This is a genomic window from Escherichia sp. E4385 (assembly GCF_963883145.1).
In the GTDB taxonomy this organism is placed as follows: domain Bacteria; phylum Pseudomonadota; class Gammaproteobacteria; order Enterobacterales; family Enterobacteriaceae; genus Escherichia.
The window spans coordinates 115343-173013 of the sequence record NZ_CAWOOJ010000013.1 but is presented as its reverse complement, the minus strand read 5'-3'; the positions used below and the strand labels follow the sequence as shown (position 1 = coordinate 173013).

The window sequence follows — 57671 nt, the reverse complement described above, 5'->3', positions numbered from 1 at the left end:
TGTCTCAATGGTTTAGCCCGGAAACTTTCGGTATCTACATTGGTTCTACTGTGCACGAAGTGGCGCAGGTGGTGGCGGCAGGTCATGCCATCAGCCCGGATGCAGAAAACGCAGCAGTTATTTCCAAAATGCTGCGCGTGATGATGCTGGCCCCGTTCCTCATCCTGCTGGCGGCGCGTGTTAAACAGCTGTCTGGGGCGAACAGCGGCGAGAAAAGCAAAATCACTATTCCGTGGTTTGCCATCTTGTTCATCGTAGTTGCCATCTTTAACTCGTTCCACCTGTTACCGCAGAGCGTGGTGAACATGCTGGTAACGCTGGATACCTTCCTGCTGGCAATGGCGATGGCGGCGCTGGGTCTGACCACTCACGTCAGCGCGCTGAAAAAAGCCGGGGCGAAACCTCTGCTGATGGCACTGGTACTGTTTGCCTGGCTGATTGTTGGTGGTGGTGCAATTAACTATGTGATTCAAAGCGTCATCGCATAAACCACTACATCTTGCTCCTGTTAACCCGCTATCATTACCGTTTTCCTCCAGCGGGTTTAACAGGAGTCCTCGCATGAAATACATTGGAGCGCACGTTAGTGCTGCTGGCGGTCTGGCAAATGCCGCAATTCGCGCCGCCGAAATCGACGCAACCGCGTTTGCCTTGTTCACCAAAAACCAACGTCAGTGGCGTGCCGCACCGCTCACGACGCAAACCATCGATGAATTCAAAGCCGCCTGTGAAAAATATCACTACACATCGGCGCAAATTCTTCCCCACGACAGTTATCTGATTAACCTCGGACATCCGGTCACTGAAGCCCTGGAAAAATCGCGCGATGCCTTTATAGATGAAATGCAGCGTTGCGAACAACTGGGACTTTCTTTGCTCAACTTCCACCCTGGCAGCCATCTGATGCAGATTTCAGAAGAGGATTGCCTTGCGCGTATTGCTGAATCCATCAACATTGCACTGGATAAAACACAAGGTGTGACCGCGGTGATTGAAAATACCGCCGGTCAGGGCAGCAACCTTGGATTTAAATTCGAACATCTCGCGGCGATTATCGACGGTGTGGAAGATAAATCCCGCGTCGGCGTCTGCATTGATACCTGCCATGCTTTCGCTGCCGGGTATGATTTGCGTACCCCTGCCGAATGCGAGAAAACGTTCGCTGATTTTGCTCGTATTGTTGGCTTTAAGTATCTGCGCGGGATGCACCTCAACGATGCGAAAAGTACCTTTGGCAGCCGCGTTGATCGCCATCATAGCCTTGGTGAAGGCAATATCGGTCATGATGCGTTCCGCTGGATCATGCAGGACGACCGCTTCGACGGCATTCCGCTGATCCTCGAAACCATCAACCCGGATATCTGGGCAGAAGAGATCGCCTGGCTGAAAGCGCAACAAACTGAAAAAGCGGTAGCCTGAAAATGAACAACCGGGAGAAGGAAATCCTTGCAATTTTACGGCGTAACCCGCTGATTCAGCAGAATGAAATTGCGGATATGCTGCAAATTAGCCGTTCGCGCGTTGCGGCGCATATTATGGATTTAATGCGCAAAGGGCGGATTAAAGGCAAAGGTTACATTCTCACCGAGCAGGAATATTGCGTGGTGGTGGGAACAATCAATATGGATATTCGCGGGATGGCGGATATCCGTTATCCGCAAGCGGCCTCTAATCCCGGTACGATTCATTGCTCGGCGGGCGGCGTTGGGCGCAACATTGCCCACAATCTGGCGCTGTTAGGCCGCGACGTCCATTTACTCTCGGTGATTGGCGATGACTTTTATGGCGAAATGCTCCTGGAAGAGACGCGCCGCGCCGGAGTGAATGTCTCCGGCTGTGTTCGTTTACACGGCCAAAGCACATCGACGTATCTGGCAATTGCCAATCGAGACGATGAAACCGTGCTGGCGATTAACGATACCCATCTGCTGGAACAGTTGACACCGCAACTACTGAACGGGTCGCGCGATTTACTTCATCATGCGGGCGTGGTGCTGGCAGATTGTAACCTGACTGCCGAGGCGCTGGAGTGGGTCTTCACCCTTGCCGATGAAATCCCGGTGTTTGTCGATACCGTTTCAGAATTTAAAGCGGGCAAAATCAAACACTGGCCGGCGCATATTCACACTCTGAAACCCACTTTGCCAGAGCTGGAAATTTTATGGGGCCAGCCGATAACCAGCGATGCTGATCGTAATGCCGCAGTGAATGCGTTGCATCAGCAAGGTGTTCAGCATCTGTTTGTTTATTTGCCCGATGAGTCAGTTTATTGCAGCGAAAAGGATGGTGAACAATTTTTACTGACTCCGCCAGCACATACGACGGTAGACAGTTTTGGTGCTGACGATGGTTTTATGGCGGGCCTGGTGTATAGCTTTCTGGAAGGAAGCAGTTTCCGTGATAGCGCCCATTTTGCGATGGCCTGCGCGGCAATTTCGCGCGCCAGCGGCAGCTTAAACAACCCTACCCTGTCTGCCGATAACGCGCTTTCATTAGTGCCAATGGTGTAACAATGTTGCCGGATGCGACGCTTAACGCGTCTTATCCGGCTCATAAATCGCGCACTACGCTAAACCAATAAAGAACCCGGCAATGGTCGCACTCATCAGGTTGGAAAGCGTCGCCGCCGCCAGCGCCCGTAAACCAAGCTGGGCGATTTCCGGCGCACGGTGTGGCGCAACCGCAGAAAATGCCCCAACCACTACCCCGATAGAACCAAAGTTAGCGAAACCGCACAGCGCAAAAGAAATAATCGCCACGGTTTTAGCATCCAGAGAGCCACCCGTTTGCAGATATGGCGAGAAATTGAGATAAGCAACAAATTCATTGATCGCCAGCTTCTGCCCAATCAAACTCCCGGCAAGATTTGCATCACTCCAGTCAACACCCATCACCCACGCCAGCGGGGCCAGCAGATAACCTAAAATGGACTCCAGCGAGGCTTGCTCAAAACCAAACCAGCCGCCAACGCCGCCGATAATACCGTTAATTAACGCAATGATGGCAACAAATGCCATGACTACTGTCGCCACACCCGCAGCGATTTTCAGCCCGGTCATTGCCCCTGTAGCAGCGGCCTCAATAATGCTTTTTGGCGGTGTTTCGGTGAAAGAGAGGTTATTAAAGGAAACCTGCGAAGATTCCGTAGCCGGGCTTAACAGGCGGGCAAACAAGATCCCGCCGGGGATCGCCATTAACGATGCCGCCAGCAAATATTCCACAGGCACGCCCAGCGCAGCGTAACCAATCATCGTCGAACCGGCAATTGAGGCCATACCGCTGCAAATAGCTGTAAACAGCTCATTGCGATTCAGACGATCGATAAAGGGCTTCACGATCGCCGGAATTTCGTTTTGCCCAAGGAAAATGGTAGTAACCGCGACGAATGACTCAATCTTGCTGATATTTAATGCTTTCTGGAATATACCGCCAAGAATGCGAATTAAGATCCCCATCACACCGATGTAGTAGAGAATACTCACCAGTGCAGTGACGAAGATAATTGCCGGTAATACCCTGAAACCAAAGATAAATCCTGCGCCATCAAATAAGGTATCCATTTTCGGTCCGACCAGAGAACCGAAGATAAATGCGCTACCCGCGTCGCTGTACGCCATCACTTTATGCACGCCAAAAGCGACTTTTTCAGCGAGCCAACGCCCTGGCGGTAACCAAAGCATTATGCCGCCAATCACGATCTGTAACACTAACGCCGCGCCAACGGTACGCAGGCTGATCTTCTTCTTGTTTACTGACAGTAAAAACGCAATCGTCAGCAATACCACCATTCCCAGAACACTTCTCATGACATCCATAGTTATTATCTCTTCATGTCATTTTGGGCGACGGCTTTCTGCCCATCAGAAATAGCCGGGCCTGCATCTTGCGATACTGACCCGGCTTGTTATCAACATTTAATGGGTTTTGATGTAGCCGCGAACGCACTCTTCGACTAAGCCCCAGAACCAGTCGGTATCGATGGTAATGCCGACTTTGGTATTAGCGGGCTTGCCAAGAACGCCCAACTCGTCGCAGACGGTACGCCCGTAGCAAGGGCCGCTATTAACGTCCACTTCGACGTACATATCCTGGGTTTTAATGCCATTCGGGTTAATCAGATAACCGATGCAGGTGGCGTCGTGCACCGGGCCGCCAGCCAGACCGTAGTTTTCGAACTGCGTTTTGAGAGTGAAGTTCATGATGTCGCTGAACAGCTCCCCGGCAGGGCCGCCTGCCCTTTCCATCCGTGCAATCACGTCAGGGGTGCAAACGGTCTGGTTGGTGAGATCGAGGCCCATCATCACCAACGGAACGCCGGAGGTGAACACCACGCGTGCGGCTTCCGGGTCAGCAAAGATGTTGAACTCGGCAGACGGCGTGAAGTTACCTGTACCGTAAGCGCCGCCCATCAGTACAATTTCACGGATTTTGGGCAAGATTGCGGGTTGCATGCGCATTGCCACCGCGATGTTTGACAATGGACCAACCGGCACCAGAGTGATATCGCCATCGCTTGCCATCAGGGTATCGATGATGTATTTCACCGCATGAGTGTTTTCTGCCTGGCGGGTCAACGGCTCGAATACCGGGCCATCCAGTCCGGTTTCACCGTGAATATTATCGGCAACAATTTGTTGACGCATAATGGGCTGCGGCATCCCCGCATAAACCGGAACATTAATCTCCAGTTTCTGGCAAACATTCAGGCCATTAATTAATGTTTTATCAAGCGTCTGATTACCCGCCACAATAGTGATACCTAATAAATCAATCGCCGGATGTTTCGCAGCCATCATTATGGCAATAGCATCATCATGACCCGGATCACAATCCAGAATAATTTTTCTCTTTTCCATTGTTTATTTCCTCTGTTTCCAGTTGCGTTATTTTTTTACAGCAAAGAAAATTCGACCGGGTCGATGATTGAATCTTAACAACAGCGTACGTATGCTAAATATGAGAAATCTCATAGCGGATAAACATCGTGAAAGAAATCCACAATAATGAATTGAAGCAACAACTGATTAACGAATCCGCATTTAAGGATTGCTTTTCAACGGATGTTTCAGCCGATACGCGGCTGTTTCATTTTTTAGCGCGTGACTACATTGTGCAGGAAGGGCAACAGCCGTCCTGGCTGTTTTACCTGACGCGAGGCCGTGCCAGGCTTTACGCCACGCTGGCCAATGGTCGCGTGTCGCTGATCGATTTCTTTGCCGCGCCCTGTTTTATTGGCGAGATTGAGTTAATCGATAAAGATCATGAACCGCGTGCGGTACAGGCTATTGAAGAGTGTTGGTGTATTGCGCTCCCCATGAAACATTACCGTCCGCTGTTATTAAACGACACGCTATTTTTACGAAAACTCTGCGTCACCTTAAGTCATAAAAATTATCGCAATATTGTTTCTTTAACTCAGAACCAATCATTTCCGTTAGTGAATCGCCTGGCAGCATTTATATTACTTTCGCAGGAAAGTGATCTTTATCACGAAAAGCACACGCAAGCCGCAGAGTATTTAGGCGTTTCTTATCGACATCTTTTATATGTTCTCGCGCAATTCATTCACGACGGTTTATTAATTAAAAACAAGAAAGGGTATCTAATTAAAAACAGAAAGCAGTTGTCAGGACTGGCGCTGGAGATGGACCCGGAGAATAAATTCTCCGGGATGATGCAGTAAAAATTATTTGCAATAGCGCGATTGCCGGATACGTCTTATCCGGACTACAAATCGAGCATTACGCCAGCCCAAGAAAGAACCCGGCAATAGTCGCACTCATCAGGTTGGAAAGCGTCGCTGCTGCCAGCGCCCGTAAACCAAGCTGGGCGATTTCCGGAGCACGTTTTGGCGAAATAGCCGAAAACGCCCCAACGACAACGCCGATAGAACCAAAGTTAGCAAAACCACACAGCGCAAAGGAGATAATTGCCACGGTTTTCACTTCCAGCGTGCCACCCGTTTGCAGATACGGTGAGAAACTCAGGTAAGCAACAAATTCGTTTATCGCCAGTTTCTGCCCAATCAGACTACCCGCAAGGTTGGCATCACTCCAGTCCACACCCATGATCCACGCCAGCGGTGCCAGCACATAGCCAAAAATACTTTCCAGAGAAGCATTGGCGAAACCAAACCAGCCGCCAATTCCGCCGATAATGCCGTTGATCAGCGCAATAATTGCGACAAACGCCATTACCACCGTCGCCACACCAGCGGCGATTTTCAGCCCGGTCATCGCACCGCTCGCCGCCGCTTCGATAAAGCTTTTTGGCGGCGTTTCGCTGAATGACAGGTTTTCAAATGTCACCTGCGAAGGCTCGGTTGCTGGGCTAAGAATACGCGCAAACAAAATACCGCCGGGGATAGCCATCAGCGATGCCGCTAACAGGTAGTCAATCGGCACGCCCATTCCGGCATAACCAATCATCATCGAACCAGCAATGGACGCCATCCCGCTACAAATTGCGGTAAACAACTCGTTGCGATTCATGCGATCGATAAACGGTTTTACGATCGCCGGGATCTCGTTTTGCCCGAGGAAAATAGTGGTAACCGCAACAAAAGATTCGATTTTGCTGATGTTGAGGGCTTTCTGGAAAATACTGCCAAGAATACGAATCAGCAGTCCCATTACGCCAATGTAGTACAGTAGGCTGATAAGCGCAGTGACGAAGATAATCGCCGGGAGTACGCGAAAGGCGAAGATAAAGCCCGCGCCATCAAAGAGAACATCCATTTTCGGCCCAACCAGCGAACCAAAAATGAAGGCGCTACCGGCATCACTGTAAGACATCACTTTATGAACGCCTAATGCCGCCTGTTCTACTGCCCATTTTCCCGGCGGAAAATAGAGCATGATGCCTCCAATGGCGATTTGCAGCAGCAGCGCGGCCCCAACCGTGCGCAAACTGATGCCCTTTTTATTCACCGACAACACAAACGCAATTGCCAGCAATACCACCATACCCACCAAACTTCTCATTATATCCATAATGATTTTCCCTTTATGCCAGTAAACCCGGCGCCAGCGCCAGGTTTCGGTATGTATGATCAGTACGGGCGACGGCTTTCTGCCCGTCGGAAATTAACCCGCGAGACGCTGGTATTCTTTGGCAATTTCACTCGCCAGAATGGCGTTGTTGAACACCAGCTGGATGTTGGATTTCAGGCTGTCGCCGCCGGTCAGTTCAGCAACACGCGCCAGCAAGAACGGCGTACTTTCTTTACCAATAACACCCTGCGCTTCAGCTTCAGCTACCGCCTGATCGATCGCCGCATTGATAGTGTGTTCCGGCATAGCAAACTGTTCCGGGATCGGGTTCGCTACCACGAGGCCACCGTTCAGCCCGCTTTGCCATTTCACCGCCATCGCGCGGGCAATTTCTGTGGCACTGTCGAGACGAATGCTGACGTCAAACGGGCTGGTCCGGCAGAAAAACGCAGGCAGCGCTTTGGTCTGATAGCCAATTAGCGGTACACCGAAAGTTTCTAAATATTCGGTAGTTAAGCCTAAATCGAGAATAGATTTCGCCCCGGCACAAACTACGGTGACATTGGTGTGCGCCAGTTCTTGTAAATCGGCAGAAATATCGAAGGTATGTTCCGCCCCGCGATGTACACCACCAATTCCCCCGGTGGCAAATACTTTAATTCCGGCAAGCGCCGCAATAATCATCGTTGAAGCAACGGTGGTTGCGCCATTTTTTCCTGCGGCAACAACAAAAGGTAAATCGCGACGGCTAACTTTGGTTACGTTATGTCCTTCACGACCCAGCAATTCAATTTCTTCTTTGCTTAAGCCCACTTTCATGACGCCACCAATAATGGCGATAGTGGCAGGTACAGCGCCCTGTTTACGAATAGTTTCTTCCACTTCAATTGCAGTCTGGGCATTTTGTGGAAACGGCATACCGTGAGAGATAATAGTCGATTCCAGCGCAACTACTGGTTTTTTGCTTTTTAAAGCATCCTGAACTTCCGGGGAAATTTGTAATAATTCAGGGGAAATGTTTAATTCAGACATTCTGCGTTCTCCACTAACGATATAACGTTGGCAATCGATAAATTGGGGTTATTGGTGTATTCACAGGAGAGCGCCATTGACGAACATCCCTGTGCAAAACGAACAGATTCGGCAAACGGCATACCGTCGACCCAACACGAAGCAAGACCTGCCATCATGGCATCGCCCGCTCCGGTAACATTAATGACATTGGTTTTAATCGGTGCAGACCAGCCGTTTTCACCGCCGATTTCACTGTAGTAAACGCCGTCTCCGCCCATACTCAGTACCAGGCGGTTCAGGCCATGTTGATGGAACCAGGCGGCAACTTTTGCGACATCTTCACGCCCTGACAACGCAATCCCGCTCAGGGTTTCTGCTTCAAGGCGGTTTGGCTTCAGGGTGTGGATCTGACTTAGACGGTCGCGCACTTTGACACATTTCCATGCCGAAACTGGATCGACAAATACAGGTACGTCGGCGGCATTATCCAGAATCCAGACCAACGCCTCTTCACTGATATTACAGTCAGCGACAATGACCTTTGCTCCCTGGATAAATTCACGGTGCTGTGCGAGATATTCCGCAGAAATACAGTTACTAATATTCATGTCATTTATAGCAACCAACATTTCACCGGTATTATCGAGCAATGATAAATAGCTCGACGTATTTTCCCCTGGCACAATCAGGCATTTCTCGACATAAACACCGGATTGATTGGTTTGCGTCAGGAGCGATTGACCATAAAAATCACTGCCTACAGCGCTAAGTAGCCAGACTTTATTCCCCAGTAACGCCAGATTTTGCGCGATATTGCGCCCTACCCCACCAGGAGTAAATTTTATTTTACCTGGATTTGAATCCGCATAATTTAATGATTCATGTGAATATCCGGCGACATCAATATTCGCCGAACCTATAATTACGACATATTCCTTTTCGCGCATAGCACATCCCCTGGTAAAAAATTACCAACTCTGTCAATCCACAAGAATATAGGTACTGCAAATAACGTTTAAACATGTGTTCGTATTTAAACATGTGCTCATAGTATGCATGTTTTACTTAAAGTAAATTGCCGCCAGATGGGCAAAATGGGCAGATTTGAACAGGCTCACAAAACGCTATTAAATGCATGGATTAAAAAAACGGAGAATTTGTGACGGGATGCACAGAACGGAAGCAATAAAAAAGGGCAGAAATTAATCTGCCCTTGAGGAAATAATGTTAATGTTTGATGAAGATTTCAGGTTTCAACTTAAAGATAAAATAGATAAATTCATAGAGTTACCCTCAAGAACGGGTCAATCACCTTGCGATCTTCACATGATACAGGGCTGGAAATTTCTGCCCTGTAACACACCTTTTATTACGCTGCTTTCGCTACCGCGTCCACTTCCGGACGTTTCAGGAAGGCATAAGCCAAACCCGCCACCAGCGTACCGGCAATAATTGCCACCAGGTAACCCAGTACCGGCGTAATTGCGCCCGGGATCAGCAGAACAAACAGACCACCGTGCGGTGCCATCAGTTTCGCACCAATCGCCATAGAGATTGCACCAGTCAACGCCCCACCAACGATACAGCACGGCAGCACACGCATCGGATCACGGGCAGCAAACGGAATTGCACCTTCGGAAATAAAGCACAGTCCCAGTACCAGAGCTGCTTTGCCGCCTTCCTGCTGCGCTTTGTCGAATTTGCGACGCGCCACCATCGTTGCCAGCCCCATTGCCAGCGGTGGCACCATACCTGCCGCCATAATCGCTGCCATTGGGCCATAGGTTTGGGTACTCAGCAGACCCACACCGAACGCGTATGCCGCTTTGTTAACCGGGCCGCCCATGTCAGTACACATCATGCCGCCAAGGATCGCGCCCAGCAGAACCGCATTCGCAGTCCCCATCGTTTGCAGCCAGTGAGTCAGAGCTTCGAGGATGCCAGCAACCGGTTTACCGATCAGGTAGATCATCGCCAGACCAACCACCAGACTGGAAATCAGCGGAATGATCAGGATCGGTTTCAGCGCCTCCATACTCTGCGGCAGTTTCAATTGCGTACTGATTAACTTCGCAATGTAACCAGCCAGGAAGCCCGCAATAATACCGCCAATGAAACCAGAACCAGTACTGACCGCCAGCATACCGCCAATCAGGCCAGGCGTGAGGCCCGGACGGTCGGCAATAGAGAAGGCAATATAACCTGCCAGTACCGGCACCATCAGCGCAAAGGCTGAACCGCCACCAATCTGCATCAGCGCCGCTGCCAACGTACCCGGCTCTTTAAACGCTTCGATACCAAAAGCAAAAGAAAGCGCGATACACAGACCGCCAGCAACCACCATCGGCAACATGTAGGAAACGCCCGTCAGCAAGTGACGATACGCGCCTGCACTCTCTTTCTTGCCTTCAGTCGCCGCCGTTTGAGCTTTGCCTGCTGGTTCGTAAGGCGTCGCTTCAGCAACGGCTTTATCCAGTTCCTGCGCGGTTTTCTTCAGCGCCAGACCGGTAGAGGTGCGATACATCGGTTTACCAGCAAATTTCGCCAGATCGACTTCAATATCTGCCGCCACAATGACCAGATCCGCCGCAGCCACTTCTTCAGGGGTGATGGCATTACCCGCGCCAACAGAGCCACGAGTTTCAACTTTCACCCACCAGCCACGTTTTTTCGCTTCGGTTTCAATGGCTTCTGCCGCCATAAAAGTGTGCGCCACCCCGGTCGGGCAAGCAGTCACCGCAACTACGCGTTTCGGACCACTGGCAGCAACCGGTGCTGTCGCAGCGACCGGCGCAGTGTAAGGTTTCGCATGGCCTTTGGCTTCACTCAGGAACAGCTCAGGGTGCGCAACTGCCCGGGAAATATCGCCCAGCCAGACATTTTTACCGTTCAGCGCGCTGTCGTTCGGGATGGAATCACCGAGAACAATCGCCATTTCAGCGTCGTTCGGATTGTCGATGATTTCCAGTTTTGCTTTTCGCGCCGCCGCGCCCAGCAGGGTCTTCGCCATATAGGCGCGTGCCTGACCGAGATTAGCGTCAATAATCAGCAGCGTTTTCATTATGCCTCTCCTGCTGTCAGTTAAAAGGTTGTAAGTCGACGCGCGCCATCATTGCGGCCAACTGCGGACGATCGGTAATACCCACATTGCTTTGACTTACCGCCAGGGCAGCAACAGCTGTCGCCAGACGCAGAGTGTGTTCACTGGATTCACGCATCAGCAAGCCATAAATCAGGCCACCAACCATAGAATCCCCTGCGCCAACGGTGCTTACGACATCGACTGACGGTGGTTTGGCGATCCATTCGCCGGAGGCATTAACCCAAAGCGCGCCTTCGGCACCCAGTGAAATAACGACATGCGCGATACCTTGTTCACGCAGCGCATGCGCAGCTTCAATCACATCTTTCATTTCAGGCAGTTTACGGCCAGCCCAGATTTCCAGCTCGCGGCGGTTAGGTTTCACCAGCCACGGTGCCGCTTTCAAACCTGCCACTAACGCTTCACGACTACTATCAAAGATAATGCAAGGACACTGACTACGCAGGCGAGTCATCCAGTCGGTGAAGGCTTCCGGGCTGACGCCTGATGGTAAACTGCCGCTGACACAGACCATATCGAACTGACCAAGCCAGCTCAGAGAATCCGTCACAAAGCGTTCCCAGTCGGCTGGAGTGACTTCAAAACCCGAGAAGTTGAGGTCGGTCACTTCGCCGTCTTTTTCCGTCAACTTGACATTAATACGGGTGCGCCCCTGTACAACCTGGAAACGGTTGGCAATGCCCAGCTCGCTGAACAATTGCTGAAACCCATCCTGGTTATCTTTACCGAGGAAGCCGCCAACAGTGACATCAATACCCAGATCTTTCAGAACTTTGGCAACGTTGATACCTTTACCCGCCGCATGCAGACCGGTGGTTTTCACCAGGTTCACTTCGCCGCGTTCAATTTCCGGGCAGAAACCAACAAGGTCATAAGCCGGATTAAGGGTGATCGTAGCAACACGTCTGCTCATTACGCGCCCTCCCCAAGACCTGCGGCGATGGCGTCGCCAATGGCGTTCAGCGCCTGTTCAGCATCTGGTCCCTGGGCGGTAAAGCGTAGGCGATGACCTTTCTTAACGCCAAGTGCTACAACTTTCATCAGACTACGTCCGTTTGCCGGTTTGCCGGTGCCATCAAGGTTTGTCACGGTAATATCACTGTTAAATTGTTTAATGGTATTGACCAACATGGTGCCTGGACGGGCATGCAGGCCGTGTTCATTGCGCACCACAAACTCCGCGCTTAACACGTCGTCGGTCGGCGCATCATCGCTGGTCAGCAGTGCCAGCAGCGTTGCCGCATCTGCTTTCAGCAAGCGGTCAGCTTTATTGTCGAGCAGCAAATCGGCGAGACGCTTAAGAACCGCGACGGGCTGATCGTCATTCATCGCCACACTCACCAGCATGGCAGCCGTTTCGCCGTCCACATCAAAAGCATTTGCCGCACGGCTTACCGCAATCGCGCTACGCAGATTACCTTCGGCGCTATCGCTCAGCCAGATGCCTTGCCCGAGATTTAATGGCTGCTCGTTGATGGCTTTGGTGACGAAGGTAGCGTCAACTGCGCCCGCTTCTTTCAGACGAGCGGCGTTTAACGCTTGCAGGGTCAGCAAATCACTGGCAACGATATCCAGTGTCAGCATTTCGTTATCAAGCTTCAGCTGCTCACTCTGCTTTTCGCCCATCAGCAATGCGCGAAGTTCTTCTGCTGTTGTTGCTGACTTCAGTTGTTCAGCAACGGAATCATCGCTCAGTACATGGGTTAGTTGGCGCAGCAAGCCCAGATGTTCATCGGAGCTGGCGGCAATACCGATAGCCACGTACGCGACTTGACCTTCACCCCATGTCACACCTTCCGGGAACTGAAATACCTGAACGCCGGTTTTCAGTACCTGATCGCGGGTGTCGGTAGTACCGTGTGGAATAGCAATCCCGTTGCCGAGAAAGGTTGAGGTTTGCTGTTCGCGCGCCAGCATGCCATTGACGTAGCCTTCCGCGACATTACCGGCTTGCACCAGCGCCGCGGCGACCTTGCGAATAGCCTCTTCTTTGTCTCCGGCCTTTTCGCCCGGATGGATGTCCTGTACGGATAACTGGAACATAGTTCTCCTCTCTTGCTGAATTGAAACGATTCAGCTTCTATGAGAAAAAAAGCGCCAACCTGGCTTAGGATTAAAGACAAGATCGCGCTGAAACGTTTCAATCAAGAATAATACTTCTTCTTCAGCACGCAAGGGAAGCCGCTAAATTATGTCCAAAAGTTTGATGTGCTGCACATTTTTTTGCCAAAAATCTGAAATGCTGACAGTGAAATTAGCCATCAGCATTAGCATTTCGACGGCGTCAGCTGAGGATCAGCAAGAGTGAAATGCCATTTTGATTATTCGTAGCGAGTTTGATTTCACTGACTGTTTATTTTCTGACAGGCAGCGTAAACTCCGCGTCTTCATCTTTCACTGATCGACCAGCATGCATAACTCCCCCGCAGTTTCCAGCGCGAAATCGTTTGACCTGACGTCAGCGGCGTTTTTAATTGTTGCCTTTCTCACCGGTATTGCAGGTGCCCTGCAAACCCCGACGCTAAGTATTTTCCTCACTGATGAAGTGCACGCGCGCCCTGCGATGGTGGGATTCTTCTTTACCGGCAGCGCCGTTATCGGAATTCTGGTCAGTCAGTTTCTCGCCGGACGCTCTGATAAACGCGGCGATCGTAAATCGCTGATTGTCTTTTGCTGCCTGTTAGGCATGCTGGCCTGTACCCTTTTTGCCTGGAATCGCAACTACTTTGTTTTGTTATTCGTGGGCGTTTTTTTAAGCAGCTTTGGTTCTACCGCCAACCCGCAAATGTTTGCTCTTGCTCGTGAACATGCCGACAAAACCGGGCGTGAAGCGGTGATGTTCAGCTCTTTATTACGCGCCCAGGTATCGTTAGCGTGGGTCATTGGCCCGCCGCTGGCGTATGCCTTAGCGATGGGATTCAGCTTTACGGTAATGTATCTCAGCGCGGCGGTGGCGTTTATTGTCTGCGGTGTGATGGTGTGGTTGTTTTTACCGTCGATGCAAAAAGAGGTGCCGCAAGCAACTGACACGGTTGAAGCGCCTCGCCGTAATCGTCGCGATACACTGCTGTTGTTTGTGATTTGTACATTGATGTGGGGCTCGAACAGTCTGTATATCATCAACATGCCACTGTTTATTATCAACGAACTGCATCTTCCTGAGAAACTGGCGGGCGTGATGATGGGAACCGCAGCCGGGCTGGAAATTCCGACCATGTTGATTGCCGGATATTTTGCCAAACGTCTGGGTAAGCGCTTCTTAATGCGCGTTGCCGCCGTAGGTGGCATCTGTTTTTACGCAGGTATGCTGATGGCACATTCACCTGTCATTCTGTTGGGCTTACAGCTGCTGAATGCTATTTTTATCGGCATTCTGGGCGGTATCGGGATGCTCTATTTCCAGGACCTTATGCCCGGTCAGGCAGGTTCAGCCACCACGCTCTATACCAATACGTCGCGCGTGGGCTGGATCATCGCTGGTTCAGTGGCGGGCATCGTCGCCGAGATCTGGAATTATCACGCGGTGTTCTGGTTTGCGATGGTGATGGTTATCGCCACCCTGTTTTGCTTGCTGCGGATTAAAGATGTTTAAGGCGCGGTCAACATTTCCAGATCGATAAGCCAGGTCATGGCCTGCTGACGCGTGTTACCGCACATTTCAGCACTGGCCTGCAAGCCTGCGCAAACTTTCGGCCGCAGTGGAGATGTGAAAATTTTACAGCGTTGCTGTTCATCAAGCTGAATGCAGGGCGTATTGGCGGGCTTGCCATCTGGCATACCGGGAATAGGACTGGAGATTGAGGGGGCGGTGCAACACGCCCCGCAACCCGGACGGCATTCCATACGTTGTTCTCTTAAGGTTAACCACCGGATTGAGGAGCGCGCACATTACCACCTTTTTGGCACCAGCAAAAGTGCGAATACCACTTGCCTGAAAGGCCCGTCGCGAGTAGTTTGTCGCGATATTTTTGACATTTTCGACAACAGGAATTTTTCGATGCCAAGAGCGAACGAAATTAAAAAAGGTATGGTACTGAATTACAACGGCAAACTGCTGCTGGTTAAGGACATTGATATTCAGTCGCCTACCGCCCGCGGTGCCGCTACGCTGTACAAAATGCGTTTTTCAGACGTCCGTACCGGGCTGAAAGTGGAAGAACGCTTTAAAGGCGATGATATCGTTGATACCGTGACGCTGACCCGCCGCTACGTTGACTTCTCCTACGTCGATGGCAACGAATATGTCTTTATGGATAAAGAAGACTATACCCCGTATACCTTCACCAAAGATCAGATTGAAGAAGAACTGCTGTTTATGCCGGAAGGCGGCATGCCAGACATGCAGGTTCTGACCTGGGACGGTCAACTGCTGGCGCTTGAACTGCCGCAGACCGTTGATCTGGAAATCGTTGAAACCGCTCCTGGCATCAAAGGCGCTTCTGCCAGTGCCCGTAACAAACCGGCGACCTTGAGCACCGGCCTGGTGATTCAGGTACCAGAATACTTAAGCCCGGGCGAAAAAATTCGTATCCATATCGAAGAACGCCGTTATATGGGGCGTGCTGACTAACTTCAGCCACATTCAGAAAAGGGACAGCTCAGACTGTCCCTTTTTAATTTATTATACCAATCCTTCATTTTGCGCCTCCTGAACACCTTTCGCCTGCAATATTCACTTGTAAATTGATCGTCCTCACACTTCATCGCATTAACAATCCAGACCAATTTCAATTGCTGTCATATAACTTTACACTAGCGTTGTTAATCAATCGTTACTAAGACGTGACTTCTATGAACACAATTGCCTCCACTACGTTCCCGCCTCACATTCACACTCCACGTTACGATCGCCAGCAATTGAAATCCCGTATCGTTCATTTTGGCTTTGGAGCCTTTCACCGCGCACATCAGGCGTTACTGACCGACCGTGTGCTGAATGCCCAGAGCAGCGATTGGGGGATCTGTGAAATCAGTTTGTTCAGCGGCGATCGGCTAATGAGCCAACTTCGCGAACAGGATCATTTATATACCGTGTTGGAGAAAGGCGCAGACGGCAATCAGGCGATTATTGTCGGGGCCGTTCATGAATGCCTGAATGCAAAACTGGATTCCTTAGCGGCGATTATTGAGAAGTTTTGCGAACCGCAGGTGGCAATTGTGTCCCTGACCATTACCGAAAAAGGTTATTGTATCGACCCGGCCACCGGTGCGCTCGATACCAATAATTCGCGGATTATTCATGACTTACAAAGCCCGGAAGAACCTCACTCCGCGCCAGGCATTCTTGTCGAAGCGCTGAAACGCCGTCGTGAACGTGGCCTTGCGCCGTTTACCGTACTTTCCTGCGATAATATTCCCGACAATGGTCATGTGGTGAAAAATGCGGTGCTGGGGATGGCTGAAAAACGCTCTCCAGAACTTGCCGAGTGGATAAAAGAACACGTCAGCTTTCCGGGAACCATGGTCGACCGCATTGTCCCGGCAGCAACGGAAGAATCACTGGCAGAAATTAGCCAATATCTGGGCGTGAATGATCCCTGTGCAATTAGCTGCGAGCCGTTTATCCAGTGGGTGGTAGAAGATAACTTCGTCGCAGGGCGCCCAGCCTGGGAAATCGCAGGTGTACAAATGGTGGATGATGTCCTGCCGTGGGAAGAGATGAAACTGCGCATGCTTAATGGCAGCCACTCTTTTCTCGCTTATCTGGGCTACCTGGCTGGATTCGCCCATATTAGTGATTGCATGCAGGACCGCGCATTTCGCCATGCCGCCAGAACATTAATGCTGGAGGAGCAAGCGCCAACGCTACGGATTAAAGATGTCGATTTAACATACTATGCGGATACGTTAATTGAACGTTTTGCCAATCCAGCGCTGAAACATAAGACCTGGCAAATCGCGATGGATGGCAGTCAAAAATTACCGCAACGCATGTTGGCAGGGATTCGCATCCATCTGGCTCGCGAAACAAACTGGCCGTTACTGGCATTAGGCGTCGCAGGTTGGATGCGCTATGTGAGCGGCGTAGATGATGCCGGAAAAGCTATCGATGTCCGCGATCCGCTTTACGATAAAATTCACAACCTCGTTGCGGGCAGTAGCAGTGAACAACGCGTCACCGCCCTGCTTTCTTTGCGTGAAGTATTCGGTGATGACCTACCAGATAACCCGCATTTTGTGCAGGCCATCGAACAAGCCTGGCAACAAATCGCGCAGTTCGGCGCGCATCAGGCGCTATTAAACACCCTCAAAATTTAACGATTTCTGCGGTTAAAGCGGATGGAGCATCGCTTCGTCCGCCCTCTCTCTTCTCTTTTCCGCCTTTTTTAGCCAGGATTAACGCACAGTTAACTCATCTGATTATTGCGGAGCCGTTGTGACCAGGACCAACCTCATCACCGGTTTTCTCGGCAGCGGGAAAACAACCTCTATTCTTCATCTGCTAGCCCACAAAGATCCCAACGAAAAATGGGCGGTTCTGGTTAATGAATTTGGGGAAGTCGGAATTGATGGTGCTTTGCTCGCCGATAGCGGTGCTTTGCTGAAAGAGATCCCCGGCGGCTGCATGTGCTGCGTTAATGGTTTACCCATGCAGGTAGGGTTGAATACCTTACTGCGCCAGGGAAAACCAGACCGCTTGCTGATAGAGCCGACCGGACTGGGTCATCCGAAACAGATCCTCGATCTGTTAACCGCGCCGGTCTATGAACCGTGGATCGATCTGCGCGCCACGTTGTGCATTCTCGATCCGCGCCTGCTGCTGGACGAAAAAAGCGTCGGTAATGAAAACTTCCGTGATCAACTGGCTGCCGCAGACATCATTGTCGCCAATAAATCCGACCGTGCTACGCCAGAAAGCGAGCAAGCGTTACAACACTGGTGGCAACAAAACGGTGGCGAACGGCAATTAATTCACAGCGATCATGGGCAAATTGAGGGGCATCTTCTCGATTTACCTCGTCGAAATTTAACTGAGTTGCCCGCCAGCGCTGCCCATTCGCATCAACATAACGAGAAAAAAGGATTAGCGGCATTAAGCCTGCCAGAGCATCAACGCTGGCGTCGCAGTCTGAATAGCGGACAAGGACACCAGGCCTGCGGTTGGATATTCGACGCTGATACCGTGTTCGACACCATTGGCATTCTGGAATGGGCGCGACTTGCGCCGGTCGGACGCGTAAAAGGCGTGATGCGGATACCAGAAGGTCTTGTGCGCATCAACCGTCAGGGCGATGACCTGCACATTGAAACGCAAAACGTTGCACCACCAGATAGCCGCATTGAGCTGATTTCCAGCAACGAAACTGACTGGAACGCCTTACAGAGCGCGCTGTTGAAGCTTCGTTTAGCGACCAACGCGTAAGGTTGCCTGCGTTTTTCAGTAAGATAATTAGAGAAAATATGATCAAAAATTTGCCGCAAATAGTGCTGTTAAATATTGTCGGCCTCGCGCTGTTTCTTTCCTGGTACATTCCCGTCAATCATGGATTCTGGTTGCCGATTGACGCGGATATTTTTTATTTTTTTAATCAGAAACTGGTCGAAAGCAAGACTCTTTTATGGCTGGTTGCGTTGACTAATAATCGCGCCTTCGACGGTTGTTCACTGCTGGCAATGGGAATACTGATGCTGAGTTTCTGGCTGAAAGAAAACGCACCCGGCAGACGGCGTATTGTGATTATTGGTCTGGTCATGCTGTTAACCGCAGTGGTATTAAACCAGTTGGGCCAGGCATTTATTCCGGTAAAACGGGCCAGTCCGACATTGACCTTTACAGATATTAACCGCGTCAGCGAACTGCTATCTGTTCCAACGAAAGATGCCTCACGAGATAGTTTTCCCGGCGATCATGGCATGATGCTGCTTATTTTTTCCGCTTTTATGTGGCGATATTTCGGAAAAGTCGCAGGAGTAATCGCCCTTATTATATTTGTGGTTTTTGCATTTCCCAGAGTGATGATTGGCGCACATTGGTTTACCGATATCATTGTCGGTTCCATGACGGTGATATTGATTGGGTTGCCCTGGTGGCTAATGACACCTTTAAGTGATCAATTAATCGCCTTTTTTGACAAATCACTGCCTGGAAAAAATAAACATTCATAAAACAAATAACTCACAGTAATTAACATCATCAGGTTTATTTTCATAGTAGGGATAATCCTGATGATGTGCGACTTTGCTCTCGTTCATTAAGTGAAATGATCATTCTCTAAGCAAATGAATGGATTGCGCATCTTTTAGACAACAGTGCTTTAATTGACCAATCCCGTTTATTAACTTTCTGTATCACTTTTTCTTATAAAAAATCATGTAAAACCGCTCGCCAAGACCGCGTCAATCGGGTAATCTCGAACACGTTTTGCCTCGGCGGTAGATTATCCTCACAGCATATAATTTTGTGCGTTAGTCCACAGATTTGGCCTTAAGGAATTGTTTCAACGTGCCCAGGTAATTAGTCTCGTGTCGCTTGGCATTTTTTTATAACGATATTTGTCGTTAAGGACTTCAAGGGAAAACAAACAACATGGTCAAATCTCAACCGATTTTGAGATATATCTTGCGCGGGATTCCCGCGATTGCAGTAGCGGTTCTGCTTTCTGCATGTAGTGCAAATAACACCGCAAAGAATATGCATCCTGAGACACGTGCAGTGGGTAGTGAAACATCATCACTGCAAGCTTCTCAGGATGAATTTGAAAATCTGGTTCGTAATGTCGACGTAAAATCGCGAATTATGGATCAGTATGCTGACTGGAAAGGCGTACGTTATCGTCTGGGTGGCAGCACTAAAAAAGGTATCGATTGTTCTGGTTTCGTACAGCGTACATTCCGCGAACAATTTGGCTTAGAACTTCCTCGTTCAACTTATGAACAGCAGGAAATGGGCAAGTCAGTTTCCCGCAGTAATTTGCGTACAGGTGACTTAGTTCTGTTCCGTGCTGGTTCAACTGGACGCCATGTCGGTATTTATATCGGCAACAATCAGTTCGTTCATGCTTCCACCAGCAGTGGTGTTATTATTTCCAGCATGAATGAGCCGTACTGGAAAAAGCGTTACAACGAAGCACGTCGGGTTCTTAGCCGCAGCTAATAAACCGTTTGGATGCAATCCCTTGGCTATCCTGACGAGTTAACTGAAGGCACTGCTTAAGCAGTGCTTTTTTGTTTTCATTCATCATAGAAAATGATGTTTCCGTGCCTTGAACCAGGCTATAGTCCCGTCATTCTCTTCCACTTCAGCGTTGTCGTAATCTCGGGAATATTAACGGAACCATGTTCATACGCGCTCCCTCTTCCGGACGTAAGATCCTGCTTACCTGCATTATTGCGGGCGTGATGATTGCAATACTGGTCAGCTGTCTTCAGTTTTTGGTTGCCTGGCATAAACACGAAGTCAAATACGACACACTGATTACCGACGTACAAAAGTATCTCGATACCTACTTCGCCGACCTGAAATTAACCACTGACCGCCTACAGCCGCTCACCTTAGATACCTGTCAGCAGGCTAACCCTGAACTAACTGCCCGCGCGGCGTTTAGCATGAATGTTCGCACATTTGTGCTGGTGAAGGATAAAAAGAGCTTTTGTTCATCAGCGACGGGGGAAATGGATATACCGCTCAATGAGTTGATCCCGGCGCTCGATATTAACAAAGACGTCGATATGGCGATGTTGCCAGGCACGCCAATGGTGCCCAACAAACCCGCTATCGTCATCTGGTATCGCAACCCTTTATTGAAAAATAGCGGCGTTTTTGCAGCATTAAACTTGCACCTGACGCCATATCTTCTCTATAGCTCTCGTCAGCAAGATTTCGACGGAATCGCACTCATTATTGGCGATACCGTGCTTTCGACATTTTCGTCGCATTTGATGAACGTCCGTGAGTTATCCGGCAAACCCGTACGCGAAACCAAAATAACAGGCATTCCGCTGACTGTGCGTCTTTATGCTGATGACTGGACATGGAACGATGTGTGGTATGCGTTTTTACTGGGCGGTATGAGTGGAACGGTCGTTGGCCTGCTCTGCTATTACCTGATGAGTGTGCGTATGCGCCCTGGCAGAGAAATTATGGCTGCTATCAAACGTGAGCAATTTTACCTGGTGTATCAACCGGTGGTTGATACGCCAACGCTGCGGGTCACGGGCCTGGAAGTGCTGCTACGCTGGCGTCATCCTGTTGCAGGTGAAATCCCGCCGGATGCCTTCATTCAATATGCCGAATCGCAAAAGATGATCGTGCCGCTGACCCAGCATCTGTTTGAGCTTATAGCCCGTGATGCGGCTGAATTACAAAACGTACTGCCGGTGGGCATAAAGTTTGGCATTAATATCGCACCGGAACATCTGCACAGCGAGAGCTTTAAAGCGGATATACATCGGCTGCTCGCCTCCCTACCCGCGCACCATTTCCAGATTGTACTGGAGATAACCGAGCGCGATATGCTGAAAGAGCATGAGGCCACAAAACTGTTCGCCTGGCTGCACTCTGTCGGCGTGGAAATTGCTATTGATGACTTCGGCACCGGACACAGTGCGCTTATCTATCTGGAACGCTTCACGCTCGAGTATCTGAAAATTGACCGTGGGTTTATCAATGCTATAGGTACGGAAACGGTCACATCTCCGGTGCTTGACGCGGTGCTCACGCTGGCGAAACGTCTCAATATGCTGACGGTTGCTGAAGGTGTCGAAACACCGGAACAGGCGCGCTGGCTACGTGAGCGCGGTGTTAATTTCCTGCAAGGCTATTGGATTAGCCGTCCCTTACCGATAGATGATTTTGTCCGCTGGCTGGAGAAACCGCATACGCCGCAGTGGTAAGGTGTGCTTGTGTCCCTTATTATTCATAGTTGAAGCATGCCGGATTGCGGCTAATGATGAGTAAAAGGAAATCCGTTGCAGATGATTGTGCGCATACTGCTGCTGTTTATCACCCTGTTCACCTTCGGTGCGCAGGCGCAAGCTATCAAGGAAAGCTATGCCTTTGCGGTGCTGGGAGAACCCCGGTATGCTTTTAATTTCAACCATTTTGATTATGTGAATCCTGCTGCGCCGAAGGGCGGGCAAATAACGTTATCCTCCATTGGTACCTTCGATAATTTTAACCGCTATGCACTACGCGGAAACCCCGGCGCACGCACCGAGCAACTGTACGACACGCTATTTACCACTTCCGATGACGAACCCGGCAGTTATTACCCGCTGATTGCCGAAAGCGCACGCTATGCTGACGATTATTCTTGGGTAGAAGTCGCTATCAATCCGCGCGCCCGTTTTCATGATGGTTCGCCGATTACCGCGCGCGACGTTGAGTTTACTTTTCAAAAATTTATGACCGAGGGCGTGCCGCAGTTTCGCCTGGTATACAAAGGCACAACGGTCAAAGCCATATCGCCATTAACCGTGCGTATTGAATTAGCCAAACCAGGCAAAGAAGATATGCTGAGTCTGTTTTCACTCCCCGTGTTTCCTGAGAAATACTGGAAGGATCATAAACTTAGCGACCCGCTCTCTACGCCTCCGCTGGCCAGTGGTCCGTACCGCATTACATCCTGGAAAATGGGCCAGAATATTGTCTATTCTCGCGTTAAAGATTACTGGGCGGCCGATTTACCGGTAAATCGTGGTCGCTGGAATTTCGATACCATACGCTACGATTATTATCTCGACGATAATGTTGCCTTCGAAGCGTTTAAAGCTGGCGCCTTTGATTTACGCATGGAAAACGACGCCAAAAACTGGGCTACGCGCTATACCGGTAAGAATTTCGATAAAAAATACATCATCAAAGATGAGCAAAAGAACGAATCAGCCCAGGATACGCGCTGGCTGGCGTTTAATATTCAACGACCGGTATTCAGCGATCGCCGGGTCCGGGAAGCGATCACTCTCGCCTTTGACTTTGAATGGATGAATAAGGCGTTGTTTTACAATGCCTGGAGTCGCACGAACAGTTATTTTCAGAATACCGAATACGCGGCCAGAAATTACCCCGACGCCGCTGAGCTGGTGCTTCTGGCGCCAATGAAAAAAGATCTACCGCCAGAAGTGTTCACGCAAATCTACCAGCCACCAGTGTCCAAAGGCGATGGCTACGACCGTGACAACCTGTTAAAAGCCGACAAACTTCTCAACGATGCAGGCTGGGTGCTGAAAGGTCAGCAACGCGTTAATGCCACCACAGGCCAGCCACTCAGCTTTGAATTATTGCTTCCTGCAAGCAGCAATAGTCAGTGGGTATTGCCGTTCCAACATAGCCTGCAACGGCTGGGTATCAACATGGACATTCGCAAGGTGGATAACTCGCAAATCACCAACCGAATGCGCAGCCGCGACTATGACATGATGCCGCGCGTGTGGCGGGCGATGCCGTGGCCCAGTTCCGATTTACAGATTTCCTGGTCATCGGAATATATCAACTCCACTTATAATGCCCCCGGCGTGCAAAGCCCGGTTATCGACTCGCTAATTAACCAAATTATTGCCGCCCAGGGAAATAAAGAAAAATTGCTGCCTCTGGGGCGCGCCCTGGATCGCGTATTAACGTGGAATTATTACATGTTGCCGATGTGGTACATGGCGGAAGACCGTCTCGCCTGGTGGGATAAATTCTCCCAGCCAGCCGTGCGCCCCATCTATAGCCTCGGTATCGATACCTGGTGGTATGACGTCAATAAAGCGGCCAAACTGCCGTCCGCCAGCAAACAGGGAGAGTAGATGGGCGCTTACCTGATTCGCCGTCTGTTGCTGGTGATCCCAACATTATGGGCGATTATCACCATCAACTTTTTCATCGTGCAAATTGCGCCTGGCGGCCCCGTCGACCAGGCCATCGCCGCCATTGAGTTTGGTAATGCCGGAGTATTACCCGGCGCAGGCGGCGAAGGCGTTCGTGCCAGCCATGCGCAAACGGGCGTCGGCAATATCAGCGACAGTAATTACCGTGGCGGACGCGGGTTAGATCCCGAAGTGATCGCTGAGATCACGCATCGCTACGGTTTCGATAAGCCGATCCACGAACGTTACTTCAAAATGCTTTGGGACTACATTCGCTTTGATTTTGGCGACAGCCTGTTTCGCAGCGCCTCGGTGCTGGCGCTGATTAAAGACAGTCTGCCTGTTTCCATCACCCTCGGATTGTGGAGCACGCTGATTATCTATCTGGTGTCGATTCCGCTGGGTATTCGCAAAGCCGTTTATAACGGCAGCCGCTTTGATGTCTGGAGCAGCGCATTTATCATCATCGGCTACGCCATTCCAGCCTTTTTGTTCGCCATCCTGCTGATTGTCTTCTTCGCGGGCGGCAGCTATTTCGACCTGTTCCCTCTACGCGGCCTGGTTTCCGCTAACTTTGATTCGCTGCCGTGGTATCAGAAAATCACCGATTATCTGTGGCATATCACGCTGCCGGTGCTGGCTACGGTGATTGGCGGCTTTGCGGCGCTGACCATGCTGACAAAAAACTCATTCCTTGATGAAGTGCGTAAGCAATACGTGGTGACCGCGCGTGCGAAAGGGGTAAGCGAAAAAAATATTCTCTGGAAACATGTGTTCCGCAACGCCATGCTGCTGGTGATTGCCGGTTTTCCGGCGACGTTTATCAGCATGTTTTTCACCGGCTCTCTGTTAATTGAAGTGATGTTTTCGCTCAATGGCCTCGGTTTACTGGGCTACGAAGCGACCGTCTCGCGCGATTATCCGGTGATGTTTGGCACCCTGTACATTTTCACCCTGATTGGCCTGCTGCTGAATATTGTCAGTGATATCAGCTATACGCTGGTCGATCCTCGTATTGATTTTGAGGGACGCTAATGTCGCGACTCAGCCCCGTCAATCAGGCCCGTTGGGCACGTTTTCGTCATAATCGCCGCGGCTACTGGTCGTTATGGATTTTCCTCATCTTGTTTGGTTTGAGTTTGTGTTCTGAACTGATCGCCAACGATAAGCCATTGCTGGTACGTTATGACGGCAGCTGGTATTTCCCGTTGCTGAAAAACTACAGTGAGAGTGATTTTGGCGGCCCGCTGGCAAGTCAGGCTGATTATCAGGACCCGTGGCTGAAACAACGGCTGGAAGATAAAGGCTGGGTACTATGGGCGCCGATTCGCTTTGGCGCTACCAGTATCAACTTTTCCACTGACAAGCCCTTCCCCTCCCCACCTTCCTGGCAAAACTGGCTGGGAACGGATGCCAACGGTGGCGATGTGCTGGCGCGCATTCTGTATGGCACGCGGATCTCGGTTCTGTTTGGTCTGATGTTGACACTCTGCTCCAGCGTAATGGGCGTGCTGGCGGGGGCGCTGCAAGGCTATTACGGTGGGAAAGTGGATCTCTGGGGGCAACGCTTTATTGAAGTATGGTCGGGGATGCCGACGCTGTTTTTGATTATTTTACTTTCCAGCGTCGTACAGCCTAACTTCTGGTGGCTGCTGGCAATTACTGTCTTATTTGGCTGGATGAGTCTGGTCGGCGTGGTGCGGGCTGAGTTTTTACGTACCCGTAATTTCGACTACATCCGCGCAGCGCAGGCGCTTGGCGTCAGCGATCGCAGTATCATCCTGCGTCATATGTTGCCGAATGCCATGGTCGCTACTCTCACCTTTTTACCGTTTATTTTATGTAGTTCGATAACCACCCTAACCTCGCTCGATTTCCTCGGCTTCGGTCTGCCGCTCGGTTCACCATCACTCGGCGAACTGCTGCTACAAGGGAAAAATAACCTTCAGGCTCCGTGGCTTGGGATCACTGCCTTCTTGTCGGTGGCGATATTGTTGTCTTTGCTGATCTTTATTGGTGAAGCCGTCCGCGACGCATTTGATCCTAATAAGGCGGTGTAACATGACGCAAACTCTGTTAGCGATTGAAAATTTGTCGGTGGGTTTTCGCCATCAGCAAACTGTTCGTACCGTAGTGAATGATGTTTCACTACACATTGAGGCTGGCGAAACGCTGGCGCTGGTGGGTGAGTCAGGTTCTGGCAAAAGCGTTACCGCGCTGTCAATTTTACGTCTGCTCCCTTCCCCGCCGGTTGAATATCTCTCTGGCGATATCCGTTTTCATGGCGAATCGCTGCTTCATGCCAGCGAGCAAACATTGCGTGGCGTACGCGGTAATAAGATTGCCATGATTTTCCAGGAACCGATGGTGTCGTTAAACCCATTGCATACACTGGAAAAGCAGCTTTATGAAGTGCTTTCACTCCACCGCGGAATGCGTCGGGAAGCGGCGCGTGGCGAAATTCTTAACTGCCTTGATCGCGTCGGTATCCGCCAAGCGGCAAAGCGGCTGACAGATTACCCGCATCAGCTCTCCGGCGGTGAACGCCAGCGGGTGATGATTGCGATGGCGCTGTTAACGCGACCGGAATTATTAATTGCCGATGAACCAACCACCGCACTGGACGTCTCTGTCCAGGCGCAGATTTTGCAGCTTTTGCGCGAACTGCAACATGAACTGAATATGGGTATGCTGTTTATTACTCATAACCTCAGCATTGTCAGAAAACTGGCCCACCGCGTGGCGGTAATGCAAAATGGTCGCTGTGTGGAGCAAAATAACGCCGTTACGCTCTTCGCCTCCCCAGAACATCCTTATACGCAAAAACTACTCAACAGTGAACCGTCAGGCGACCCGGTGCCGTTGCCAGAACCGGCCTCAACGTTGCTTGATGTTGAACAGCTTCAGGTCGCCTTCCCCATTCGCAAAGGGCTACTGAAACGTGTCGTCGATCATAACGTGGTCGTCAAAAACATCAGTTTTACGCTGCGGGCGGGTGAAACGCTGGGCTTAGTAGGCGAGTCTGGTTCCGGTAAAAGCACAACGGGGCTGGCGCTACTGCGGTTGATTAACTCTCAGGGCAACATCGTTTTTGACGGTCAGCCATTACAAAATTTAACTCGTCGCCAGCTATTGCCCATTCGCCATCGCATTCAGGTGGTATTTCAGGATCCAAACTCCTCGCTCAACCCACGACTCAACGTGTTGCAGATTATTGAGGAAGGGTTACGGGTTCACCAACCGACGCTCTCTGCCGTGCAACGCGAAGAACAAGTGATAGCCGTGATGCATGAAGTGGGGTTAGATCCTGAAACGCGCCACCGTTATCCGGCGGAATTCTCGGGTGGTCAGCGGCAACGTATTGCGATTGCCAGGGCATTGATTCTTAAGCCTTCGCTGATCATTCTTGATGAACCGACATCATCGCTCGACAAAACGGTACAAGCGCAAATATTGACGCTATTGAAATCATTGCAACAAAAGCATCAACTGGCCTATTTGTTTATCAGCCATGATTTGCACGTTGTCCGCGCGTTGTGTCATCAGGTTATCGTGCTGCGACAGGGAGAAGTGGTGGAACAAGGACCGTGCGCGCGCGTGTTTGCCGCACCGCAGCAGGAGTATACGCGTCAGCTACTGGCGTTGAGCTGACGCTTAAAATGGATTGTAGTTTGAGAAAGGTTCGGCTATGGCTACACCAAAATTTTTCAGTCGACACGTCGCCGCAAACTCGTCCTGACGATTCACAAACAGACATGGCTCACCTTCGCACTCGAGAACAGAGCACGGAACTTCAATATCGCTTAATGCCTGGCTGAGTTTGTACATCACCGACCATGCGTTATCGCCATCAGGGCTAAGTAATTTAAGCGCCACCAGGCTGTTGTCGCCGCACTGTCCATTTTGCGGAATCGGTTCAACTTTCGAACCAGCGAAACCTGCAGACCAACGATAGTTCTGCGGCAGTCGATGGACGATTGAGAGTTGTAATGAAGTCACTTATTTTCCCCGGAAGCACATTTACTTCACAATTTATTTACATTAATTTTAACACACCATCAACAATCTGTCCTTCAACAGATCGTAAAGATTGATGCCTCGCCTGCGTGGCCGCTATTGTTCTGATTTAAATGATATCTGCGGGCGTGGTCACGTTTGCGGGGCTATATGTACCCGTTTCTGCGATCTAACTCAACCTTTTTAACTACAATGATGTGACTTTTTACATAAATTGAGTTTACATAAAATAAACATATATCGGGGGAATGATAGATTTGCGGTTGACATGCATCAACAAAGGAAGCCTTTTAGCTTCCCCGTTGTGCAATAGATCACCGTTTTTTCGGTCGACTGGCGTAAAGACAGAAGAGAATGGAACTGGTCGCACAGAAAGCAATGGACCAGATCATTGGCCATGCAGAGTTAAACGTCGCCAGCGAAAGCAGTGCGCCAACAATGGCGCCAATACCAAAACGGAAGGTTCCTGCCAGCGACGACGCAGTTCCCGCCATATGGGGGAACTCATCCAGAATGACCGCCATCGCGTTAGAAGACACCATCGATACGCAGCCCACAAACGCCGCAACGCCAACCACCAGCGACCAGAATCCCAGCCCCAGTAGCGCGCTGATAACCATCCACGCCGCCATAATAAATTGTATCCACAACCCCGAGCGGAACATATTTAACGCACCAATACGGCGAACGAAGCGGCTGTTAAAGATGGTCATCACGAACAGGAAAACAATGTTTAGCGCAAAGTAATAACCAAAGTTTTCCGGCGCAACGTGGTTGATTTCAATGTAAACAAACGGTCCGGCGCTTAAGAACGAGAACATCCCGGCAAAGCTGAAACCACTGGCCAGCATATAACTCAGGACACGCTTATGGCGGAACAGCGCAGCAAAGTTACCGATAGTGGTACGAATGTGGAACGGTTGGCGACGCTCCGGCGGTAACGTTTCTTTGATCAGGAAGAAAATCATTGCCGAAGCCAGAATTGCCGCCACAGCGAGGATCCAGAAGATGTAATGCCAGCTCAACCACACCAGCACCCAACCGCCAACAATCGGTGCCATCAACGGTGCAATGGTGGTCACCAGCATGACAAACGACATCATCCGCGAGAACTCTTCTTTCGGGTAGATATCGCGCATCAAAGCGTTGATAACCACGCTGGCCGCAGCCGCCGCCAGACCGTGGAAGAAACGCATCACAATCAGCTGATCGATGGTTTGCGCCAGCGCGCACGCCACCGCCGCCGCGGCAAACACCAGCGTACCACCGAGGACAACCGGCTTGCGCCCGAAGCTATCCGCCATCGGCCCGTAGATTAACTGCCCCAACGCAAAACCCAGAATATAAGTACTCAGGGTCATCTGCGTGCTGCCCGCTGGCACACCAAACTGCGCTGAAATCACTGGCAGCGCGGGCAGATACATATCAATCGACAGCGGCATCAACATGGCCAAAAGGCCAAGGATAAAGACAATAGCAAACGACGAATGCTGTCGAGTGGTCACAACGGGCTCCTGAATAAAATGAAAGTGTTAACCGACGCTGGCAATTTCTTCTGCAGTTAATGGACGATATTCACCTGGGGCTAAATCTTCATCCAGAGTAATACCGCCAATGCGTTCACGATGCAGCTCAACCACGTGGTTACCCACGGCGGCGAACATGCGTTTCACCTGATGATAACGCCCTTCACTGATGGTCAGACGGACCTGCGTAGGGGTAATCACTTCCAGCACCGCTGGCTTAGTGAGATCTTTTTCGTTATGCAGCTGTACGCCTTTAGCAAATTGCTCTGCCGTATCGTCAGCTACGGGTGATTCAAGCGTCACCAGATAGGTCTTCTCGCAATGATGACGCGGAGAAGTAATGCGATGCGACCACTGACCGTCGTCAGTCATCAGCACCAGACCGGTGGTATCAATATCCAACCGCCCCGCCGCGTGCAGTTTCCACGCCACAGGTTCATCCAGAAAATAGAGCACCGTTGGGTGATCCGGGTCATCAGTTGAGCAAACATAGCCCTGGGGCTTGTTGAGCATGAAATAACGCGGGCCGTGTTGCTGCGCCAGCGGATTGCCGTCATAAGCTACATCGTGCTCAGGGAGCAGTTTGAACGCTGCATTGCGGACGATTTCGCCATCGACGGTGACACGATTGCCGCGGATTTCACGCCCGGCAATAGCACGGCTAACACCGAGTTGCTGTGCGATAAATTTATCAAGTCGCATGTGTGTGATTTTGCCTGTAAAAAACGGAGGTCGGGCATAGACCCGAAAATCAGAACTGTTGTCTGCCCAGTATAGCGGTCTAATAACTTCCCTCAAGGGAAAAAGATCCGTGGCATACTATTAGCAGATTAATCTACCTACGCTAAACCATGATTTTTACACTTCGTCCATACCAGCAAGAAGCCGTGGATGCCACGCTCAACCATTTTCGTCGTCATAAAACCCCTGCCGTTATCGTGCTGCCTACCGGAGCAGGTAAAAGCCTGGTGATTGCCGAACTGGCACGGCTGGCGCGTGGTCGAGTTCTGGTGCTGGCACACGTCAAAGAACTGGTGGCGCAGAACCATGCTAAATACCAGGCGTTGGGGCTGGAAGCCGATATTTTTGCCGCCGGGCTAAAACGCAAGGAGAGCCACGGTAAAGTGGTATTTGGCAGCGTGCAATCGGTCACCCGTAATCTTGATGCCTTTCAGGGTGAATTTTCGCTGTTGATTGTCGATGAATGCCACCGTATTGGTGACGACGAAGAGAGCCAGTATCAGCAAATCCTCACTCACCTGACAAAAGTGAATCCCCACTTACGCCTGCTGGGGCTGACTGCCACGCCCTTTCGGCTGGGCAAAGGCTGGATTTACCAGTTTCATTATCACGGCATGGTACGCGGCGATGAGAAAGCCCTTTTCCGTGACTGCATTTATGAGCTACCGCTGCGTTATATGATTAAACACGGCTATCTGACGCCACCAGAACGGCTGGATATGCCGGTAGTGCAATACGATTTCAGCCGCTTGCAGGCACAGAGTAACGGGCTGTTCAGCGAAGCTGATCTCAACCGCGAGCTGAAAAAACAGCAACGCATTACACCGCACATCATCAGCCAGATTATGGAGTTCGCCGAAAAGCGTAAAGGGGTGATGATTTTCGCCGCGACGGTTGAACACGCAAAAGAGATTGTCGGTTTGCTACCCGCAGAAGATGCTGCACTGATTACTGGCGACACGCCCGGCGCTGAACGCGATGTATTAATTGAAGATTTTAAAGCCCAACGTTTTCGCTATCTGGTCAATGTTGCGGTGCTGACCACCGGATTTGACGCCCCGCACGTCGATCTTATCGCCATTCTGCGCCCTACCGAATCAGTGAGTCTTTACCAACAAATTGTCGGGCGCGGTCTGCGTCTGGCGCCGGGTAAAACAGATTGCTTAATTCTCGATTATGCGGGCAATCCTCATGACCTCTACGCACCGGAAGTTGGTACACCGAAAGGCAAAAGTGACAACGTCCCGGTGCAGGTTTTCTGCCCTGCCTGTGGCTTTGCCAACACCTTTTGGGGCAAAACTACCGCCGATGGGACATTGATTGAACACTTTGGTCGCCGCTGTCAGGGATGGTTTGAAGATGGCGACGGCCATCGCGAACAGTGTGACTTCCGTTTCCGTTTTAAAAATTGTCCGCAATGTAACGCGGAAAACGATATTGCCGCCCGCCGTTGCCGCGAATGTGACACCATTCTGGTTGACCCGGATGATATGTTAAAAGCGGCGCTACGACTGAAAGACGCGCTGGTATTACGCTGTAGCGGCATGTCTTTGCAGCATGGGCACGACGAGAAAGGCGAATGGTTGAAAATCACCTATTACGATGAAGACGGCGCTGATGTGAGTGAGCGTTTCCGTCTGCAAACGCCCGCCCAGCGTACTGCCTTCGAGCAGCTTTTTATCCGCCCACATACGCGTACACCGGGCATCCCTTTGCGCTGGATCACCGCTGCCGATATCCTCGCCCAACAAGCCTTATTGCGCCATCCGGATTTTGTCGTCGCACGAATGAAAGGCCAGTACTGGCAGGTGCGTGAAAAAATATTCGATTACGAAGGTCGTTTTCGGCGGGCGCACGAATTACGCGGTTAATGGTAGTTTTGATTGATGTATAAGGCGATTGAGTATAGAATCTCGCCCGCTTTTGCATACGCAAAGCAGATCACTTACCTGTTGCTGGGTCGCCTGTAGCAGGAATCATTTAAGAGAGAAAGAAATGTTTACTATCAACGCAGAAGTACGTAAAGAGCAGGGTAAGGGTGCGAGCCGCCGCCTGCGTGCCGCTAACAAGTTCCCGGCAATCATCTACGGTGGCAAAGAAGCGCCACTGGCTATCGAGCTGGATCACGACAAAGTCATGAACATGCAAGCTAAAGCTGAATTCTACAGCGAAGTTCTGACCATCGTTGTTGACGGTAAAGAAATCAAAGTTAAAGCTCAGGACGTACAGCGTCATCCGTACAAACCGAAGCTGCAGCACATCGACTTCGTTCGTGCTTAATCGCTGAATAAGTTGAACAAAAGAAAACGGCCTTTACGGGCCGTTTTCTTTTTTAGCGACTGACAAATACCTGCACTACTTAATCTTCACATCAAACTGATGGCAGTTGTTGCAATAGAGTGGCTGTGGTTCCTTCTCATGTGACGTATGGCATACCGTACAGCGAATTTCCCCGCCATGAGAGTCATGGAAAGAAGCAACTCGCGTTTTACCCGACTCCGGATACTCTTTTAACACTGAGTTACCTTCTGAATCCTTCTTACCATGATAATAACGCTCACCAGGTGCATGGCAGCTAACGCACGTTGGCGTCATATTCTTGTTGGCTTTAACATCATCAACATGGCAGTTATTACATTCCAGACCAATGGTCTTGTGCATTTTCATGCCGACAATCTCTTGTGCACTGGCAGAAACCATACCGATAACGGTGCACATTACGCCAGCAAGAATGATTGTGACAATGTTCTTCAATAACTTGCTCATTTGCCACCTCCCTGTGCCTGCATTCTGGTGCTTATAATATGTTTCGCTGCCATACGTCCCGACGTCAACGCAAAGCCAGAAGCCGATCCTTCAAGTACCAAATCATAGGAGCTGTCATACAGACCGCCCATATCCTGCCCGACAACATACAGACCCGGGATAATCTTCTCATTGGTATCGTAGACCTGCAGATCGCTGTTCATTTTCAAACCACCCAGCGTCAGGAAATAAGCCCGAATACCTTTCACAGCGTAATACGGTCCTTTATCCTGAAATTTAAACAGATGCTCTTTCTTGCGTCCCCAGTCAGGATCGAAACCTTCATCCGTATACTTGTTTACTTTCGCAATCGTCGCTTTCAGATTGTCTGCAGGAACATTGATCTGTTTTGCCAGATCGTCCAACGTTTCACCTTTAAACAACCACCCTTCTTTCATGCCGATCTCGATCGCCTGATCCAGCGCCTTCATCGGTTGCCCTGGCAACACAATGGCGTTAAACGGCGTGACCGGCCCTTCGTTAACCATCTTCTGACGCATTGCGTCATCCCAGACGGAATACATGACTCCGCCATTCATGGTGATAGCGTTATAAACGAGGGTAAAGCTGGAACCGAGTGACTCATCAAAGAAACGCTCGCCTTGTCGGTTAATCCACAGGAATGGCTGGCTTAATGATGTTCTGGCCTGTTTTTGGTAATCAGCGCCATTAAACTGACGGATAGGAGGGTCTTGATCGACATATGGGCTATTGCCAGCAATGGTTTGCATCCCGGCAGTATCAGCGCCAATGTCTTGCCCCATTTTGATACCATCGCCTTCGCGTCCATCAATCAGGGGGCCACGTAGTTTGACCGGCACCATGTTTTTCTGATTCACATCGGTGATGTATTTTTCAATCATGTCACGGTTGTTGGCAAAACCACCGGTCGCCACAATCACACCTTTACCATAGGCAATGATTTTTTCCCCTGTTACGCTATTAACCGCTTCGACGCCAACGACATCACCGCTTTGTTTATCGCGAATAATCTTCTTAACAGGAGTTTCGGTGTAGATTTGACCACCGCCATCAAGGATCTTCTTGTAAAAGCTTTTAGTAACAGATGCACCGTTATGCTTATACATATGCCAGGTCCATAATGAATCTGACTGAGGATAAATGGTGGTTTTTAAGGTCGTAAACTCAACGCCATTACTGGCAACCCAATCAATGGTTTCGCCTGAGTTTTTCATTAATGCGTGCAATGCACTGGCATTGGCTCGCCAGTGATGGAAATCGATCGCCTTACCAAAGGCTTGATTCAGCGTGGCACCTTTCCCCTCTTTTTTCTGCATAAGGGTGCCAATGCCTAAACTGCCTTCAGGGTAAACGCCTGCGCCTCCAAGGCTTGGTAGTTTTTCAAAAATAACAACTTTGGCTCCGCCCTGTACTGCAGTCAACCCTGCGGACATGCCAGAAAGCCCACCGCCAATAACAACAACATCTGTTTGGATTATTCTCTCACTAACTGGTTCGACGGATGGATTCGACAGATTGATATGCGGGATCTTATTCATATTTCTGTCAGCATAGGCGCTTAGGGAAAGCGTCGTTAATACCCCAGCTAATAAGAATCCCCTTTTTAGTTTCCTCATAACATGGTCCTTTTACATAAAAATTTAAATCAACATGAAACCCTTCTTGTTTTTATTTGAAACCAAACAGACATGACATTCATGTATTAATGACTAATGAGCTGCTGTTGCAACTGCTGGTAATTTATGTGCAATGCCGGCATGACAATCAATGCATGTTTTTCCTTCTTTAAGAGAAGCCTCATGGAACGGCGCCATAAATTTTTTCTGTAATTTAGAAATATCGTGGCAGTTTCTGCATTCCTGCGAATTGTTTGCTTTCATTCTTGCCCATTCCGCTTTTGCCATTTCGCCACGATGTGCATCGAATTTTTCAGCCGTATCAATTACGCCTGTCATATGACCCCAAACCTCTTTAACGGCGTGGGCTTTTCTGATCATCTTAGGGACAAATTCATCAGGAATATGGCAATCGGCACAAGCGACCTTCACGCCAGTACGATTACTGCCATGAATGGATTTTTTGAAGCTCTCGGTGAGGATGTTGTCTTTCATTTCATGACAACCCAGGCAAAAGCTGTCTGTGCTTGTGTTGTGAATGACCGTGTTCATGACGACAAATAAACAGCCACTGAATACAATGAGGGTAAAGATAAAACATACCAGTAACTTTCTGGTTAGAGAGAACGTTTTTTTCGGTCGACAACATTTTTTATCTTCAGGATTTTCTTGCTCCATGCGGTGAATCCTTAAAATCATTCATACGATTAATATAATGAGTCAAACACAACGGCAATAATATTGACATTAAAAATACATTTGCAATTTATATAGATAAAGCAAATAACAACATATAACACCAGGCAAACTCAATATAATTAAACAGAATAATTTTTCCAGTGTTGCAGTTCACAAAAAACGGCGGGAATAGTTACCAGACCGATTTATTATCGAATAATGAGGGTAAGAGAAAAATATTTACTGCAACGCTTAATATAATAACAGAGAAAATATTTTCGAATGAAAGGTCAATCAGCAAGTTATCTTACTTACTGATTGACAAGAATTGTGATTATCCCGCAACTGTTTCTTCGAAAAGAAACATTCGCGTTGGAGATTTAGTTTCCGCCAGAGGTCCGACGCTGCAATTGATCGCGCAGGTTTGGCGGCGTACCTTTAATGGTCAGCGTATCGGTCGCTGGATCCCAGAAGATGCGTTCACCTAACAGCATCGCATCAAAGTTAATGGTCAAGCCACCGCCGCTACCGGCAAACTTCGTCAACTGACGCAGCGTGCTGCGGTCTGCCGGGAAGCTCTCTTCCAGTTCATACCCTTTTTCAGCAGCAAACTCCGTGAAGCTCACTTCGCTGACGCCCGCCAACTCTTTTGACAGCGACTCCAGTTCAATCTCCTCGCCCGCCTGCAATTGCTCATTACAATAGCTATAAACTTGCTGGCGAACGTTCTGCCGTTCTGCTTTATCCAGTTGCGCTTCTGCGGTGAAGTCGTCGACCGCTTGCAACAGACCGCGGTTTTGCGCTTTGGCGTTCAACCCTTCGCTGGCACCGAGGAAATCCATAAAGAAATCGGCGACTTTGCGTCCGACTCGCCCTTTCAGGAAAGTCAGGTAGCGTGTCGATTCCGGATTGGTTTCCCACTCAGTTAAATCAATACGCGCCACAATATCCGCATGATTGATATCAAGATAATGGGTCGGGTTGATGTCGAGATTTTCGTTGACGCGCATACTGCTTAGATTGCTCAGCACGCAAATCAGCAAATACTCAACTGCCAGATAACGATAGTGGCAAAACAGGACGAAACCGCCATCAGCAAATGGATATTTTGCCAATTCGTCACGCAGGCGACCGGTTGCCGCGCGGCTAAATGCCAGAAAGTCCTCTTCGCCCTGACGTTGCAAGCGCAGCGTCTGCGCCAGTTCACTCTCTTCGCTGAACAATCCGTAGGCTTTGTTCTTGGCGCTATAGACCCGATGCAGCTCTGCCACCATCTCAACGACGGTTTCCGTCGGTTCCAGCAATGAATCGCGCAACACCAGCTCAAGGTTCTGCTCATCACGCTTGATAAGCTGGTGCAGAGCAATCTGGTTGATATCCAGACTCATGATAAACTCTCCTTTAAGACCGGGCGGTATTCAACCACCACCGGTAAAGCGACGCAATAAAAGTTGGCGGTCATTTTACAGAAGGCTGCGTAAGGAGAATGATTGAAAGCATAAAAAAGCAGAAAAAAAACCGTTGCTACGGTAATATGTTGCCCTTTCATCAACTAACTGATTTCGATTTATGCCACAAATTTCCCGCTACAGTGATGAACAGGTTGAACAATTGCTCGCAGAGCTGCTCAACGTACTGGAAAAACATAAGGCTCCGACCGACCTTTCCCTGATGGTGTTAGGCAACATGGTCACTAACCTTATCAATACCAGCATTGCCCCGGCTCAACGCCAGGCAATTGCCAACTCTTTTGCCCGCGCTTTGCAGTCCTCGATCAACGAAGACAAAGCGCACTAAGGGAAACAGATAACAGGTTATGGTAACTCATCGTCAGCGCTACCGTGAAAAAGTCTCCCAGATGGTCAGCTGGGGGCACTGGTTTGCACTGTTCAACATTCTGCTCTCACTTGTCATTGGCAGTCGTTACCTGTTTATCGCCGACTGGCCGACAACGCTTGCGGGTCGTATTTATTCCTATGTAAGCATTATCGGCCACTTCAGCTTTCTGGTGTTCGCCACCTACTTGCTGATCCTCTTCCCGCTGACCTTTATCGTCGGCTCACAGAGGCTAATGAGGTTTTTGTCCGTCATTCTGGCCACTGTGGGAATGACGCTGTTACTGATCGACAGCGAAGTCTTTACCCGTTTCCATCTCCATCTTAATCCCATCGTCTGGCAGTTGGTTATCAATCCGGACGAGAATGAGATGGCGCGCGACTGGCAGCTAATGTTTATCAGCGTGCCAGTTATTTTATTGATTGAACTAGTGTTTGCGACGTGGAGCTGGCAAAAGCTGCGCAGTCTGACGCGTCGTCGACGCTTCGCCCGTCCGCTGGCCGCATTCTTATTTATCGCCTTTATCGCCTCACACATGGTGTATATCTGGGCCGATGCTAACTTCTATCGCCCTATCACCATGCAGCGCGCTAACCTGCCGCTTTCGTACCCGATGACGGCGCGACGTTTTCTTGAGAAGCATGGTCTGCTTGATGCGCAGGAGTATCAACGCCGTCTGATCGAGCAAGGCAATCCAGACGCTGTTTCCGTACAGTATCCGTTAAGCGAATTGCGCTACCGCGATATGGGCACCGGGCAAAATGTGTTGTTGATTACTGTCGATGGCCTGAACTACTCACGCTACGAGAAGCAGATGCCTGCACTGGCGGGTTTTGCCGAGCAAAATATTTCGTTCACGCGCCATATGAGTTCAGGCAACGCCACCGACAACGGTATCTTTGGCTTGTTCTATGGCATCTCGCCAAGCTATATGGACGGTATTCTGTCGACCCGTACACCTGCGGCGTTAATTACCGCGCTCAACCAGCAAGGCTATCAGTTGGGCTTATTCTCGTCAGATGGCTTTACCAGTCCACTGTATCGCCAGGCATTGTTGTCAGACTTCTCGATGCCGAGCGTACATACACAATCCGATGAGCAGACCGCCACGCAGTGGATCAACTGGCTAGGCCGTTACGCGCAAGAAGATAACCGCTGGTTCTCGTGGGTATCTTTCAATGGCACCAATATTGACGACAGCAATCAGCAAGCATTTGCCCGGAAATATAGCCGCGCAGCTGGTAATGTCGATGACCAGATCAATCGCGTCCTGAATGCGTTACGTGAATCCGGGAAACTGGACAACACGGTGGTGATTATCACTGCTGGTCGCGGCATTCCGCTGAGCGAAGATGAAGAAACCTTTGACTGGTCACGTGGCCATCTTCAGGTGCCATTAGTCATTCACTGGCCAGGCACACCGGCACAGCGTATTAATGCCCTGACCGATCATACTGATCTTATGACCACGCTGATGCAACGCCTGCTACACGTCAGCACGCCTGCCAGCGAATACTCACAAGGTCAGGACTTGTTCAACCCTGAGCGCCGTCATTACTGGGTAACAGCCGCGGATAACGATACGCTGGCAATTACCACACCGAAAATGACGCTAGTACTGAACAATAACGGTAAATACCGCACTTACAACTTACGTGGTGAAAGAGTGAGAGACGAAAAACCACAGTTGAGTTTGTTATTGCAGGTGCTGACAGACGAGAAGCGTTTTATCGCTAACTGATTAATTATAAATCAGTTAGCAAAATATCTTACTTGCAATCGGTGTGGAAAACGGTAGTATAAGCAGCCACGAGTCGGCACGTAGCGCAGCCTGGTAGCGCACCGTCATGGGGTGTCGGGGGTCGGAGGTTCAAATCCTCTCGTGCCGACCAAAAATCCCAAGAAAACCAACCGCAAAGGTTGGTTTTTTTATATCTACGTCAATCCCCCTCTACCCACACTTACAGTTTTCACTACATGCCCATACATAAAATGGGGTAACATTCACGCGCCTGGTAGCGTTACCAACGCTACGCTCAAACATAATGATTCTAATAAAACCTCAGGAGACTACTATGCCTGAAGCAACGCCTTTTCAGGTGCTGATTGTGGATGATCATCCACTTATGCGACGCGGTGTTCGTCAGTTACTGGAGCTTGACCCTGGCTTTGAAGTGGTCGCCGAAGCAGGCGACGGCGCTAGTGCTATCGATCTGGCGAATAGACTGGATATCGACGTGATCCTGCTGGATCTCAATATGAAAGGTATGAGTGGCCTGGATACCCTCAATGCCTTGCGCAGGGATGGCGTTACCGCGCAAATTATTATCCTGACCGTTTCAGATGCCTCCAGCGATATCTTTGCATTGATAGACGCAGGCGCTGACGGTTATCTGTTGAAAGATAGCGATCCGGAAGTGTTGCTGGAAGCGATTCGCGCCGGAGCAAAAGGTAGCAAAGTCTTTAGTGAACGCGTCAGTCAGTACTTACGCGAGCGTGAAATGTTTGGCGCTGAAGAAGACCCCTTCAGCGTGCTAACGGAGCGTGAATTAGATGTTCTGCACGAATTGGCACAAGGACTGTCCAATAAGCAGATCGCTTCGGTACTGAATATTTCTGAGCAGACGGTAAAAGTCCATATCCGCAATCTGCTGCGTAAACTCAACGTCCGCTCACGCGTGGCGGCCACTATTCTGTTCCTGCAACAACGCGGGGCGCAATAAAAAAATAGCCCGATGGATTTACCATCGGGCTGATATTGATGACAAACGCAACACTGCCTGATGCGCTACGCTTATCAGGCCTACACGGATCGAGCAATGTATTGAATTCGCACGATTTTGTAGACTGGACAAGGCGTTTACCCCGCATCCGGAATAAACAAAGCGCACTTTGTCATCAGTCTGGCCCCGATGGCATCACCATCGGGCTTCTTCTTATTTACTTTCGTGTGGTGATAAATGCTGCATCGCCTGCGCGATACTGCGTTCAATAACCGCACGGCGTGTATCGTTAGCAGGCAGCATTTTTAACATCATCTCCCACGCGGCAACGGCTTCGCCAAATCGCTGCTGCTCATAGGCATTAAACGCATACATACTTAACACACGAATATTGCTGTGGTCCGTTCTCACCAACTGGCGTAGCAGTTCGCCGCCGAGGCGGTTGTCGTTGGGATCAGATGAACGTGTCAACGCTTCCGCGTAACCCAGTGCGGCATCGCTGTTTTTCGGATCGAGGCGATACGCAGTAGCGTATGCATCGGTCGCGATACTGGCGTTACCCAGCGCCATCCCAACGCGGCCCAACATAATCCAGCCTTCTATATCTCCCGGATTTTTTTGCAGTTGAGTACGCATTCCAAGTGCAAGGCGCGACATCTCTTCTTCATTGAGCGGATCGGCTTTAGGATCCAGCGCCCTGTCCAGCAATGCCGGAGCCTGCGCAGTGGCCTGCTGCCAGATTTTTACCTGCTGATAATTGCCAGTCTGGTAGTAGCCGACACCTGCCACAATCAATGCCACCACAATACCCGGCAGGTAAACAGCAAATCCGGCGCGCTTACCTTCCGGCACGCTTTGTTCAGGAAACTCCTCCACCGCCAGCCGTACACGCCGCCGCGAGCGGGCATAAATAACCCAACCGCCGATACCAATAGCCACCACTGGCAGCACCCACAGCAGCACGGTCAGCGGCGTTAACGGCGGATCGTAAGTAACGAAGTTGCCGTAACGCGCCACCATATAATCGACAATCTCCTGCTTGCTTTTACCTTCCTGCATCAGTTCGTACACTTTCTGGCGCAGGTCGGTGGCAATCATCGAGTTAGAATCGGCAATGCTGTTGTTCTGGCATTTCGGGCAGCGCAGTTCTTCAGTGAGCTGACGGAACTGTTGTTCCTGTGCTTCATCCTTAAACTGCAACACGTCAATGGTTGCCAGCGCAGAGCCGGAGATCATCAGCATCAGCACACCCAATAAAAACCTCATTGTGCGGCCTCCTTACTGTATTTCTCCCACAGCGGCTTGATCTCTTCTTCCCAGACGCGAGGATTGAGATCGCCCGCATGGCGATAGCGAATGATGCCGTTGCCGTCAATAAGGAACGTTTCTGGCGCGCCATAGACACCGAGATCCAGCCCTAACATGCCGTCGCCATCAAACAGGCTTAGCGCGTAAGGATTGCCCAGCTCTTTCAGCCAGCTAATCGCTTTCTGGCGATCGTCTTTATAGTTCATGCCGACCACGCGGATACCCTGCGCAGAAAGCTGATTCAGATATTGATGTTCCGCACGGCAGGTCGGACACCAGGTCGCCCAGACATTAAGCAGCACCGGTTTGCCCTGAGTCAGCACATCTGCCTGATAAAACTGCCCCGGATTGTCCAGTGATTCGAGGCGAAATTTCGGCACAGGCTTGCCAATCAGCGCCGATTCCAGATTGGTCGGATCATCCCCTTCGGCATTACGCGCCAGCTGCCACAGCAGCGCCGCGGCAATCGCCAGGAAGATAATCAAAGGAAGTAACAATACTTTGCGCTTCATACAGCCTCCGGCGCAGTTTTTTGCGGACTTACGCGCTTACGATAGCGAGGATCAAACAGGCACAGCAGCCCGCCCAACGCCATCATCAGCCCGCCCGCCCAAATCCAGCGAACAAACGGTTTGTAGTAAAGACGCACAGCCCACGCGCCGTTTTCCAGCTCTTCACCGAGCGCGGCGTACAGATCACGAGTGATGCCGCCGTCAATCGCCGCTTCGGTCATCATCGACCCGGCAGTGTTGTAATAACGTTTTTCCGCATACAGCACCGTTTCCGGCTTGCCATCTCGCGTTACGCCGATAGTCGCCACACCGCCGCGCCAGTTCGGGCCAGTCACCTCTTTGACATCACGGAAAGTGAAGCGATATTCATGAATATCGACGCTATCGCCGGGCTTCATGCGCACATCACGCTCAACGCTGTAGTTCTGGCTGAAGGCAATACCAACAATTGTTACCGCCAGCCCCAGGTGAGCCGCCACCATGCCCCAATAACTGAAGGTAGTTTTCGTGCCGCGTGAAATACGCAGCGCAGCTTCCGCTATTGCCAGCACGGCAATCCAGCAGGCCATTGCCAGGCCGAGCACCGTCATCGCCACAACTTTGCTTTCAAACAGCCACGGCAACAGCAGAGACAGCACCAGCGTAGAGATGAAGGCGATAATCAATAAATTGCGGATTTTACGTGGGCGATCGCGTCCCCAGCGCACCAGAGGACCAATACCCAGCACCAGTGCAAATGGCACCATCAGCCAGGTAAACATGCTGTTGAAGAACGGTTCGCCAATAGAAATACTGCCTAATCCCAGTTGTTTATGTACCAGTGGTAACAACGTCCCAAGAAGCACCACCAGCATCGCGGCGACCAGCAAAACGTTGTTCGCTAACAGCAGAGATTCCCGCGACCACAGCGCATTGTTCACCCGTGAACGGACTTTGTGTCCACGGGCAGCAAACAGCAGCAGCGAGCCGCCAATCACCAGTACCATAAAGGCGAGAATGAACATGCCGCGCGCCGGATCCGAGGCAAACGCGTGTACCGATACCAGCACGCCGGAGCGCACCAGGAAAGTCCCCAGCAGACACAGCGAGAAAGCACTGATTGCCAGCAGTAATGTCCACGCTTTGAAACTGGCGCGTTGTTCAGTGACCGCCAGCGAGTGCATCAGCGCAGTACCCACCAGCCATGGCATAAACGAGGCATTTTCTACCGGATCCCAGAACCACCAGCCGCCCCAGCCGAGTTCGTAATAGGCCCACGCGGAACCGAGTACGATGCCGAGCGTCAGGAAGATCCACGCTGCCAGCGTCCACGGACGAGTAAAACGTGCATAAGTGCTGTCCAGACGCCCACTCAGCAAAGAAGCAATGGCAAAAGCAAACGCCACCGAGAAACCCACGTACCCCATGTAGAGCAGAGGCGGATGGAAGATCAGCCCCGGATCCTGCAACAACGGGTTAAGATCGCGCCCTTCAATCGGGAAGTTCGGCAATGTGCGAGAGAACGGGTTAGAGGTAAAGAGAATGAACAGCAAAAAGCCGACGCTGACCATGCCCATTACCGCCAGTACGCGCGCCACAATATCCAGCGGAATACGCTGGCTAAAAATCGCCACCGCAAACGTCCAGCCGCTCATTAGCAGCACCCATAGCAGCAGCGAACCTTCATGCGCGCCCCAGGTAGCCGCCACGCGATACCACACCGGAAGCTGGGTATTGGAGTTACTGGCGACATAGGTGACGGTGAAGTCGTTTACCACGAAGGCGTTAACCAGCACCAGAAACGCGCCAGCCACGCACATAAACAGCAGCCAGGCAAACAGCCGGGAGGAGGCCATCATCCGCGCATCACCACGCGCCACACCCCATAGCGGATAAACAGACAGCAAAAGTGCAATCCCTAACGCCAGGCACAGCAGTCCGTTACCAATTTCTGGCATCATGATGCGGGATCCTTATAAGCACTTGCCGGGCGACGATGGTTAGCATCCATCGCCTTTTCAACTTCTGGCGGCGTGTAGTTTTCGTCGTGTTTCGCCAGTACTTCTTTAGCGAGGATATGATTGCCTTTTTCCAGTTCGCCCTGAACCACAACGCCCTGCCCTTCACGGAACAGGTCCGGCAAAATGCCTTCGTAAGAGACATCTACTGAACCTTCAGCATCGTAAATGGTAAACGTTACTTTCAGTGAGTCAGGATCGCGCTGCACGCTACCCGGCATCACCATCCCGCCAACGCGCAGACGCTGACCGACTTCCGGCATCTGCTGCGTTTCACGCTTACCGTAGAGAATTTCTCCCGGTGTATAGAAAAGATCGATATTAGAGCGCAGCGCATACAGCACCAGACCGATGGTCAGCGCCAAACCTGCCAACACGGCGCAGGCAATCCACAAACGATTTTTACGGCGAATATTCATGCAGCCTCCTGCTGTTGCATGGCACGTAACCGCGCCTCACGCGCCCGCTGTTGCGCCACACCACGCAAAATTGCGCGATGCTGCATCACCGAGTGCACGACCAAAGCCACCAGCGGAATAACGGTCATCACTACCGCCAGCCAGACAAAAAAGGCGTAACCGCCCATTGCGAAAAATTCATTCCAGGAAGCAAATGCAGGGGTCATTTACGGCCTCTTTTCAGTATCAGTTCACTCACCCACGGACGGCGTTTTTCCATCAGCAAAATCAAATTGCGCATCCGCATTAGCGTCAGCGTGGCAGACAGCAGCAGGAAGCCAAAAATCGACCAGCGCAGCGGCGAACGCATCGCCGGATCGATACTTTGCTGCATCCGCGTTGATCCCTGATGCAGGGTGTTCCACCACTCCACGGAATAATGAATAATCGGCAGGTTCACCACGCCAATTAGCACCAGAATACCTGCCGCACGGCCCGCCAGACGGCGGTCGTCGAAGGCGTGCCACAGGGCAATCACACCCACATACAAAAACAGCAGCACCAGTTCAGAAGTCAGACGCGCGTCCCATACCCACCAGGTACCCCACATCGGTTTTCCCCATGCGGAGCCAGTAACCAGGGCAATAAAAGTAAATACCGCGCCAATAGGCGCCATCGCCGCGACCGCCAGGTTAGCCATTTTCATCTGCCAGACAAGACCGATGAACGCCGCTACCGCCATCGAGGCATAAATACCCATCGACCAGATTGCCGCTGGCACATGTAGATAAATAATGCGATAGCTATTTCCTTGCTGATAATCAGCCGGAGCAAAGCCGAATCCCCAGATCCAGCCGACGGTGAGCACGACCACACTGGCGATTGCCAGCCACGGTATAAACCAGCCACAGATTTGATATAACCGTGGAGGGATCGCCAGTTGATGTAGTGTTTTCCACATAGTTTCGATACCAGACTCGAACAAAAATCAGTAATCCAGCGTTATTGAATGCTGATTCGTAACGCTGCCGCCGTCGCAAAAGGACTTAATGTCGCGGTGCCAGCCAGCAACGCGCCTAAAATTGCCAGATACCCGTCCACGGGCAAATGCATCGAAGCCGCGTCCATCGCAGCGGTGGCAAAGATGAGTAAGGGGATGGTGAGTGGTAACACGAGAATGCTGAGTAGCACTCCACCGCGCTTAAGTCCGACCGTCAGCGCCACGCCTGGCGCACCAAGAAAGCCAAGCGTGGGGGTTCCCAACAACAGCGTAAGCGCCATCACTTGCCAACCGTACACGTCCATTCCCAGTAGCAATGCCACCAGTGGTGAGAGAATGAGCAGGGGCAAACCTGTCACCATCCAGTGCGCCATCACCTTCGCCAGCACAACGGCGGGCAAGGGTAATGGCAACAACATCAGTTGTTCAAGACTGCCGTCCTGCAAATCGTCACGAAACAGTCGCTCCAGCGCCAGCAAAGAGGAAAGCAGCGCCGCCACCCAGATAATGCCCGGTGCAATCCTCGCCAGCAATTGCGGCTCCGGACCGATACTAAGTGGAAAAAGGGTAATAACAATCAGGAAGAACCACAGCGGGTTAGCGATTTCGGCGCTATGACGAAACGCCACGCGCAGCTCAAGACGGAAAATGCGCCAGAACATCATGCGCCCCTTGTATGCGTCAGAGAAATGCGGCGGATTTTACTTTCAGCAACGTTGAGCGGCTGGTGGGTGGTCAGAATCACAATTCCCCCCTGCTCCGTATGCTGCGCCATGCGCTGGGTCAGACGATCGACGCCGTTGACGTCAATCGCGGTAAAAGGTTCGTCGAGGATCCACAACGTAGCGCGGGTCAGCCATAATCGCGCCAGCGCGACGCGGCGTTGTTGCCCGGCAGAGAGCTGGTTTACGGGAATATCTTCGAATCCGGCAAGCCCGGCCTGCGCCAGGGCGTCCAGACATTGTGCGGTATCACCGTCACGGTGATAGAAATGCAGATTTTCTAACGCCGTCAGCCGGGTTTTGATCCCCGGCTGATGGCCTATCCATAACAGGTTTTGATGGTAGCTATCGCGTACCTGATGCAAGGGCTGCCCTTGCCAGAGAACCTCACCGGCGTCAGGGCGAGACAACCCGGTCAGCAGACGAAGAAGCGTTGTCTTCCCCGCGCCGTTGCTGCCGGTGATTTGTACCCACTCTCCTGCGTTCAGCGTAAATGACAAACCACTAAACAAGGTTCGTTCATCCCGCTCGCAGAGCAATTCTCTGGCTTCAAGCATCCCCACGCAATGACATCCTGTTAAAAACCTGGTTCAACTTCGCGCATATCGGGTAGCTTGTGCGCGATCCCTTTATGGCAGTCAATACAGGTTTGCCCATCTTTCACCGCTTGATCGTGCATCTTCGCGGCAACACCTTTCTGGGCGGTTAAATCCATAAACTCGAAGTTGTGACAGTTACGGCACTCCTGCGAGTTGTTGTCCTTCATTCGCCGCCACTCATTCTGTGCCATCGTCAGGCGATGAGCTTCGAATTTCTGCGGCGTGTCAATAACGCCCAGAATTTTACCATACAGCTCTTTACTTGCTTTGAGCTTGCGTATCATTTTCGGCACAAACTCGTGCGGAACGTGACAATCCGGACAGGTCGCACGTACGCCGCTACGGTTGTTGTAATGCACGGAATCCATGTATTCCTGATACACCGTGTTGCGCATTTCGTGGCAGCTAATGCAAAACTCTTCAGTGTTAGCTTTTTCCATACCCGTGTTAAAGCCGCCCCAGAAGACGATGCCGCCAACAAAGCCGATCAACAGCAGCGTCCCCAGCGCCAGACGGCTGGGGGTACGCCACCATTTCCACAGGCGCTTAATCAAACCAGGCTTACGGTCAGAATTTCCCATAATAACCTCTTATTTCCCGTAACCTTTTGATGGGGTAAAGGTATTCCCCACGATTGGCGCGGTATCGGCCTGCGGTACGTGACACTGCAGACAGAAGTAACGACGTGGAGCCACTTCCGCGCCCACTTTGCCGTCGCTGTCCATAAAGTGAGTAGGACTGATGCGCGGTGCGCCAGTGGTGCGATAGCTTTCGACACCGTGGCACTGCAAGCAGCGGTTGGTATTGGTCGTTACCTGATAACCTTCAACGCTATGCGGGATCATTGGCGGCTGATTCACATAGTTCAGCGGCATCCGATCCTGCTCTTTTGGCATCCGAATGGCCCCTTCCTGCGTCCCGGATACTTCCGGCGACTGGCTAAAATCGACGCCATTTGCCGCCCAAACCGCGCCGCTCACCACCAGGGCCAGCATCGCCGTCCATTGACACAGCGCTTTCTTCAGGTCATGGCTTTTCATGATTTCGCTCCCGAACTCCATCGTGTAGTTATTGTAAATACATCCTCAGAACAGACATCCACGCAGCGACCGCATGTCATGCAATCGCGGCTGGTGACCTGCACCGGGCTTTGTTCATCCAGCACCGGGGCACGTAGCACATGCGGTTCCGGGCAAACATGAAAACAATCCATACAGCGGTTACATTTCTGTCGATCGGTGGCCGCAACGGTGACAACACCTTTGCTACCCAACACGCCATACAGCGCGCCGACCGGACAAATATGGCCGCACCAGCCGTGTTCAACGACCAGTAGATCAAATAAAAACAGCGCGAGAATAAGCAGCGCGCCGCTGCCGAATCCCATTACCAGGCTACGCCCCATCAGAGAAACGGGGTTGATCCATTCCCAGATGAGCGTGCCAGTTAAGGCTGAGCCCACCAGAATGACCACCAACAGCACGTAGCGAATGTGGCGAGGGATCGTCGCAGACTGATTGAGGTCAAAGCGCCTGCGCAACCAGTTCGCTAAATCGGTAATCGGGTTCAGCGGGCAGACCCAGCTGCAAAATAATCGCTTTCCTGCCAGGGCGTAGAGCACGGTGATAATCACCGCACCGATCAGCGCCACCGTGGCAGGCAGATGGCCGCTGGCAAGGCTTTGCAGCGTCATCAGCGGATCGGTCAGCGGAACGGTGTCGAATAACAGGCTACTGCTGTAGTTGCCATGCAAGATCCACACACCAAACCACGGGCCGCTCAAAAACATCCCCAGCACGAAGAACTGACAAAGGCGACGCAACACCAGCCAACGGTGACTGCGCCACCAGCCTTTTTTCTCCAGCGCTTCGCGCCCGGCGTCACGTTTACGATTTGCCATTTTTCCCCTCCAGCCAGCCGAAGCGGTAATGGTGACCTAACTCCCCTTTCGCCAGTGACAGCGGTAACACCTTGATTGCCGGTTGTTCCAGCACACACACCTTTTCGCACTTACCGCAGCCGGTACAGGCGTCGCTGTGAACCGTCGGCAGAAAACGGGCGTGCTTACCGGTACGCGTGTTGCGCTCCAGCTCCAGGGTGATTGCCTCATCAATTTTCGGGCATTCGCGATAACAAACATCACAGCGCAGCCCCTGAAAGTTGAGACAATTTTCCTGGTCCACCAGCACCGCCAGTCCCATCCGCGCGTCGTCGATCGATTCGATCTCACGATCCAGCGCACCGCTTGGGCACACTTTGGCGCACGGAATGTCCTCACACATTTCGCAAGGAATATCCCGCGCGACAAAATACGGCGTACCTGCCGACAGACCAGAGGCCAACGTCGCCAGTTTTAAGGTGTCGTAAGGGCAAGCCTGAACACACTGACCGCAACGCACACAGGCACTGGCAAAGGCGTTCTCGTTTATGGCTCCGGGCGGGCGCAACCGCACGCCAGATGCGCGTGCGGTTTGCTGTTGTAACCCCAGCGCCACACCCACGGCTGCCAGCCCGCCTGCTGTGCGAACAACATCGCGCAGAAAGCGGCGGCGACCATTTTGAGGTTTCGCTGACCGGGACATAATGGCTTACACCTTCTCCAGTTTGACCGCGCACTTCTTGAAGTCCGTCTCTTTCGAGAGCGGATCGGTCGCGTCCAGCGTCAGTTTGTTAACCAGCTGTGCGGCGTCGAAGAACGGCATGTACACCAGGCCCTGCGGCGGACGGTTACGACCGCGCGTTTCGACAATCGAGATCACTTCGCCACGGCGAGAAACCACTTTCACTTTGTCGCCACGACGCAGATCGCGCGCTTTCGCATCCAGCGGGTGAATAAACAGGACCGCTTCCGGGAAGGCACGGTGCAGTTCCGGTACACGGCGAGTCATACTGCCGGTATGCCAGTGCTCCAGAACGCGTCCGGTAGAGAGCCACAGGTCGTACTCTTCATCCGGTGCTTCCGCCGCCGGTTCGAACGGCAGCGCGAAGATCACCGCTTTGCCATCCGGTTTACCGTAGAACTTATAGCCTTCGCCCGCTTTCACGTACGGGTCGTTACCTTCGCTGTAACGCCACTGCGTTTCTTTACCGTTCACTACCGGCCAGCGCAGACCGCGCGCTTTGTGGTAGTCATCGAACGGTGCCAGATCGTGACCGTGACCGCGACCAAACCATGCGTACTCTTCGAACAGCCCTTTTTGCAGATAGAAACCCAGCTCGCGGGATTCATCGTTCAGCTGATCTTCCGCCAGTTCGGATACCGGGAATTTGCTCACTTCTGGGGTGGCATACAGAACTTCGTACAGCGTTTTGCCACGCAGTTCCGGTTTCTTCGCCAGCAGCTCTTCCGGCCATACTTCTTCAGTTTTGAAGCGGCGGGAGAACTGAACTAACTGCCAGAGATCCGATTTCGCTTCGCCTGGCGCCTGTACCTGCTGACGCCAGAATTGAGTACGGCGTTCGGCGTTACCGTAAGCCCCCTCTTTCTCTACCCACATTGCTGTCGGCAGGATCAAGTCCGCTGCCAGCGCACTGACTGTCGGATACGGATCGGAGACGATGATAAAGTTGCGCGGATCGCGCCAGCCCGGCATACGCTCCTCATTAATATTCGGCCCGGCCTGCATGTTGTTGGTACACATGGTCCAGTAAACATTCAGCTTGCCGTCTTTCAGCGCACGGTCTTGTGCCACCGCGTGCAGACCGATTTTCGCCGGAATGGTGCCGCTCGGGATATTCCACTTCTTCTCGCAGATATCACGGTGTTTCTCGTTAGTCACCACCATGTCCGCAGGCAGACGGTGAGCAAAGGTGCCCACTTCACGCGCAGTACCACACGCGGAAGGCTGCCCGGTCAGGGAGAACGGACCGCAACCCGGCTGGGAAATTTTGCCGGTCAGCAGGTGCAGGTTGTAGACCAGGTTGTTGGCCCACACACCGCGGGTATGCTGGTTGAAGCCCATCGTCCAGTAGGAGATGACTTTCTTGTTCGGATCGGCATACAGCTGCGCCAGCTGTTCCAGCTGATCTTTTGGTACGCCAGTCATTTCGGCGGTTTTTTCCAGCGTATACTCGGCAACGAAGGCTTTGTAATCTTCAAAGCTCATCGGTTCGGAGGCGTCAGAGCCCGGATTCTTCGCTGCTTTTTCCAGCGGATGGGTCGGACGTAAACCGTAGCCGATGTCCGTCGCCCCTTTGCGCAGGTTAACGTGTTTGCTGAAGAAGTCCTGATTTATCGCATTGTTTTGAATGATATAGTTGGCGATGTAGTTCAGGATCACCAAGTCAGATTGCGGCGTAAAGATGATGCCGTTATCCGCCAGCTCGAAGCTACGATGCTGGTAGGTAGAAAGCACCGCCACGGTGACGTTCTGGTTAGAGAGACGACGGTTAGTGATGCGCGACCAGAGAATCGGGTGCATCTCCGCCATGTTTGCGCCCCACAGCACAAACGCGTCAGCCTGCTCGATGTCGTCATAGCAGCCCATCGGCTCATCCATACCAAAGGTACGCATAAAGCCAACCACCGCCGACGCCATACAGTGACGTGCGTTCGGGTCGATGTTGTTCGAGCGGAAGCCCGCTTTAAACAGCTTGGACGCAGCATAACCTTCCCAGATAGTCCACTGACCAGAACCGAACATACCGATCGATTCCGGCCCTTTTTCTTTCAGGGCGGTTTTGAATTTCTCTTCCATCACATCGAAGGCCTGATCCCAGGTGATTGGGGTAAATTCGCCTTCTTTGTCATATTTACCGTTTTTCATACGCAGAAGCGGCTGCGTCAAACGGTCTTTACCGTACATGATTTTGGGCAGGAAATAGCCCTTAATGCAGTTCAGGCCACGGTTAACCGGTGCGTCCGGGTCGCCCTGACAGGCCACCACACGCCCCTGCTGCGTTCCGACCAGAACGCCGCAACCAGTACCGCAGAAACGGCACGGCGCTTTATCCCATTTGATGGCTTCCTGCTGACCAACAACGGCGCGGGCAACGCCCGGCACGCTGAGACCGGCAGCCGCCGCAGCGGCCGCAACGGCGTTAGCTTTCATAAAGCTACGACGACTGAGTTTCATGGTGTTTCCTCACCTTGCTCTTCCTGCTGGTGATAAACCAGCGACACCGCCAGCACGCCCTCTACGTTGCGTACTGACTCAATGGTTTGGATCAGCGTTTCGCTGTCTTCTGCTTCCACCACCACAATCAACTGACCGCTCGGCGCGTCGCTGACAGCAACTTCACAGCCGGGAAAGGCGTTCAGTTGGGTGCTGATGTCTGAAATTCGTTCGCTTTTGGCCTGCACGACCAGGCTGCAAACTTGCCAGTTAGTGTGCATGGAGATACTCCGCAGTTATGGCTGATACCGGACAACTGGCTGCACATGCTCCACATCCGTTGCAAAGTTGGCTATTAAGTTGCGGCTGGTAGATCCCGGAGAGCGTCGGACGAAAGATAATTGCCATTGGCTCACAGCTATCCTGACAGCGGCGACATTCAACTGACTGATACGCCAGGCACGCGTCCCCAATGGTGAACTGCAAATCCCAGGCCCTGGTGTGGCGCGGAGAAAATAGCGATTCGGGGCAAGCCTGCGCGCAGGCATAACAGAAGCTGCACTCGTTATTTTTGAAATTAACGCTCGGATAGCCACCCGCGCCGCGTTGCAGAATGTTGTTTTCACAAGCATTAATACAGGCATCGCAGCGGGTGCAATGGGTCAGAAAATGAGATTCATCACCGGACCAGGGCGGACGGATACCGTTACTGGCTTTGCGCCAGCGACCAGTGAGTATGCCCCGACGGGATGCATCAATCTTCACATTGACCTTCCATCATTAACGTGCTCTGAAAATTGAGAGCGACCAAAGAAACCGCGTAATTAATAAGCCATTTTTATAGGCGCTAAGATATTAAAGGATGTGTCAAAGATGCATACCCCGATCGGGGTAAAACCTGTAGCAGGATCAAAAGAGTGGCGGGAAGGCTGGCAAAAATGGGCTTTTATTCACATTTCAATCGGTTATAAACAATTTTACATAGCGATAAATTCACCAAAGATATTCTTCCAGGCTTCGCTATCCATCAGCATATAACTCCAAAAGAGAAGGTAAAGTTGTCTGAATATTCTATGCATTATTCATAAAGCAAATTAATAAATCTGATGAATATGTTAACCTTCAGCGACATCATCGGTGAAAACCTATAAATGAAGAAGGAAAGCAAAAATGAAGACCATTCTACCTGCAGTATTGTTTGCCGCTTTCGCCACAACTTCAGCCTGGGCGGCAGAAAGCGTTCAGCCACTGGAAAAAATCGCCCCTTATCCGCAAGCTGAAAAAGGGATGAAGCGTCAGGTGATTCAGTTAACCCCGCAAGAAGATGAATCTACCCTGAAAGTAGAACTGTTAATCGGTCAGACGCTGGAAGTTGACTGCAATCTGCATCGTCTCGGCGGGAAACTGGAAAGCAAAACGCTGGAAGGCTGGGGCTATGATTATTATGTCTTTGATAAAGTTAGCTCCCCGGTTTCTACGATGATGGCCTGCCCGGATGGCAAGAAAGAGAAGAAATTTGTCACCGCGTATCTGGGCGATACCGGAATGCTGCGTTACAACAGCAAGCTGCCGATCGTGGTGTATACGCCAGACAATGTGGATGTGAAGTACCGCATCTGGAAGGCGGAAGAGAAGATTGACAACGCGGTAGTTCGCTAAACACAGCGTAACGCCCGTCGGTCGGATAAGGCGGTTACACCGCACCGACATGCAACGCCCGAGCCGGTTGCCTGATGCGACGCTGGCGCGTCTTATCAGGCCTACGCCGCGGTTAAGTGCTGCAACCGCCAAGTCGGATAAGGCGGTTACGCCGCATCCGACATCCAACGTCCGAGCCGGTTGCCTGATGCGACGCTGGCGCGTCTTATCAGCATACGCCACATCCGGCATACCATGCCGAATGTGGCACATCATTACAACGCAATATCCGCGACTTCTTTTTGAACGGGTTGCGGTTTCAACTGCGGTTTCGGCGTACTGTCTGCCGCCTGCGGCTTGTCGTATTTCAGCCCCAGCACTTCGCTGGTGTACTGCAACTCACGTTCCGTTGCTGCCACATCACCATTCAGCTTACGTCCATAAGACGGAACGATCGCTTTCAGCGTGGCCTGCCATTGCGGGCTGGAAACACGATCACCAAACACTTTTTCCAGCAGATTCAACATAATCGGTGCGGCGGTTGACGCCCCCGGCGATGCCCCCAGCAGCGCAGCAATGGTTCCTTGCTGGTCACTGACCACTTCTGTTCCCAGACGCAGTACGCCGCCTTTGTCGGCATCACGCTTGATAATCTGTACGCGCTGCCCCGCTTGCCACAAACGCCAGTCCTCTTTTTTCGCCTGTGGATAGTACTCTTTCAGCGCTTCAAAACGATCCTCTTCACTCAACATCACCTGACTAATCAGGTATTTCACCAGATCGAAATTATCCAGCCCGACGTGCATCATCGGCATCACATTAGAGGTGGTGGTGGAACTCATCAGATCCCACAACGAACCGTTTTTGAGGAATTTGGTTGAGAAGGTGGCAAATGGTCCAAACAGCACTACGCGTTTACCGTCCAGAACACGGGTATCAATATGCGGAACCGACATCGGCGGCGTACCGACAGATGCTTTACCGTAAACCTTCGCCAGATGGTGATTAACCACGTCAGGGTTTTCCGAGACGAGGAACTGACCGCCCACCGGGAAACCAGCGTACTCTTTCGCTTCCGGGATACCGGATTCTTGCAAAAGCTTCAGCGCCGCACCGCCCGCACCGATAAAGACAAATTTCGCGCGAATGTTCTGTACTGTGCCATTTTTCAGATCGGCAATGGTGACGGTCCAGGTGTTGTCGTCATTACGTTTGAGGCCGCGGACTTCGCTACTGAGTTGCAGCGAGAAGTTAGATTTTTTCTGCAAGGAAGCAATTAACTGGCGAGTGATTTCACCATAGTTCACATCGGTGCCGATTTCTGTACGTGTCGCAGCCACTTTCTGCTGCGGATCGCGTCCTTCCATCACGAGTGGCGCCCACTCTTTGATTTGCGCGTGATCTTCGGAGTAACGCATACCGCGGAACAACGAACTTTGTTGCAAGGCCGCGTAACGGGCGCGCAGGAAGTTGACGTTATCTTCGCCCCAGACAAAGCTCATGTGCGGAACGGTATTGATAAATGAACGCGGAGTACGCAGCACGCCGCGCTCGACCTGGTGCGCCCAGAACTGGCGGGAAATCTGAAATGCTTCGTTAATGGCGACTGCTTTTTCGATACTGATGCTGCCATCGGCGTTTTGCGGAGTGTAGTTCAGTTCCATCAGTGCAGAATGCCCGGTTCCGGCGTTGTTCCAGCCGTTCGAACTCTCCTGCGCAACACCGTCCAGGCGCTCCACCATGGTCATCGACCATTCAGGCTCCAGCTCGCGTAAATAGGTCCCCAACGTGGCGCTCATAATGCCGCCGCCAATCAACAGTACATCAGTTTCCTGCTCCTCGGACGCTTTCGCTTTTGCCGCCATCGAAACGGCATTAAGCCCCACGGCCATCGAGAAGAGCATGGCAGTCACTTTTTTCATCTTGTTAATGCCTTACTTTTAGTCGCTTTATTGCAGGTGAGATTTGCGCGGCATCAACGGTAACACTTAAGTAACAACATTTAAATAATGTTTATAAATTATATTCTAATTTTAGAAACATTATAATTTCGTTGATTAATTATAGGGTTATTAGAAACGAAGGGATTTTTAGAATATTGACCTGGCGGCAGCAGTCCGCCAGGTCAGCGTCGAAATATTATGCCGTCCGGGCAACGGCATCACGCGAAGCAGCGTCACGCTCTTCGCCGGTCAGCTCGCTAAGTTGCCCGTTGCGCATTTCCAGCAGGCGGTCGGCGTGGATAAAGTAATGATCATCATGACTGATGGCGAAAATAGTTTTCCCCATCTCCTGCATCAGCGGCAGCAGCACCTGATAAAACTCACGGCGGAAATGTGGATCCTGATCCGCCGCCCATTCATCCAGCAGAATAATATCGCGTTCTTCTGCCAAAGCCAGCAACAGCGCCACGCGTTTTTTCTGCCCTTTCGATAACTTCAGGTTAACAATACGCCCGTTACTTAACTCAAGCTTATGACCCATTTTCAGCTGCGCCAGCCACTTCTCAACCAGTTGCGGGTTAGCAGGTTTGCCCTCCGGCCCCAGCAGTTGATCAAATAACCAGACATCGGTAAACACCGCCGAAAACAGTTTGCGATAATCTTCCGGTTGTTCGCCGCTGACAGGTTTGCCATCCAGCAAGATTTCGCCGCTTTGTGGCTGATACAACCCAGTCAGCAACATCGCCAGCGTCGATTTTCCACTACCGTTGCCACCAATCAGAAACAGCAGCTCGCCACGTTTGATGGTGAGATTAATCGGCCCAACGGAAAACGCGTTATCCTGATAAGCAAACGTAACATTACGCAGCTCAAGCGTTTGCCAGTTGGGAAACGCCTGCGGACGCGGAAACTCCGCTTTGAAAGGTGCGAGCGCGAATTTGTTCAGCTTGTTAAACGCCACCTGCGCCGTCAGCAGCGTCGGCAATGCGCCAACCGCCGAAAGCAGTGGCGTACGCAGGAATAACAGCGTCAACGAATAGGTCGCGGCAACGTTGGTATCAGCCCAACCCAGGCTATTTGCCATCCAGAATACCAGGCCGATAGCACCCAGCATCATAATGTTCGACCAGTTCACGGCACTTAGATGGAAGGTGTCTGCGCGGATAATATGATGGCGATACTCTTGCGCATCAGGAATGTAGAGATTGTTAAACACATACTCGGCGCGCTCACGGTTCAGAGTCAGCTCTTTGCGCCCTTCGAGTACAGTTTGAAAATCCGAGTACAGTTTGTCTTCGGTTTCACGCAGAGTCGCCATATGCTTGTACACCCGCGCCACCAGTACAAAACCGCCCCAGATGGTAACTGCCATCCAGATAGCCGTTACCAGCAACATTTTGCCCGACAACATCCAGAGATACGCCGCTGAACCGATAGTGAGAATGATCCCCTGCACCAGTTCCGGCAGACGCACAAAAGCAATGGTGATATTGCGCACATCGCTGGTTAACCCCGCCAGCAACGAGGCGCTACCAAGTTGTTCGATACGCTCGACGTGGGTATCCAGTATCCGCTTGATAAATTCGCTACGCAGTCGGTAAACGAAGTGATGGCCCAGCGTAGTAAGTGCCAGTTGCGATCCCAGTGTTACCGCCATTAACAGCAGCAATAAACCCAGAAACTCCGGCAACACCAGCAGACTGGTATCCGCCGTTTCGATAAGGCGCTGATTGATAAAAGCAATTAAGCCAATGCCTAATGCCGCACTGGCGAGGCTTAGCGCCATCACACTGATAAATGGCCAGCGATACTGCCGCCAGACAAGTACAAGAAGTTCCATGCAGAAAACCCGGACAATGAATTACAGCCCGCAGTTTAAACATCTCCGCGTGCACAGCAATAATAATTCTTATTTTTATTCTTTTTTACCTGCCTGACGGAATGTCAGGTTGTAGCGGCAGTCGGCGGTGAGTGGATGAAACCCTGCTTTTAGTGGTTGAATACCGTGATAAAACAGCCGTGATTCACCGCCCCACACCACCACATCGCCATGTTCCAGCAACAAACGTTTGAGCGGATCATTTCGTTTCAGGCCACCAAATTGAAAAATCGCGGGTAAGCCCAGAGAAACAGAAACAATTGGCGCGCGCAGATCCGGTTCGTCTTTATCCTGATGCAGCGACAGTTTCGCGCCTGGGGCGTAGCGGTTGATAAGGCAAGCGTCAGGCTGGAAATCTGGATAGCCCGCTGCCGTGGCCGCGCGCCGACATAAATCATAAAAACTTTGCGGCATGGTAGGCCACGGTTGATTTGTTTGCGGATCAATGGGCGAATAGAGATAACCTTGCCGATTGGTCGTCCAGCCCAGATGCCCACAGTTGGTCATCGCCACCGACATGGTATATCCGCCAGGAGTGACCATCTGGCGAAACGGCGACTGGCTGGCAATGCCACTGATATCGTGCATCAGTTGTTCCGCAACGTTAAAAGCAAAACGGCGCAAAATCACCGCGCCGGAAGCCAGCGATTCGTGCCACGGTTCAGCATCAGCAAACAGATCCAACATTACCTCTCCTCATGATCAGCTTCGCGGCGCAGCAAGTGCGCTTTGCGCGACACGCCCCAGCGGTAACCAGAAAGTGCGCCATCACCGCGTACTACCCGATGACAAGGGATAA

57 protein-coding genes and 1 tRNA gene (2 of these 58 running past the window's edge) are annotated in these 57671 nt (G+C 51.3%); 23 read left to right on the top strand and 35 right to left on the bottom strand.

The window, feature by feature from the left end:
• The 3 genes from AACS80_RS12910 to AACS80_RS12900 form a co-directional block, all read left to right on the top strand.
• Positions 1–488: the final stretch of a YeiH family protein gene (locus tag AACS80_RS12910; protein WP_000182044.1), read on the top strand. It extends 562 nt beyond the left edge of the window; only the last 488 of its 1050 coding nucleotides appear in the window; its start codon lies off the left edge, out of view; the stop codon is at positions 486–488.
• Positions 489–561: 73 nt separating this feature from the next.
• Positions 562–1419 carry a deoxyribonuclease IV gene (gene nfo, locus AACS80_RS12905; RefSeq protein ID WP_000873890.1) on the top strand — a complete coding sequence of 286 codons (858 nt, stop codon included), beginning with the start codon at positions 562–564 and terminating at the stop codon, positions 1417–1419.
• A 2-nt stretch (positions 1420–1421) separates the two neighbouring features.
• Positions 1422–2510 carry a sugar kinase gene (locus AACS80_RS12900; RefSeq protein WP_135410174.1) on the top strand — a complete coding sequence of 363 codons (1089 nt, stop codon included), beginning with the start codon at positions 1422–1424 and terminating at the stop codon, positions 2508–2510.
• A gap of 54 nt (positions 2511–2564) precedes the next feature.
• On the opposite strand, the gene AACS80_RS12895 is transcribed toward AACS80_RS12900, so the two are convergent.
• Together AACS80_RS12895 and rihB are read right to left on the bottom strand one after the other, a co-directional pair.
• On the bottom strand, positions 2565–3815 hold the full coding sequence (locus AACS80_RS12895) for a NupC/NupG family nucleoside CNT transporter (protein ID WP_130260499.1): 1251 nt from the start codon (positions 3813–3815) through the stop codon (positions 2565–2567).
• A 99-nt stretch (positions 3816–3914) separates the two neighbouring features.
• The gene (gene rihB / locus AACS80_RS12890; protein WP_130207082.1) at positions 3915–4856 is read right to left on the bottom strand and encodes a ribosylpyrimidine nucleosidase; all 942 of its coding nucleotides are present in this window, start codon (positions 4854–4856) and stop codon (positions 3915–3917) included.
• Positions 4857–4984: 128 nt separating this feature from the next.
• On the opposite strand from rihB, the gene AACS80_RS12885 reads away from it, so the two are divergent.
• A complete protein-coding gene (locus AACS80_RS12885; protein ID WP_130207084.1) occupies positions 4985–5683 on the top strand; it encodes a transcriptional regulator YeiL in 699 nt (232 codons plus the stop codon).
• 58 nt (positions 5684–5741) lie between these two features.
• Here AACS80_RS12885 and AACS80_RS12880 read toward each other — a convergent pair whose 3' ends face one another.
• The 6 genes from AACS80_RS12880 to fruB all read right to left on the bottom strand — a co-directional run bounded on the left by AACS80_RS12880 (position 5742) and on the right by fruB (position 13152).
• Positions 5742–6992 (bottom strand): NupC/NupG family nucleoside CNT transporter, encoded by a 1251-nt coding sequence (locus AACS80_RS12880; protein WP_130207086.1) that lies wholly within the window; start codon positions 6990–6992, stop codon positions 5742–5744.
• A 93-nt stretch (positions 6993–7085) separates the two neighbouring features.
• Positions 7086–8024, bottom strand: a complete 939-nt coding sequence (gene psuG, locus AACS80_RS12875; RefSeq protein ID WP_130217118.1) for a pseudouridine-5'-phosphate glycosidase — start codon at positions 8022–8024, stop codon at positions 7086–7088.
• Positions 8012–8953, bottom strand: coding sequence for a pseudouridine kinase (locus AACS80_RS12870; protein ID WP_130217116.1), 942 nt, complete (start codon positions 8951–8953; stop codon positions 8012–8014). The genes psuG and AACS80_RS12870 overlap by 13 nt, the downstream gene beginning before the upstream one ends.
• A gap of 422 nt (positions 8954–9375) precedes the next feature.
• Positions 9376–11067, bottom strand: a complete 1692-nt coding sequence (gene fruA / locus AACS80_RS12865; protein ID WP_130260502.1) for a PTS fructose transporter subunit IIBC — start codon at positions 11065–11067, stop codon at positions 9376–9378.
• A 16-nt stretch (positions 11068–11083) separates the two neighbouring features.
• A complete protein-coding gene (gene fruK, locus AACS80_RS12860) occupies positions 11084–12022 on the bottom strand; it encodes a 1-phosphofructokinase (protein WP_000091270.1) in 939 nt (312 codons plus the stop codon).
• Positions 12022–13152 carry a fused PTS fructose transporter subunit IIA/HPr protein gene (gene fruB / locus AACS80_RS12855; protein ID WP_130207094.1) on the bottom strand — a complete coding sequence of 377 codons (1131 nt, stop codon included), beginning with the start codon at positions 13150–13152 and terminating at the stop codon, positions 12022–12024. Before fruB ends, fruK begins: the two co-directional genes overlap by 1 nt.
• A gap of 367 nt (positions 13153–13519) precedes the next feature.
• On the opposite strand from fruB, the gene setB reads away from it, so the two are divergent.
• The gene (gene setB, locus AACS80_RS12850; RefSeq protein WP_138183814.1) at positions 13520–14701 is read left to right on the top strand and encodes a sugar efflux transporter SetB; all 1182 of its coding nucleotides are present in this window, start codon (positions 13520–13522) and stop codon (positions 14699–14701) included.
• On the opposite strand, the gene AACS80_RS12845 is transcribed toward setB, so the two are convergent.
• Complete coding sequence (locus AACS80_RS12845; RefSeq protein WP_064526801.1) at positions 14698–14952, bottom strand: YkgJ family cysteine cluster protein; 255 nt, start codon at positions 14950–14952, stop codon at positions 14698–14700. The genes setB and AACS80_RS12845 overlap by 4 nt on opposite strands.
• A 154-nt stretch (positions 14953–15106) precedes the next feature.
• Between AACS80_RS12845 and yeiP the strand changes: the two genes are divergently transcribed.
• The 10 genes from yeiP to yejF all read left to right on the top strand — a co-directional run bounded on the left by yeiP (position 15107) and on the right by yejF (position 27549).
• On the top strand, positions 15107–15679 hold the full coding sequence (gene yeiP, locus AACS80_RS12840; protein ID WP_001136827.1) for an elongation factor P-like protein YeiP: 573 nt from the start codon (positions 15107–15109) through the stop codon (positions 15677–15679).
• A gap of 221 nt (positions 15680–15900) precedes the next feature.
• Positions 15901–17367 (top strand): mannitol dehydrogenase family protein, encoded by a 1467-nt coding sequence (locus AACS80_RS12835; RefSeq protein ID WP_130207098.1) that lies wholly within the window; start codon positions 15901–15903, stop codon positions 17365–17367.
• Positions 17368–17485: 118 nt separating this feature from the next.
• The gene (gene yeiR, locus AACS80_RS12830) at positions 17486–18472 is read left to right on the top strand and encodes a zinc-binding GTPase YeiR (RefSeq protein ID WP_135410175.1); all 987 of its coding nucleotides are present in this window, start codon (positions 17486–17488) and stop codon (positions 18470–18472) included.
• 38 nt (positions 18473–18510) lie between these two features.
• Positions 18511–19215 carry a Kdo(2)-lipid A phosphotransferase gene (lpxT, locus tag AACS80_RS12825; protein WP_130207102.1) on the top strand — a complete coding sequence of 235 codons (705 nt, stop codon included), beginning with the start codon at positions 18511–18513 and terminating at the stop codon, positions 19213–19215.
• Positions 19216–19636: 421 nt separating this feature from the next.
• Entirely contained in the window at positions 19637–20203 is a 567-nt protein-coding gene (mepS, locus tag AACS80_RS12820) for a bifunctional murein DD-endopeptidase/murein LD-carboxypeptidase (RefSeq protein ID WP_000241011.1), read from the top strand.
• A 182-nt stretch (positions 20204–20385) separates the two neighbouring features.
• Positions 20386–21942 carry a cyclic di-GMP phosphodiesterase gene (locus tag AACS80_RS12815; protein WP_130207104.1) on the top strand — a complete coding sequence of 519 codons (1557 nt, stop codon included), beginning with the start codon at positions 20386–20388 and terminating at the stop codon, positions 21940–21942.
• An 81-nt stretch (positions 21943–22023) separates the two neighbouring features.
• On the top strand, positions 22024–23838 hold the full coding sequence (locus AACS80_RS12810; RefSeq protein ID WP_138183813.1) for an extracellular solute-binding protein: 1815 nt from the start codon (positions 22024–22026) through the stop codon (positions 23836–23838).
• Positions 23839–24933 (top strand): microcin C ABC transporter permease YejB, encoded by a 1095-nt coding sequence (locus tag AACS80_RS12805; protein WP_130260507.1) that lies wholly within the window; start codon positions 23839–23841, stop codon positions 24931–24933.
• Entirely contained in the window at positions 24933–25958 is a 1026-nt protein-coding gene (locus tag AACS80_RS12800) for an ABC transporter permease (RefSeq protein WP_135410176.1), read from the top strand. Before AACS80_RS12805 ends, AACS80_RS12800 begins: the two co-directional genes overlap by 1 nt.
• A gap of 1 nt (position 25959) precedes the next feature.
• Positions 25960–27549 (top strand): microcin C ABC transporter ATP-binding protein YejF, encoded by a 1590-nt coding sequence (gene yejF, locus AACS80_RS12795; RefSeq protein ID WP_135410177.1) that lies wholly within the window; start codon positions 25960–25962, stop codon positions 27547–27549.
• Positions 27550–27552: 3 nt separating this feature from the next.
• On the opposite strand, the gene AACS80_RS12790 is transcribed toward yejF, so the two are convergent.
• The 3 genes from AACS80_RS12790 to rsuA form a co-directional block, all read right to left on the bottom strand.
• Entirely contained in the window at positions 27553–27897 is a 345-nt protein-coding gene (locus tag AACS80_RS12790; protein WP_064526789.1) for a YejG family protein, read from the bottom strand.
• Positions 27898–28229: 332 nt separating this feature from the next.
• Positions 28230–29420 (bottom strand): multidrug efflux MFS transporter Bcr, encoded by a 1191-nt coding sequence (bcr, locus tag AACS80_RS12785; protein WP_000213385.1) that lies wholly within the window; start codon positions 29418–29420, stop codon positions 28230–28232.
• Positions 29421–29447: 27 nt separating this feature from the next.
• The gene (gene rsuA, locus AACS80_RS12780) at positions 29448–30143 is read right to left on the bottom strand and encodes a 16S rRNA pseudouridine(516) synthase RsuA (RefSeq protein ID WP_130207114.1); all 696 of its coding nucleotides are present in this window, start codon (positions 30141–30143) and stop codon (positions 29448–29450) included.
• A gap of 149 nt (positions 30144–30292) precedes the next feature.
• Between rsuA and AACS80_RS12775 the strand changes: the two genes are divergently transcribed.
• Both AACS80_RS12775 and rplY read left to right on the top strand, forming a co-directional pair.
• Entirely contained in the window at positions 30293–32053 is a 1761-nt protein-coding gene (locus AACS80_RS12775) for a DEAD/DEAH box helicase (protein WP_135410178.1), read from the top strand.
• Positions 32054–32177: 124 nt separating this feature from the next.
• Positions 32178–32462 (top strand): 50S ribosomal protein L25, encoded by a 285-nt coding sequence (gene rplY, locus AACS80_RS12770; RefSeq protein ID WP_000494183.1) that lies wholly within the window; start codon positions 32178–32180, stop codon positions 32460–32462.
• 75 nt (positions 32463–32537) lie between these two features.
• On the opposite strand, the gene AACS80_RS12765 is transcribed toward rplY, so the two are convergent.
• The 4 genes from AACS80_RS12765 to yejK all read right to left on the bottom strand — a co-directional run bounded on the left by AACS80_RS12765 (position 32538) and on the right by yejK (position 36651).
• Positions 32538–32948, bottom strand: coding sequence for a cytochrome c3 family protein (locus AACS80_RS12765; RefSeq protein ID WP_135410179.1), 411 nt, complete (start codon positions 32946–32948; stop codon positions 32538–32540).
• Positions 32945–34585, bottom strand: coding sequence for an FAD-dependent oxidoreductase (locus AACS80_RS12760; RefSeq protein WP_240725829.1), 1641 nt, complete (start codon positions 34583–34585; stop codon positions 32945–32947). The genes AACS80_RS12765 and AACS80_RS12760 overlap by 4 nt, the downstream gene beginning before the upstream one ends.
• 93 nt (positions 34586–34678) lie before the next feature.
• On the bottom strand, positions 34679–35263 hold the full coding sequence (locus tag AACS80_RS12755; protein ID WP_135491644.1) for a NapC/NirT family cytochrome c: 585 nt from the start codon (positions 35261–35263) through the stop codon (positions 34679–34681).
• Positions 35264–35643: 380 nt separating this feature from the next.
• The gene (yejK, locus tag AACS80_RS12750) at positions 35644–36651 is read right to left on the bottom strand and encodes a nucleoid-associated protein YejK (RefSeq protein WP_130207118.1); all 1008 of its coding nucleotides are present in this window, start codon (positions 36649–36651) and stop codon (positions 35644–35646) included.
• Between the two features lie 181 nt (positions 36652–36832).
• Here yejK and AACS80_RS12745 point away from each other — a divergent pair, with 181 nt between their 5' ends.
• The 4 genes from AACS80_RS12745 (at position 36833) to narP (ending at position 39822) form a co-directional block, all read left to right on the top strand.
• Positions 36833–37060, top strand: coding sequence for a YejL family protein (locus tag AACS80_RS12745; protein WP_001135667.1), 228 nt, complete (start codon positions 36833–36835; stop codon positions 37058–37060).
• Between the two features lie 19 nt (positions 37061–37079).
• Entirely contained in the window at positions 37080–38840 is a 1761-nt protein-coding gene (gene yejM / locus AACS80_RS12740) for an LPS biosynthesis-modulating metalloenzyme YejM (RefSeq protein WP_130260510.1), read from the top strand.
• Between the two features lie 74 nt (positions 38841–38914).
• Positions 38915–38991: transfer RNA gene (locus AACS80_RS12735), tRNA-Pro, on the top strand.
• Positions 38992–39174: 183 nt separating this feature from the next.
• Positions 39175–39822 carry a nitrate/nitrite response regulator protein NarP gene (gene narP, locus AACS80_RS12730; protein WP_064526779.1) on the top strand — a complete coding sequence of 216 codons (648 nt, stop codon included), beginning with the start codon at positions 39175–39177 and terminating at the stop codon, positions 39820–39822.
• A gap of 213 nt (positions 39823–40035) precedes the next feature.
• On the opposite strand, the gene ccmH is transcribed toward narP, so the two are convergent.
• Genes ccmH through napF form a run of 15 tightly spaced genes read right to left on the bottom strand, consistent with a single transcriptional unit; the run spans position 40036 to position 52177 of the window.
• Positions 40036–41088 carry a cytochrome c-type biogenesis thiol:disulfide oxidoreductase CcmH gene (gene ccmH, locus AACS80_RS12725; protein ID WP_135410180.1) on the bottom strand — a complete coding sequence of 351 codons (1053 nt, stop codon included), beginning with the start codon at positions 41086–41088 and terminating at the stop codon, positions 40036–40038.
• On the bottom strand, positions 41085–41642 hold the full coding sequence (gene dsbE, locus AACS80_RS12720) for a thiol:disulfide interchange protein DsbE (RefSeq protein WP_033545454.1): 558 nt from the start codon (positions 41640–41642) through the stop codon (positions 41085–41087). The genes ccmH and dsbE overlap by 4 nt, the downstream gene beginning before the upstream one ends.
• Positions 41639–43582 carry a cytochrome c-type biogenesis heme lyase CcmF gene (gene ccmF / locus AACS80_RS12715; protein ID WP_135410181.1) on the bottom strand — a complete coding sequence of 648 codons (1944 nt, stop codon included), beginning with the start codon at positions 43580–43582 and terminating at the stop codon, positions 41639–41641. Before ccmF ends, dsbE begins: the two co-directional genes overlap by 4 nt.
• Positions 43579–44058: a cytochrome c maturation protein CcmE gene (ccmE, locus tag AACS80_RS12710; RefSeq protein WP_130221898.1), complete on the bottom strand. Its 480-nt coding sequence runs from the start codon at positions 44056–44058 to the stop codon at positions 43579–43581. Before ccmE ends, ccmF begins: the two co-directional genes overlap by 4 nt.
• On the bottom strand, positions 44055–44264 hold the full coding sequence (ccmD, locus tag AACS80_RS12705; RefSeq protein ID WP_135410182.1) for a heme exporter protein CcmD: 210 nt from the start codon (positions 44262–44264) through the stop codon (positions 44055–44057). Before ccmD ends, ccmE begins: the two co-directional genes overlap by 4 nt.
• Positions 44261–44998 carry a heme exporter protein CcmC gene (gene ccmC, locus AACS80_RS12700; RefSeq protein WP_001295447.1) on the bottom strand — a complete coding sequence of 246 codons (738 nt, stop codon included), beginning with the start codon at positions 44996–44998 and terminating at the stop codon, positions 44261–44263. Before ccmC ends, ccmD begins: the two co-directional genes overlap by 4 nt.
• 41 nt (positions 44999–45039) lie before the next feature.
• A complete protein-coding gene (ccmB, locus tag AACS80_RS12695; protein WP_000971724.1) occupies positions 45040–45702 on the bottom strand; it encodes a heme exporter protein CcmB in 663 nt (220 codons plus the stop codon).
• On the bottom strand, positions 45699–46322 hold the full coding sequence (ccmA, locus tag AACS80_RS12690; RefSeq protein ID WP_214678548.1) for a cytochrome c biogenesis heme-transporting ATPase CcmA: 624 nt from the start codon (positions 46320–46322) through the stop codon (positions 45699–45701). The genes ccmB and ccmA overlap by 4 nt, the downstream gene beginning before the upstream one ends.
• 14 nt (positions 46323–46336) lie before the next feature.
• Positions 46337–46939, bottom strand: coding sequence for a cytochrome c-type protein NapC (gene napC, locus AACS80_RS12685; protein WP_130207128.1), 603 nt, complete (start codon positions 46937–46939; stop codon positions 46337–46339).
• A 9-nt stretch (positions 46940–46948) separates the two neighbouring features.
• The gene (gene napB / locus AACS80_RS12680; RefSeq protein ID WP_000835174.1) at positions 46949–47398 is read right to left on the bottom strand and encodes a nitrate reductase cytochrome c-type subunit; all 450 of its coding nucleotides are present in this window, start codon (positions 47396–47398) and stop codon (positions 46949–46951) included.
• A complete protein-coding gene (gene napH / locus AACS80_RS12675) occupies positions 47395–48258 on the bottom strand; it encodes a quinol dehydrogenase ferredoxin subunit NapH (protein ID WP_130260515.1) in 864 nt (287 codons plus the stop codon). The genes napB and napH overlap by 4 nt, the downstream gene beginning before the upstream one ends.
• A complete protein-coding gene (gene napG / locus AACS80_RS12670; protein WP_130260516.1) occupies positions 48245–48940 on the bottom strand; it encodes a ferredoxin-type protein NapG in 696 nt (231 codons plus the stop codon). The genes napH and napG overlap by 14 nt, the downstream gene beginning before the upstream one ends.
• Positions 48941–48946: 6 nt before the next feature.
• Positions 48947–51433, bottom strand: a complete 2487-nt coding sequence (napA, locus tag AACS80_RS12665) for a periplasmic nitrate reductase subunit alpha (protein WP_000778067.1) — start codon at positions 51431–51433, stop codon at positions 48947–48949.
• Positions 51430–51693: a chaperone NapD gene (napD, locus tag AACS80_RS12660; protein WP_000557378.1), complete on the bottom strand. Its 264-nt coding sequence runs from the start codon at positions 51691–51693 to the stop codon at positions 51430–51432. The genes napA and napD overlap by 4 nt, the downstream gene beginning before the upstream one ends.
• Positions 51683–52177, bottom strand: coding sequence for a ferredoxin-type protein NapF (gene napF / locus AACS80_RS12655; protein WP_000686723.1), 495 nt, complete (start codon positions 52175–52177; stop codon positions 51683–51685). Before napF ends, napD begins: the two co-directional genes overlap by 11 nt.
• A 108-nt stretch (positions 52178–52285) precedes the next feature.
• On the opposite strand from napF, the gene AACS80_RS12650 reads away from it, so the two are divergent.
• The gene (locus AACS80_RS12650) at positions 52286–52450 is read left to right on the top strand and encodes a hypothetical protein (protein WP_276320334.1); all 165 of its coding nucleotides are present in this window, start codon (positions 52286–52288) and stop codon (positions 52448–52450) included.
• Positions 52451–52582: 132 nt separating this feature from the next.
• Positions 52583–53071: a serine protease inhibitor ecotin gene (gene eco, locus AACS80_RS12645; RefSeq protein WP_130207134.1), complete on the top strand. Its 489-nt coding sequence runs from the start codon at positions 52583–52585 to the stop codon at positions 53069–53071.
• Between the two features lie 254 nt (positions 53072–53325).
• Here the strand turns inward: eco and mqo are convergent, their stop codons facing one another.
• The 4 genes from mqo to ada all read right to left on the bottom strand — a co-directional run.
• A complete protein-coding gene (gene mqo / locus AACS80_RS12640) occupies positions 53326–54972 on the bottom strand; it encodes a malate dehydrogenase (quinone) (RefSeq protein ID WP_135410183.1) in 1647 nt (548 codons plus the stop codon).
• Positions 54973–55189: 217 nt separating this feature from the next.
• The gene (gene yojI / locus AACS80_RS12635) at positions 55190–56833 is read right to left on the bottom strand and encodes a microcin J25 efflux ABC transporter YojI (protein WP_131162204.1); all 1644 of its coding nucleotides are present in this window, start codon (positions 56831–56833) and stop codon (positions 55190–55192) included.
• 75 nt (positions 56834–56908) lie between these two features.
• Positions 56909–57559, bottom strand: coding sequence for a DNA oxidative demethylase AlkB (alkB, locus tag AACS80_RS12630; protein ID WP_130260519.1), 651 nt, complete (start codon positions 57557–57559; stop codon positions 56909–56911).
• Positions 57559–57671 carry the 3' end of a bifunctional DNA-binding transcriptional regulator/O6-methylguanine-DNA methyltransferase Ada gene (ada, locus tag AACS80_RS12625; protein WP_135410184.1) on the bottom strand. Its footprint extends 952 nt past the window's final position, so the window shows 113 of its 1065 coding nt (coding positions 953–1065); its start codon lies beyond the right edge, outside the window; the stop codon is at positions 57559–57561. The genes alkB and ada overlap by 1 nt, the downstream gene beginning before the upstream one ends.

Coding starts and splice junctions, on each gene's coding strand:
- rihB (WP_130207082.1), bottom strand. CDS start 4,856: ATGGAAAAGAGAAAAATTATTCTGGATTGTGATCCGGGTCATGATGAT.
- AACS80_RS12845 (WP_064526801.1), bottom strand. CDS start 14,952: ATGGAATGCCGTCCGGGTTGCGGGGCGTGTTGCACCGCCCCCTCAATC.
- AACS80_RS12745 (WP_001135667.1), top strand. CDS start 36,833: ATGCCACAAATTTCCCGCTACAGTGATGAACAGGTTGAACAATTGCTC.
- AACS80_RS12775 (WP_135410178.1), top strand. CDS start 30,293: ATGATTTTTACACTTCGTCCATACCAGCAAGAAGCCGTGGATGCCACG.
- narP (WP_064526779.1), top strand. CDS start 39,175: ATGCCTGAAGCAACGCCTTTTCAGGTGCTGATTGTGGATGATCATCCA.
- AACS80_RS12835 (WP_130207098.1), top strand. CDS start 15,901: ATGAACACAATTGCCTCCACTACGTTCCCGCCTCACATTCACACTCCA.
- AACS80_RS12760 (WP_240725829.1), bottom strand. CDS start 34,585: ATGAGGAAACTAAAAAGGGGATTCTTATTAGCTGGGGTATTAACGACG.
- lpxT (WP_130207102.1), top strand. CDS start 18,511: ATGATCAAAAATTTGCCGCAAATAGTGCTGTTAAATATTGTCGGCCTC.
- AACS80_RS12815 (WP_130207104.1), top strand. CDS start 20,386: ATGTTCATACGCGCTCCCTCTTCCGGACGTAAGATCCTGCTTACCTGC.
- yeiP (WP_001136827.1), top strand. CDS start 15,107: ATGCCAAGAGCGAACGAAATTAAAAAAGGTATGGTACTGAATTACAAC.
- AACS80_RS12755 (WP_135491644.1), bottom strand. CDS start 35,263: ATGGAGCAAGAAAATCCTGAAGATAAAAAATGTTGTCGACCGAAAAAA.
- ccmE (WP_130221898.1), bottom strand. CDS start 44,058: ATGAATATTCGCCGTAAAAATCGTTTGTGGATTGCCTGCGCCGTGTTG.
- AACS80_RS12895 (WP_130260499.1), bottom strand. CDS start 3,815: ATGGATGTCATGAGAAGTGTTCTGGGAATGGTGGTATTGCTGACGATT.
- nfo (WP_000873890.1), top strand. CDS start 562: ATGAAATACATTGGAGCGCACGTTAGTGCTGCTGGCGGTCTGGCAAAT.
- fruA (WP_130260502.1), bottom strand. CDS start 11,067: ATGAAAACGCTGCTGATTATTGACGCTAATCTCGGTCAGGCACGCGCC.
- napG (WP_130260516.1), bottom strand. CDS start 48,940: ATGTCCCGGTCAGCGAAACCTCAAAATGGTCGCCGCCGCTTTCTGCGC.
- AACS80_RS12880 (WP_130207086.1), bottom strand. CDS start 6,992: ATGGATATAATGAGAAGTTTGGTGGGTATGGTGGTATTGCTGGCAATT.
- AACS80_RS12765 (WP_135410179.1), bottom strand. CDS start 32,948: ATGAGCAAGTTATTGAAGAACATTGTCACAATCATTCTTGCTGGCGTA.
- AACS80_RS12805 (WP_130260507.1), top strand. CDS start 23,839: ATGGGCGCTTACCTGATTCGCCGTCTGTTGCTGGTGATCCCAACATTA.
- yejK (WP_130207118.1), bottom strand. CDS start 36,651: ATGAGTCTGGATATCAACCAGATTGCTCTGCACCAGCTTATCAAGCGT.
- ccmF (WP_135410181.1), bottom strand. CDS start 43,582: ATGATGCCAGAAATTGGTAACGGACTGCTGTGCCTGGCGTTAGGGATT.
- eco (WP_130207134.1), top strand. CDS start 52,583: ATGAAGACCATTCTACCTGCAGTATTGTTTGCCGCTTTCGCCACAACT.
- mqo (WP_135410183.1), bottom strand. CDS start 54,972: ATGAAAAAAGTGACTGCCATGCTCTTCTCGATGGCCGTGGGGCTTAAT.
- psuG (WP_130217118.1), bottom strand. CDS start 8,024: ATGTCTGAATTAAACATTTCCCCTGAATTATTACAAATTTCCCCGGAA.
- yejM (WP_130260510.1), top strand. CDS start 37,080: ATGGTAACTCATCGTCAGCGCTACCGTGAAAAAGTCTCCCAGATGGTC.
- ccmB (WP_000971724.1), bottom strand. CDS start 45,702: ATGATGTTCTGGCGCATTTTCCGTCTTGAGCTGCGCGTGGCGTTTCGT.
- dsbE (WP_033545454.1), bottom strand. CDS start 41,642: ATGAAGCGCAAAGTATTGTTACTTCCTTTGATTATCTTCCTGGCGATT.
- AACS80_RS12800 (WP_135410176.1), top strand. CDS start 24,933: ATGTCGCGACTCAGCCCCGTCAATCAGGCCCGTTGGGCACGTTTTCGT.
- napA (WP_000778067.1), bottom strand. CDS start 51,433: ATGAAACTCAGTCGTCGTAGCTTTATGAAAGCTAACGCCGTTGCGGCC.
- ccmD (WP_135410182.1), bottom strand. CDS start 44,264: ATGACCCCTGCATTTGCTTCCTGGAATGAATTTTTCGCAATGGGCGGT.
- yojI (WP_131162204.1), bottom strand. CDS start 56,833: ATGGAACTTCTTGTACTTGTCTGGCGGCAGTATCGCTGGCCATTTATC.
- fruK (WP_000091270.1), bottom strand. CDS start 12,022: ATGAGCAGACGTGTTGCTACGATCACCCTTAATCCGGCTTATGACCTT.
- rplY (WP_000494183.1), top strand. CDS start 32,178: ATGTTTACTATCAACGCAGAAGTACGTAAAGAGCAGGGTAAGGGTGCG.
- AACS80_RS12650 (WP_276320334.1), top strand. CDS start 52,286: ATGCATACCCCGATCGGGGTAAAACCTGTAGCAGGATCAAAAGAGTGG.
- AACS80_RS12810 (WP_138183813.1), top strand. CDS start 22,024: ATGATTGTGCGCATACTGCTGCTGTTTATCACCCTGTTCACCTTCGGT.
- ccmH (WP_135410180.1), bottom strand. CDS start 41,088: ATGAGGTTTTTATTGGGTGTGCTGATGCTGATGATCTCCGGCTCTGCG.
- ccmC (WP_001295447.1), bottom strand. CDS start 44,998: ATGTGGAAAACACTACATCAACTGGCGATCCCTCCACGGTTATATCAA.
- fruB (WP_130207094.1), bottom strand. CDS start 13,152: ATGTTCCAGTTATCCGTACAGGACATCCATCCGGGCGAAAAGGCCGGA.
- AACS80_RS12900 (WP_135410174.1), top strand. CDS start 1,422: ATGAACAACCGGGAGAAGGAAATCCTTGCAATTTTACGGCGTAACCCG.
- setB (WP_138183814.1), top strand. CDS start 13,520: ATGCATAACTCCCCCGCAGTTTCCAGCGCGAAATCGTTTGACCTGACG.
- AACS80_RS12870 (WP_130217116.1), bottom strand. CDS start 8,953: ATGCGCGAAAAGGAATATGTCGTAATTATAGGTTCGGCGAATATTGAT.
- yejF (WP_135410177.1), top strand. CDS start 25,960: ATGACGCAAACTCTGTTAGCGATTGAAAATTTGTCGGTGGGTTTTCGC.
- napD (WP_000557378.1), bottom strand. CDS start 51,693: ATGCACACTAACTGGCAAGTTTGCAGCCTGGTCGTGCAGGCCAAAAGC.
- napH (WP_130260515.1), bottom strand. CDS start 48,258: ATGGCAAATCGTAAACGTGACGCCGGGCGCGAAGCGCTGGAGAAAAAA.
- rsuA (WP_130207114.1), bottom strand. CDS start 30,143: ATGCGACTTGATAAATTTATCGCACAGCAACTCGGTGTTAGCCGTGCT.
- alkB (WP_130260519.1), bottom strand. CDS start 57,559: ATGTTGGATCTGTTTGCTGATGCTGAACCGTGGCACGAATCGCTGGCT.
- mepS (WP_000241011.1), top strand. CDS start 19,637: ATGGTCAAATCTCAACCGATTTTGAGATATATCTTGCGCGGGATTCCC.
- napC (WP_130207128.1), bottom strand. CDS start 46,939: ATGGGAAATTCTGACCGTAAGCCTGGTTTGATTAAGCGCCTGTGGAAA.
- napB (WP_000835174.1), bottom strand. CDS start 47,398: ATGAAAAGCCATGACCTGAAGAAAGCGCTGTGTCAATGGACGGCGATG.